Below are 55658 nucleotides of genomic sequence, written 5' to 3' on the forward strand. Positions count from 1 at the left end.
CGATGTTGAGGCCGCCAGCACCGGCAGTTTCAGTTGCCCCAGGCCCGGCGGTGAGTCAACAGCCAGTCCTGGACGAGTAGGCCGGATAAGGCGAAGCCGCCATCCGGCGCAAAGGTGTGCTAGCGTCCGCCCTGATACAGCGGCACCGCGGCGCCGCCGATATAGCGACGGCGCAGCCAGGCGGAAAGGGTGTCCATGATCATCACCACCGCCACCAGCAGCAGGGTGATAAACATCACCACATCCCAGTTCCACAGGCGCATGTTCTCGGCATAGATAAGCCCGATACCCCCGGCGCCGACGAAGCCCAGCACCGCCGCGGAGCGGGTGTTGGATTCAATCTGATACAGGCTCAGGGCGAGGAAGGTTGGGAACGACTGGGTAAAAATGCCAAAGCGATGCTTTTGCAGGCCGTTCGCGCCCACGGCGGTCAGCCCGCGCCCGGGCGAGCGGTCCACGGCTTCGTGTCCTTCCGCGTACAGCCGTCCCAGCAGACCGGTGTCCTGCATGATGATCGCCAGCACCCCGGCCAGCGGCCCGAGGCCGACCGCGCGCACGAAAATCAATCCCCAGATAGCCATGTCGATCCCGCGCAGCACATCAAACAGGCGGCGCATCAGCAGAGCGAGGGTCCCCAGCACCACGCCGCGCATGATGTTGCGGGCGGCAAAGAAGGAGAGCAGCAGCGCCAGCACCGTGGCGGTCAGCGTCCCGGCGAAGACGATAGCCAGGGTGATGCCGATTTGCGTGAAGTAATAGCCGAACGGCCAGTTCCAGAAGTCGTGCCAGACGAACATCCGCGCCAGGTAGCGGCCAATCTGCTGCAGACCGGTGGTCAGCTGCTCGCCGCTGATGCCAAACTGCAGAAAAAACCAGACGTAATAGAGCACGCAGGCCAGCGCTACCAGCCCGACGTAGCGCAGGTAGCGCCCCTGAACCTGATAGAGCTGTTTATGCTGCCGCCGGCTGGCGGCGATATCCGGTTGCATGTGCCAGACGCTCATTTCTTACCCTCCAGTACCCACAGGCGCAGACGACCGGACAGCATGTCCAGCGCCGACACCACCAGAATGATCAGCAGCAGGGTGATGCTCACCTGATCGTAGCGGTCGAGCTTGATATTGGTCATCAGCTCCTGGCCGATACCGCCCGCGCCCACCAGCCCGAGAATCGTCGACGAACGGAAGTTGATTTCAAGCCGCATAAAGCCGTAGGAGAGAAACAGCGGTTTCACTTGCGGCCACAGGGCGAAGCGGATTTTCTGCAGCGGCGACGCGCCGCAGGCCGCCAGGCCGCGTACCGGTTTGTTTTGCGCGCTCTCCACCGCCTCGTAGAACAGTTTGGTCAGGCTGCCGACGGTGTGCAGCATCAGCGCCAGAAAGCCCGGGATCGCGCCGATGCCGAACGCCATGACAAAGATCACCGCCCACGCCAGCTCGGGCATGGTGCGCAAAAACGCCACCAGTACCCGAATGGCAAAGCGTACCGGCGCTGGGGTCCAGGCGTTGTTGGCGGCGAGGAACGCGAAGATGGTGGCAATGGCGACCGCCACCAGCGTCGAGGCCAGCGCCAGCTGCAGGGTTTCCCAGATGAGCGGCAACTGGATCGGCAGGCGATAGCCCCACCAGGCCAGCGAGCCTTTGGTCTGCACATCGGCGAACAGGTTACCGGCACTCAGAGGCGGAATGGTCTCTGCCATATAGTCAAAGAAGTGGGGCAGCGAGTGCCAGATGGTCAGCAGATTAAATTCTGCGGCGCTGCCGGCGGCAAAATAGAGCGCCAGCAGGAGTAACGACCAGCAGACGGTATCGCGCTTTTGCCGCGAGCGTACCTGCTGGTAATAGCGTTCAAATTCGGTGTGGGTCGTCTTCATGCGTCGGGGATCTTCAACGTAGCGCCGCCGCTCACCCTGGGGGCAAGCAGGCGGCGTTGAGGCAGGATTAACGCGCGCTCACCAGCTCGCGTTTCATGTCGATAATCTGCTGGAAGTCAGCCACGCTGCCCGGACCGATGTGCTGGGTACCGCCCATCGCTTTGATAAAGCAGGCGTGATCCTCGGTGTCCAGTTTTTTCACCGCCGCCACGACCTTCGCCTTAAAGTCCGCCGGCAGCGCATTGCTCACCAGGATCGGGCCGTTCGGGATCAGCGGCGATTGCCAGATAATGCGGATCTGCTTCATCAGATCCGGATGATCCATGCGAATCAGACGGTTGAACGCGCCGGTGGTGTAGCCGGTGTTGTAATCGCCGACCATCGAGGTCCAGGTGACCGCGCCCGCGAACTGACCGTTCAGCACGCCGAGGATGTCCTGCTCGTGGCCGCCCGAGAAGGTGACGCTGGAGAAGGTATTGTTGTATTTGTTGTCGGCGTTTCCGCCAAATTTTTCTTTAAACGCATGGTTAGGGATCAGATACCCGGAAGTGGAATCCGGATCGGCGAAGCCGAAGGCTTTGCCTTTTAAATCGTCCAGCGTTTTGTACGGGGAGTCGGCTTTGACGATCACCACGGAGTGATAGCCGCGAGACTGATCTTTATCGTCCACGGCGATGCCGACGATATCCACGGCTTTCGGGTTATTGATATAAACCGAAGCGTAAGAGGAGGGGGACATGCTCAGCACCACGTCGACTTTACCCCCCAGCAGACCCTGGATCACCCCGGAATAGTCGGAAGAGTTACGCAGTTTGGTATCCACGTTCAGCTCTTTATCGAGGAAGGTCTTCACACACTGGTTATCACCGATTTGCTGGGTGGCGTTCTGCCCGCCGAGAATGCCCAGATTCAGCTCTTTCGGCTGCGCTGCCGCCGCCTGCCATGCCATCATCATGCCCGCGACCACTGCGGATAAACGAACTGCGCCAGTCATATATTTTTTCATTATGTTGCCCGTGTGAGTGAAATTAATGCAATTGGCTAACTTCATCGCCGTACAGCTGCTGCAGCACATCCTGCGTCAGCCGGGAGGGGTGATCGTCAAAAATAAGCTGGCCGCTGGCGACGCCGATAACCCGGGTGCAGTAGGCCTTCACCAGCTCTACCGAATGCAGGTTCACCATCACGCTGATGCCCTGCTCGCTGATCTCGCGCAGCACATCCATGATGCGCTGGGTGTTCTTCGGATCCAGCGAGGCGACAGGTTCGTCGGCCAGCAAAATGCCGGGGTTTTGCATCAGCGCCCGGCAGATTGCCACCCGCTGCATCTGTCCCCCGGAGAGATTCTCCGCCCGCTGCAGCGCGTGCGGCAGCATGTTCATCCATTCGAGCAGCGCAATGGCGCGCGCCCGGTCGGCGGCGGGGAAAATTTTAAACAGCGACTTCAGGGTTGAAGTCTGGCTGAGGCGGCCAAGCAGGACGTTGGTGAGCACGTCGAGGCGCGGTACCAGGCAGAAGTCCTGAAAGATCATCCCGCACTGACTGCGCCAGGCGTTGAGTGAGCGGCCTTTCAGCTTTGAGACATCGTGTGGCATACCGACTTCCGGATAGCTAAGAATTTCACCGCCGCTGGCGCTGTGCGTACCATTAAGGACATGCAGGAGCGTCGATTTGCCGGCGCCGGAGCGGCCAATGACCCCGACCATTTCACCGGCGTGCAGGTCAAAGCTGATGCCGTCCAGCACCTTGTGCTGAGCATGATAGGCTTTAGTCAGGTTACGCACGCTTAAGACCTTCCGCTGCAGGCCGGTATCGAGATCGGTGAACGGCTGGAAATCAGTTTCGGCCACCGCGGCAAGAGAGCTGTTCATAAGAGTGTCCAGGTTCGTCATTAACTGGGCACTATTAATAGGTCTTTATATGAAATTTCGATGACGGTATTGCGAACAAAGCGTGAACAGGCGGGAAAAGGCGGGGATGACAGGCCGACCGCGCGGCTTGCTGACCGCTGGCGAAGCCTTGAAAAGCGGCTATGCTTTCGGGGGGCGCGAAGGCAGGCGCACCCGTGACGGCAGGCACCTATCGGCAAAACTCGTTTTATCTTGCTAATGAGGTCTGTTTAATCGAATAGATAATGCTTCTACCTTTGTTTAGCATTCATCATTCCGCAGAATTAACATATGCATAACTATTTTGTGCGGCAGGTTAATCTATTCATGTGGCTTATGAATTGGTAAATCATCCTGGTTATTGCTTATATTCAGAGTTATATTCTTTATTTTGTTGTTAATTTGGTTTATTTGACAACTCCATCCTGCCCCTCATTAAGAATATTCCTAACATAATAGGGCGAAGATCCTGGGTAATATAAAGCACAAGTAAGAATTGAGGGTAATATTGCCAATAACCTCATGAAAATAAATGTCTTTTTCCACTCCTCAAAAATCCGATATTTTCAGTTTTTGTAAATATTGACCCAGGCACGAAATTGATTGCCTGTCCGCGTGTTGACACTCCATAGGAAAAAACTTAAATTCAACGCCATGCAGAAATAATTAAAATTAAACCCGGCTTATCAAATATTGATAAGTAATGCGTGTCTTATTTAATGGCGATTTATTAAAGGAAGCGAATACGCCAGTTAACTTTGTAGGCCTGGCAAACAGTGAAGTTGTAAAAATGATTACTTCAAGGACTATGAGGTTAAAAACTATATGGAATATAAATGCTGTTCCGATAAGTACATTTGGTCTGCCCATGACTCCTACTTCTATAAAGGACTATCCGAACTCATTTTGGATATCGATGAATTAATTTATCTGTCGCAGGAGAAGATTAGAAAGGATTTTGTGTTTATCAATCTCAACACGGCTTCTTTAAATGAATTTATCAGGCGCGATAGCGAATGGCTATCCGCGGTAAAGGGGAAACAGGTCGTATTGATTGCGGCCAGGAAATCAGAAGCCTTAGCAAATTACTGGTATTACAATAGCAATATTCGCGGCGTGGTATATGTTGGCCTGAGTCGCGATATTAGAAAAGAACTGGCCTACGTAATTAATGGCAGATTTCTCCGCAAAGATATTAAGAAAGATAAAATTACTGACCGGGAAATGAAAATAATCCGCATGACCGCTCAGGGCATGCAGCCGAAATCGATCGCCAGAATTGAAAATTGTAGCGTGAAGACAGTATATACCCATCGGCGCAATGCTGAGGCCAAACTGTATTCCAAAATATATAAGTTAGTTCAGTAACACCCAGGCAATATTGTTTTTTAAATGGTTCACCGGGACATCATGTCCTTAATTCAACTCAGGATGAAAAAGCGATGAAAAAAAAGGTTCTGGCAATAGCTCTGGTAACAGCGTTTACCGGTATGGGTGTGGCGCAGGCTGCTGACGTAACGGCTCAGGCTGTTGCGACCTGGTCGGCGACCGCTAAAAAAGACACCACCAGCAAGCTGGTTGTGACCCCGCTCGGCAGCCTGGCATTCCAGTACGCCGAAGGCATTAAAGGCTTTAACTCGCAGAAAGGTCTGTTTGACGTGGCGATTGAGGGTGACGCAACGGCGACCGCCTTTAAGCTGACCTCGCGCCTTATCACCAACACCTTAACCCAGCTGGACACTTCCGGCTCCACGCTGAGCGTGGGTGTGGATTATAACGGCGCCGCGGTCGAAAAAACGGCAGATACCGTGATGATCGATACCGCTAACGGCGTGCTGGGCGGCAACCTCAGCGCGCTGGCTAATGGCTACAACGCCAGCGGCCGTACCACCGCGCAGGATGGTTTCACTTTCTCCATCATCAGCGGCACCACCAACGGCACCACCGCAGTGACCGATTACAGCACCCTGCCGGAAGGGATCTGGAGCGGCGACGTCAGCGTCCAGTTCGACGCCACCTGGACCAGCTGATCCTTCTGATGCACCAGCAGGGGGGGCTCCCCCTGCTTTTTTCACGGACGGAATTGTTATGAAAAAGCACCTTCTGGCTCTCGGGCTGCTACTTGTCGGGGTGTCGCCGGCGCAGGCGCTGGATGTCGGCGATATCTCATCTTTTATGAACAGCGGCAGCAGCACGCTGAGCAAAACAATCAAGAACAGCACAGACAGCGGTCGACTGATCAATATCCATCTCGAACGGCTCTCTTCCCCGCTGGATGGTGGGCAGGTTATCCCGATGGATAAACCGGATGAGGTGCTGCTTACCCCCGCCAGCCTGCTGCTACCCGCCCAGGCCAGCGATGTCATCCGTTTCTTCTACAAAGGCCCGGCGGATGACAAAGAGCGTTACTACCGCATTGTCTGGTTCGATCAGGCACTCAGCGATGCCCAGCGCGATAACGCCAACCGCAGCGCGGTAGCGACGGCGTCCGCCCGCATCGGCACCATTCTGGTGGTGGCGCCCCGGCAAGTGAATTACCGCTTTCAGTACGCCAACGGCTCTCTGACCAACACCGGGAATGCGACGCTGCGGATCCTCGCCTACGGCCCTTGCCTGAAGGCCGCCGACGGTAAGGAGTGTAAAGAGAATTACTACCTGATGCCGGGTAAATCGCGCCGTTTTACGCAGGTGGACACGGCGAATAAAAAAGGACGGGTTGCGCTTTGGCAGGGTGAGCAGTTTGTTCCCGTGAAATAGACAGTTGTGCAGATGGATAACGACGATGCCTCTACGACGGATTTCCCCAGGACTGAAAACGCAGCTTGCCTTCGGCATGATCTTTTTGTTCGTTCAGCCCGACGCCAGCGCTGCTGCCGTACGTGCCCAGCAGATTGGCGGGGTGATTATTCCGCAGGCCTTCAGCCGGGCGCTGCAGGACGGTATGAGCGTCCCGCTCTATATTCATCTTGCCGGCAGCCAGGACACCCGTGACGATCAGCGGATCGGCAGCGCCTTTATCTGGCTGGACGACGGCCAGCTGCGTGTCCGGCAGATCCAACTGGAGGAGAGCGAGGGGAACGCCAGCGTCAGCCAACAGACCCGACAGCAGCTGATCGGCCTGGCCAACGCCCCGTTCAGCGAGGCACTCACCATTCCCCTGACCGACAGCGCGCAGCTGGATCTCAGCCTGCGCCAGCTGCTGCTGCAGCTGGTGGTCAAACGCGAGGCGCTGGGCACCGTGCTGCGCTCGCGCAGCGAAGATATCGGTCAGTCCAGCGTGAACACCCTCAGCAGCAACCTGAGCTATAACCTCGGCGTCTATAACAACCAGATGCGCAATGGCGGGAGCAACACCTCCAGCTACCTGTCGCTGAACAACGTCACCGCGCTGCGAGAGCATCACGTGGTGCTCGACGGCTCGCTGTACGGGATCGGCAGCGGTCAGCAGGACAGTGAATTATATAAGGCCATGTATGAGCGCGATTTCGCCGGCCACCGCTTTGCCGGCGGGATGCTCGACACCTGGAACCTGCAGTCCCTGGGACCGATGACCGCTATTTCGGCCGGCAAGATTTACGGCCTTTCCTGGGGGAATCAGGCCAGCTCCACCGTCTTCGACAACAGTCAGTCGGCCACGCCGGTGATTGCCTTTTTACCGGCGGCGGGCGAGGTGCATCTCACCCGTGACGGCCGGTTGCTGAGCGTCCAGAACTTCGCCATGGGCAACCATGAAGTGGATACCCGCGGCCTGCCGTACGGTATTTACGACGTGGAAGTGGAGGTGATCGTTAATGGTCGGGTGGTCAGCAAACGCACCCAGCGGGTCAATAAGCTGTTCAGCCGGGGACGCGGCATCGGCGCGCCGCTGGCGTGGCAGGTATGGGGCGGCAGTTTCCATATGGATCGCTGGTCGGAAAGCGGCAAAAAGACCCGGCCGGCAAAAGAGAGCTGGCTGGCAGGCCTCTCGACCTCCGGGTCGCTCAGCACCCTGAGCTGGGCGGCAACGGGCTATGGCTACGACAACCAGGCGGTGGGGGAAACCCGCCTGACGCTGCCGCTGGGCGATTCGATCAACGTTAACCTGCAGAATATGCTGGCCAGCGACAGTTCCTGGAGCAGCGTCGGCAGCATCAGCGCTACGCTGCCGGGAGGCTTCAGTTCAGTGTGGGTCAACCAGGAGAGAACCCGCATTGGCGATCAATTGCGGCGCAGCGATGCCGACAACCGGGCGATTGGCGGCACCCTCAACCTGAACGCGCTGTGGTCGAAGCTGGGGACGTTCAGCGTCAGCTACAACGATGACCGCCGCTACAACAGTCATTACTACACAGCGGATTACTATCAGACGGTCTACAGCGGCGCGTTTGGATCGCTCGGCCTGCGGGCGGGGATCCAGCGCTATAACAATGGCGACAGCAGCGCCAACACCGGGAAATATATCGCTCTCGATCTCTCGCTGCCGCTGGGCAACTGGTTCAGCGCCGGGATGACCCATCAGAACGGCTACACCATGGCTAACCTCTCAGCGCGCAAGCAGTTTGATGAAGGCACTATTCGCACCATCGGCGCCAATCTGTCGCGGGCCATCTCCGGCGATACCGGGGATGACAAAACCCTCAGCGGCGGAGCGTATGCCCAGTTCGACGCCCGCTACGCCAGCGGCACGCTGAACGTCAACAGTGCGGCGGACGGCTACGTCAACACTAACCTCACCGCCAGCGGCAGCGTCGGCTGGCAGGGCAAAAACATCGCCGCCAGCGGACGAACCGACGGTAACGCCGGAGTGATCTTCAACACCGGGCTGGAGGACGATGGTCAGATTAGCGCCAGGGTTAACGGGCGGATTTTCCCGCTCAGCGGCAAGCGTAACTACCTGCCGCTCTCTCCCTATGGCCGCTATGAGGTGGAGCTGCAGAACAGCAAAAACTCGCTCGATAGCTATGACATCGTCAGCGGGCGTAAGAGTCATCTGACCCTTTATCCGGGCAACGTCGCAGTGATTGAGCCAGAGGTGAAGCAGATGGTCACCGTCTCCGGTCGTATTCGTGCAGAAGACGGCACGCTGCTGGCGAATGCGCGGATTAACAACCATATCGGCCGTACCCGGACCGATGAAAACGGCGAGTTTGTCATGGACGTGGATAAGAAATACCCCACTATCGATTTCAGCTACGGCGGCAATAAAACCTGCGAAGTGGCGCTGGAGCTCAGCCAGGCACGCGGCGCCGTCTGGGTCGGGGATGTGGTCTGCAGCGGCCTCTCGTCGTGGGCGGCGGTGCAGCAGACAGGAGAAGAGAATGAAAGTTAATGCACTGATGGCGCTGGCGATCCTCGCGCTGCTTTGGCCGGCAGCCGCACTCAGGGCGGCGGTGACCAAGACCACCTGGTCGGATGCGCCGGCGCGCGAGTTTGTGTTTGTTGAAAACAACTCCGACGACAACTTTTTCGTCACCCCCGGCGGGGCGCTGGATCCGCGTATGACCGGCGCTAACCGCTGGACCGGCTTAAAATACACCGGCTCCGGCACCATTTATCAGCAGAGTCTCGGCTATATCGATAACGGCTACAACACCGGGCTCAATGCCAACTGGAAGTTTGATATGTGGCTGGAAAATTCGCCGGTTTCGCACCCCTTAACCGGCCTGCGCTGCATCAACTGGTACGCCGGGTGCGATATGGCCACCAGCCTGATCCTGCCGCAAACCACCGACGCCAGCGGGTTTTATGGCGCGACGGTGACCAGCGGCGGCGCGAAGTGGATGCACGGCATGATGTCGGACGCGTTTTATCAATATCTGCAGCAGATGCCGGTCGGCGGCAGCTTTACGATGACCATCAATGCCTGTCAGACCTCGGTGAACTACGATGCCAGCAGCGGTGCGCGCTGTAAGGATCAGGCCTCCGGTAACTGGTATGTGCGCAACGTCACCCACACCAAAGCCGCGAACCTGCGGTTGATTAATACCCACTCGCTGGCGGAGGTGTTTATCAACAGCGACGGCGTGCCGACCCTGGGAGAAGGGAACGCCGACTGCCAGACGCAGACCATCGGCAGCCGCGCAGGATTAAGCTGTAAGATGGTCAACTATACCTTGCAGACCAACGGCTTAAGCAACACCTCGATCCATATTTTCCCGGCGATCGCCAACTCGTCGCTGGCCTCGGCCGTCGGGGCGTACGATATGCAGTTCAGCCTCAACGGCAGCTCCTGGAAGCCGGTGAGCAATACCGCTTATTACTACACTTTCAACGAGATGAAGAGCTCAGACTCGATCTATGTTTTCTTCTCCAGCAACTTCTTTAAGCAGATGGTGAATCTCGGGATCAGCGATATCAACACCAAGGATCTGTTCAACTTTCGCTTTCAGAACACCACTTCGCCGGAGTCAGGCTGGTATGAGTTTTCCACCTCCAACACGCTGATTATCAAGCCCCGTGATTTCAGCATCAGCATTATCTCGGACGAATATACCTCGGCGCCGTCGCGCGAGGGATATGTCGGCAGCGGCGAACCGGCGCTCGATTTCGGCTACATCGTCACCACCAGCGGTAAAACGGCCGCCGATGAAGTGCTGATCAAGGTGACCGGACCGGCGCAGGTGATTGGCGGGCGTTCCTACTGTCTCTTCAGCTCTGATGACGGTACGGCGAAAGTGCCGTTCCCGGCGACGCTCTCTTTTATCACCCGCAGCGGCACGACGCAGACCTACGATGCCGGGTGCGATGACAGCTGGCGGGATATGACCGATGCGCTGTGGCTGACCACGCCATGGACCGATATCTCCGGCGAAGTGGGGCAGATGGATAAGACCACGGTGAAATTTTCGATTCCGATGGATAACGCCATTTCGCTGCGGACGGTAGACGATAACGGCTGGTTTGGCGAAGTCAGCGCTTCAGGAGAGATTCATGTCCAGGCGACGTGGCGCAACATTAACTAAGGCCCTGCTGACGGTGGGCTGCCTGCTGGCAGCGCCGCTGGCGCAGGCGATCTCGGTCGGCAACCTGACCTTTTCCCTGCCGGCCGAAGCGGATTTCGCCAGTAAACGGGTGGTCAACAACAATAAAAGCGCGCGGCTGTACCGCATCGCCATCAGCGCCATCGATCGTCCGGGCGGCAGCGAAGTACGCTCCCGGCCGGTGGATGGCGAACTGCTGTTTGCCCCCCGCCAGCTGGTGCTGCAGGCAGGTGAGAGCGAGTATTTTAAATTTTACTATCATGGCCCGCGGGATAACCGCGAGCGCTACTATCGGGTCTCGTTTCGCGAAATCCCCACCCGCAACCTGACGAGGCGCAGCCCGACCGGCGGCGAGGTCAGCATGGAGCCGGTGGTGGTGATGGATACCATTCTGGTGGTGCGCCCACGCGAGGTGCAGTTTAAATGGTCTTTCGATAAGGTGGCCGGGACGGTGAGCAATACCGGCAATACCTGGTTCAAGCTGCTGATTAAACCCGGATGCGATTCGACCGAAGAGGAGGGGGACGCGTGGTATCTGCGTCCTGGCGACGTGGTTCGCCAGCCGGCATTGCGCCAGCCGGGGAACCACTATCTGGTTTATAACGACAAATTTATTAAGATCAGCGATACCTGCCCGGTGAAGCCCCGTCCCGCGGAGTGAGCCTTATCCGGCGGTCGCGCGGCGGGTAAAACGCCGGCTGGCCAGCAGGCTCAGACCGCAGCACAGCAGGTAGTACACCGCGCCGGTGAAGACGAAGATCGCCAGGGGATAGATTTGCACCCGGTTGTTGACCTGACCGGCCACGGTGGTCAGCTCCGGGACGTTGACGATAAACGCCAGCGACGTGTCTTTCAGCAGGCCGATAAAGATCCCCACCAGCGAGGGCTGAACATTGCGCAGCGCCTGCGGGAGCAGCACCAGGCGCAGCGTTTGCCCGGGGGCGAACCCCTGGGTCAGCGCCGCCTCATACTGTCCTTTCGGCAGCGACTGCAGCCCGGCCAGCACCGAGTGCATCACCGATGCGGCGGTAAACCACGCCAACGCCAGGGTCACGGTCACCGCGCCGGGCAGATCGCCGCCGGTCAGCATCGGCAGCAGATACCACAGCCAGAAGATGACAAATATCAGCGGGATGCCGCGAATAATTTCCGCCCACAGAAACAGCAGACGCCGCACCAGCCCCCCGTAGCGCCAGGCCAGGCCCGCCAGCGCAATGCCTCCCGGCAGCGCCAGCAGGGTGGCGCCGATGGCCATCAGCAGGGTCAGCGCCACGCCGCCGGGCTGGCCCTCCGCCAGTCGGCCCCACAGCAGGTAATCGAGGTTATCGGCGATCACCGCCAGATTAGCGTTCATGTTGGGCGCTCCGTTGCAGTTTTCTTCCCGGGCCGAGACGCGTTAGCGCCACGCCCATCGCCACCCCCAGCGCCAGGTACAGCGCGGTACCGACGGCAAACGCCTCCAGGGCGTGCGCGTTATAGCTCTCAATCTGTCGTACCTGATAGGTCAGTTCCGCAAAGCCGATGCCGCTGGCCAGCGATGAGAGTTTCATCAGGTTAAGATACTGGCCGACAATCGGCTGCCAGGCGTTGGCCAGCCCCTGCGGCAGGAGGATAAAGCGCAGCTCCTGCCACGGGGTAAAACCCTGCGACAGCGCGGCTTCCCGCTGCCCGTGGCTGACGGCGCGCAGTCCGGAGGCGATCTCTTCCACCAGAAAGGCGGAGGTAAAGACCCCCAGCCCCCACATCGAGCAGAGGAACTCCGGCGTCAGCCACCAGACGTTACCCGGCAAAATGGACCAGGCGTGTTCGTCGTTCACCACCTCCTTCACCGCCAGTGGCAGCAGGTTCCAGGCGGCAAAGTACCAGAACAGCAGCTGGACCAGCAGCGGAGTGTTGCGAAACAACGAGACCCACGCGGCCACCAGTCCGCGCCCCGCGCGGCCGCCGCCGAGGCGCAGGGCCAGCAGCAGGACCGCCAGCAGGGTGGCGAGCAGGATCCCGGCGACGCTGACCCAGACGGTGGTGAGAAAACCAGAGATAATCCATTGCAACGGCTGCCCGCTCAGGACGCCGTGCCAGTCAAGCATCGGCGTCACTCGAGGCTCTCCTGGTGCAGCGGATCCAGCACCTTCTGCAGAAAACGCCGTGCACGGGCATGCTGCGGATGGGCGAAAAACTCAGCCGGCGGGGCGACCTCGAGAATGTCGCCGCCGTCGATAAACACCACCCGGTCGGCAATTTCGCGGGCAAACTGCATCTCATGGGTCACCACCAGCATGGTGATCCCGCTGTGGGCGAGGGTTTTCATCACCTGCAGCACTTCGCCGATCATCTCCGGGTCGAGCGCCGAGGTGGGCTCATCGAACAGGATAATCTGCGGCGAGGAGGCCAGGGCGCGGGCGATCGCCACTCGCTGCTGCTGGCCGCCGGAGAGCTGCGCCGGCATCTGCTGCGCTTTTTCTTCCAGTCCGACCTGGCGCAGCAGCGCCAGCGCCCGCTCCTGAGCCGCGCTTTTCCCCCAGCCGTGAACGCGCTCCAGCGCCAGCGTGATGTTCTCCTGCGCCGTCAGGTGGGCGTAAAGGTTGAACTGCTGGAAGACAAAGCCGACGCGGCTGCGCAGCTGGCGCAAGGCGCTGCCGCTCAGCCGGCTGGTCGGTTTATCGTCGATCAGGATCTCGCCGCCGCTTAAGGATTCGAGCTGGTTGATCAAGCGGATCAGCGTCGATTTTCCCGAACCGGAAGGGCCGAGGATCGCCACCACTTCGCCGGGCTCGACCTGCAGGTTGATGGCGTTTAGCACCTGATGATCGCCGTAGCGCTTGGCCACATCACGGAACGTAATGCTGGCGCGCTGCAGACGTGAAAAATCCGCGGCCGGGGCCGCGGAGTGGGAGAGTAAACCCGAGAACATATTATTTCGCTTCTATGGTAAAGGCGCGCGGCTGCGGCGTTTTAGTGGCAGGTCCAAACCAGACATCATAGATTTTCGCGGCTTCGCCGGTTTTCTCCAGCTTCACCAGCTCATCGTTAACGGCTTTCAACAGGGCCGGTTCGCCTTTCTTCACGCCCACGCCAATCTCTTCTTTGCTGAGCAGGTCGGGCAGAATTTTAAACTTGGCTTTATCCGGCGCTTCCGCCAGCAGACCGGCGAGGATGGTGCTGTCCTGGGTGATGGCCTGGACGTTGCCGTTGCGCAGGGCGGTCAGGGCCAGCGGAATATCGTCATAGGAGAGGACGCGAGCCTGCGGGAAACGCTGGTGCAGGGCCTGTTCGCCGGTGGTGCCTTTCACCGCGCCGATGCGCGCTTTGCTGTACTCATCAAGCTTATCCGGAGAGCCGGCAGGCACGAGGAACTGCTGGCCGGTGACGAAATACGGCGTTGAGAAATCAATAACCTGGGCCCGCTCCGGGGTGATGGTAATGTCGGCGACGATCAGGTCGGCTTTGCCGGACTGCAGCAGCGGAATACGGTTGGCCGGGTTGGTGGCCACCAGCTCGAGTTTGACGCCGAGCGCTTTCGCCAGCGCCTGGGCAAAGTCGACATCATAGCCGACGATATGGTGGGTTTTGGCATCCACGGAGCCGAACGGCGGGTTGGCGTCGAAGGTGGCGACTTTCACGACGCCGGCGGCTTTGATGTCAGCCAGCTGGTCTGCCTGTGCCTGAGACGCGAGCAGCAGCATACCCAGCGCCAGTGCAATTTTTGTGGTTTTATTGCGCATGTTTTTTCCCCTGAATCCCTGTTTTGTTTTGTGGACATCACGCTCCCACAAATTCCCCGTCGGCGGCAAAGAAGAAAAAATTCTTATCTATAACGAAAAAGAACTTAACAAACCTGTGGGTATTCTTTATGCGCCGCTGGCGTTTTACCGGCGCGGCAACGATTGCCGGGCGGTTCCCTCTCCCTCCGGAGAGAGGGGGAGGGGTAGGGGTAATTTTCCGTTCATCGTGCGCATGGGCGTTAGCCCCGCGGTGTATACCGGGGCTGTAACGATTGCCGGGTGGTTCCCTCTCCCTCAGGGAGAGGGTTAGGGTGAGGGGATAGGAGCGGGAGTAATATGCGCCAGCCAGGATTGCAAATTCGGAATTAATATTTCCCGCGCCCGGCCAACTGTGGTTGAAATAGACCCAGGCGATTCGCTTCCCGACAGAGGAGAAAATGAAAGTGGCATTGTGGCAACGATTAACGGGCTGGCTGGCTTTTTTGTCCAACGGTGAAGCCGGACAGCAGGATACCCAGCGCGTCATGGAGGCGATACTGCCGGTGGCCAGCCTCTACGGCGTGGACATTGGCAACGTGGAAACCCGGTGGTTCCGTCATGATAAGACATACTGAGCGACGCAGGACGCGAGAAGCCTACTGGAACGAGGTGTGCTTTGTGTAGCAAGAGACTGCCTGAGGTTGCGGCAACACAGGATGCGCCGCCGCAGCCCAGGCAGTTTTGACCACGCTTATCCCCCCAGATACATCCGCTTAATTTCCGGGTTAGTCAGCATCTCCCGCGCCGCGCCTGACAAGGTGATCCGGCCATTCTCCAGGACATACGCCCGATCGGCGATAGCCAGTGCGGCCGTCGCATTCTGCTCCACCAGCAGCACCGTCATATTCTCTTCGCGCAGTTGCTTAATGATGCCGAACAGCTCTCCGACAATTTTCGGCGCCAGCCCGAGGCTCGGTTCATCCAGCATCAATAACACCGGCTCGCTCATCAGCGCCCGGGCGATGGCCAGCATCTGCTGCTCGCCGCCGCTCATGGTGCCCGCCATCTGATGGCGTCGTTCCTTGAGCCGAGGAAAGAGGGCGTACATGCGATCGCGCAGGCGGGTGTAGCCGGCGAGATTATTGTAAGCGCCCATGCGCAGGTTCTCTTCGATAGTCAGGTTGGTAAAGACCCGACGTCCCTCCGGCACCAGCGCCAGCCCGCGGCGTACAATCTGGTGGGTCTGGCTGCGTGAGATATCGTCGTTGAGGAAGCTGACGCGCCCGCTGGAGCGCACCAGGTTGACGATCCCGTTGAGGGTGGAGGTTTTACCGGCGCCATTGCTGCCGATCAGGGTGACGATCTCCCGGTCATAGACGTCGATATCAACGCCTTTCAGCCCCTGGATCACGCCGTAAAAGACCTTCAGTTCCCGGGCGTTAAGCATAATTGGCTTCTCCCAGATAAGCGGAAATGACGTCAGGATGCTGGATCGCCTCGGCCATCAGGCCGCTGAACAGCGGCTTACCATACTCCAGCACCATCACCCGCTCGCACAGGCGATTGACGAAGGGCATATCGTGCTCAATCAGCAGGACGCTGAGCTGATAGTCATGTCGCATGCGGAAGATAAGCTCCGCCAGGTCCTCGGTTTCCTTCGGGTTCATCCCGGCGGCCGGCTCATCGAGCAGCAGCAGCTTCGGCGCGGTGGCCAGCGCGCGGGCGATCTCCACTTTGCGCTGGTTGCCATAGCTTAGGTTTGTGGCTTGCATATGCGCGAAGTGGGCGATACCGATGTCCTCCAGGATGGCCATGGCTTTGGCCTTCGCCGCCCGCTCGGCCGGAAAGTAGCGGCCAATATGCAGAGCTGCCTCCAGCAGCGAGTAGCGGCTGGCGCGGTCGAGTCCGACCATCACGTTCTCCAGCACCGTCATGGAGTTAAACAGACGGATATTCTGGAAGGTACGGGCGATCCCGGCGTTCACCACCTGGTTGGGCTTCAGCCCCTTCAGCGACGTACCCGCCAGGGTGACGTTGCCGCTGGTGGGTTTATAGTTGGCGGTGATGACGTTAAACAAAGTGGTTTTGCCCGCGCCGTTAGGGCCGATAAGGCCAAAGATCTCCGCTTCATCAACATGGAAGCTGACGTTGTCGATGGCCCGCAGGCCGCCAAACTGCATGGTGACGTCCTGCACCTGCAGGATAACGTTATTTTCCGCCATAGCTGCTGTTCCTTCTTCCCATCTGCCAAATCTCTTTTTTCCCCAACAGCCCTTCGCGGGCGAAGAGCATGATGATCAGCAACAGCAGGGAGAAGACCACCATTCGCAGGCCCGGATAGGCGCCAAGATCGTGGCCGAAAAACTGCAGCGGCTGGTCGAGGAAGCGCAGCCATTCGCCGCTGCCGACCACCAGTACGGTGCCGAGCAGGGCGCCGGTGGTGCTGCCGAGTCCGCCGAGGACGATAATAATCAGCAGCTGGAAGGTGAGCATAAAGTCGAACAGCCCCGGGGAAATGGTGGTCAGCAGCGAAGCCAGCAGACCACCGCCGATCCCTTCGAAGAAGGCGCTGGTGGCGAAGGCGCAGGTTTTGATGCGGAAGGTGTTGACCCCCATGGCGATCGCCGCATCTTCATCGTCGCGAATGGCTTTCATCATCCGGCCATACTTCGACCACACCAGCTGAAGGATCATGCCGGTGGCCAGCAGGGCGAACAGCCCGCACCAGAACAGGAGATGCGGCTGCTGCGGAATATCGTTCAGCCCGATGGCGCCGTTGGTGATTTGCGGATTGTTAATAGCGAGGATCTTGATGATAAACCCAAAGCCGAGGGTGACAATGGCCAGGTAGTCGCCACGCACCCGGAAGACCGGCACGGCGAGGCACACCGCCAGCGCCGCCGCGCACAGGCCGCTTATCAGCAGGGCAGGGAGGAAGCCTGCGTGCAGGCTGAGGATCCACGGGCTGGGGGCGGCCATTTCAAACATGTCTACCTTGCTGTCGCTGGAGAGGATCAGCAGGGCGGTGACGTAGGCGCCCACCGCCACGAAGCCGTTCGGCTCCAGCGACAGCTGGCCGGTCACGCCGTTGATCAGGTTGTAGCTGACCGCAAGGATCATAAAGATAAAAATGGTGCTGATGACACGAACAATGTAGTCATTGAAAACCACGTTGATTCCGGCCAGCAGCGCGATACAGATGACAATAATGGCCAGGTTGCGCAGCTGCGCCCCGGCGGTCGTCGTCGCGTTGAGCATCAGAAACGGCTCCTTTCCAGACGTTCGTCGCCCATAATGCCGACCGGGCGGAACAAGAGGACCAGAATCAAGAACAGGAAGGCGAAAGCGTCTTTATAGCCGCCCAGTTCGGGGAAGATCGCCACGGCGACCACTTCGGTAAAACCGAGGATAAAGCCGCCCAGCACCGCGCCGGTGACGCTGCCGATCCCGCCCAGCACGGCGGCGGCGAAGGCCTTCAGGCCGATAAGCACGCCCATCAGGGGATCGATAGTGGGGTAGCTGATGGAGTAGAACACGCCGCCGAGCGCCGCGAGACTACTGCCGAGGGCGAAGACCAGGGAGATGATCCGGTTGGCGTCAATGCCCATCAGGCGCACGGTGTTGACGTCAAAGGCCACCGCGCGGATCGCCATCCCATAGCGGGTGCGGTACAGCAGCCAGAGGATCGCCAGCAGCAGCAGGACGGTGATCAGCGGCACAATCCACGCCACGTTGGTAATGATGACGCTGCCGAAGGCGCGGGTCTGGTTGAAAAAGTCAGGGGCGGAGAAGAAGCGTGAGCTGCCGCCGAACAGCACGTTAAACAGGTTTTCGAGGAAGAAGCTGACGCCGATGGCGGTGATCAGCATGGAGATTTTCGAGGCCTGACGCAGCGGACGATAGGCGACCCGGTCAATCAGCATACCAAACAGGCCGCACAGCCCGAGGGTCAGGAAAACGGCTACCCCGAAGGGTAGCCCAACTGAAGAAAATAAAAACAGCGTACTAAACGCGCCGACCATCATCACGTCCGCATGGGCGAAGTTGATCAGCCGTAGCACGCCATAAACCATCGTATAACCGATGGCAATCAGGGCGTACATGCCCCCAAGACTCATTCCATTGACCACTTGCTGGAGAAAAATGGCGCCGTCCATTTTGTAGCCTCGTCACAACTTAAGGGTTAACCACGGTACGAAACGCCAGCTTGCCATCTTTCACTTCGTTGATGACCGCGCTGCGAATGGCATCGCCGTTCTGTAACGTCAGCGTGCCGGTCACGCCCTGGAAATCTTTGGTGGCGCGGATTTTTTCATTCACGCAGACCCGATCGTGGGGATCGCTGCACTGGTTCATGGCGTTGACGATGACGTTATAGGCGTCCGCCGCCATTGCGCCCCAGGTATGGGTCGGCTGCTGGTATTTGGCTTCCCAGGCTTTGATGAAGGTTTCCCCGGCCGGGGTCTGCTCTTTGGCGTTCGGCGAGTAATAATCGGTGGTCATATAGCCGTTGACCGCGTCTTTACCGACATCGAAGAAGACCTGATCCGCGGCCAGACCGTCGCCGCCCACCACCGGTTTGTTGAGCCCCAGTTGTTTAGACTGCACGGCAATCAGCGCCCCTTCGGTGTAGTAGATCGGCATGTAAATCATGTCGACATTCTTCGCCTTGACGCTCGCCAGCTGGGCTTTAAAGTCCTTGCTGCCGCCCGGGGCCTGTACCTCGATGGGAATGGTGCCGCCGTTTTTCAGGAACTGGGTGCGGAACGCTTTCGCCAGGCCGACGGAGTAGTCGTTGCTGCTGTCAAACACGATGGCGGCGGTTTTGGCTTTCAGATCGCGGGAGGCCAGATTTGCCCCGACCACCCCCTGGAAGCTGTCCGAGAAACAGACCCGGCTGACGTACGGATGGTTACGGGTGACGCGGTCGTTGGTGGCGGTGGAGGAGACCAGCGGCGTTTTGCTGTCGTCGGCGATCTTGGTCATCGCCAGGGTGTTGGAGGAGGTGACTTCCCCGATCACGGCATCCACTTTATCGCTGGAGACCAGGCGCTGCATGGCGTTGGCCGCTTCGACTTTGTCGCTTTTATCATCGATAACGATAAGCTTGATGGTATCGCCATTTTTTAACGTCGGGGTGATGGCCTGAATAATGTCCAGCCCTTTCTGCGACGGCTGGCCGTAGCCGCTGAGGGCGCCGCTCAGGGGTAATACCACCCCGATTTTAATTTCCGCTGCCTGCGCGCTGCTGGCGCCGACCAGCGCGGCAACCAGCGTGGCCATTAAAGACGCTTTCCCGGAAAACGATTTCATTGGTATTTCTCCGTCGGTCGATTATTTATCTTTAACCATCAATGACTGCATAACATTGAGGAATAATTCGCCAGCGTGTCCGACGAATTATTGGCTGTTATGTTGAATAGATAACGAGATATATACCCTAAATAATTCGAGTCGCATGAAGGCGGCAAGTGAGCGAGTCCCCAGGCGCTTACAGAAGTCAGTGACTGGGGGGAGAGAACGCAGCCAACGCACATGCAACTTGAAGTATGACGGGTATTTTTAATGCGCTGATTTACCTTACAACGTCCGTTTCGTTTTTACTCATGCAATATTCTTATTACCTGCTGGGAGGGGCATAAGGCTGATGACAACACGGTTTTTGGTACGGTGAACGCATTTTGCCGGGGGGCGACTGGCGCCTTACCCGGCCTGAAAAATCCACCATATAAACCGGTTGAACGGTTTGCGCAGGCCCGCGCAAGCGAAGCGCCGTCGGGCAATTTCAGCGCGCACCCGAATATAATATTCAGGTGCGCCCGGTAGTATTAAAATTTATTCTGCTGCTGGTGTGACTTATTCTTTTAAAGGGGGCAATGGTTTTATTTTTCCATGCAGCGCCGGATTATCACTTTCATCTTTTAACTGCACGCCGGTGACGCGGCGTAAAAAAGCCTGCTCCAGCAGCCAGGCCAGTTTAAAGGCGGCGGCGTCATGGCCTAATCCCTCCGGACGAATATTGGAGATACAGTTGCGCTCAGATTCCAGACGCTGACGATGGGGCTGCCAGGTGAGGTAGACGCCGAGGCTGTCCGGCGAGGAGAGACCCGGTCGTTCGCCAATCAGGATCGCCACCGCGCGGGCTTTCAGGGTTTCGCCAATATCATCCCCCAGCGCCACCCGCGACTGATGCGCCAGCACTACCGGCGCCAGGCCGATACCCAGCGTTTGCAGATAGGGCAGCAGGGCGCGGATCAATGGCACCGCCTGGCGCTCTACCGCCCAGGAAGAGAGGCCATCGCCGATCACCAGCAGCAGATCGGCGGGGCGGACGCCGCTGGCGGCGAGGTCGGTGCGGCTTTCGTCGGCGAGCTGCCGCCCGAGATCCGGACGCCGAAGATAGGTGTGACGGTCCGGCGCGGCGCTGTGCACCGTCAGGGCGTCGAGGCCGAGCGCCGCCAGCGGCGCCACCAGCTGCTGGCTGGCGAACGGCTGATGAATAGCATCCCGCGCTCTGGCATGGGCCAGACCAAAGTTAAGGACTTCGCGGGTCGGCAGGCTGGCGCCGCTGCGGCCCAGGGCGATCCGCGCATCGGTAAATTCACGCAGCGGGTTCCAGGCATCGGGACGGTTCATACGGAGGCTCCTTGCGGCAGGACGGACAGCAGCGGATGGCGGGCGTCGGTGAGCCGCAGCGTGCCGTGCGGATCGATAATCTGCATCTTCGCCAGCCAGTCGGCGAACTCCGGGGCATGCTTTAAGCCCAGCAGGCGACGGGCGTACAGCGCGTCATGGAACGAGGTGCTCTGGTAATTGAGCATGATATCGTCCGCTCCGGGCACGCCGATCAGGAAGGTGAGCCCGGCGGCGCACAGCAAGGTCAGCAGGGTGTCCATATCATCCTGATCCGCTTCCGCGTGGTTGGTATAGCAGACGTCGCAGCCGATCGGCAGGCCCATCAGCTTGCCGCAGAAATGATCCTCCAGCCCGGCGCGAATAATCTGCTTGCCGTCGTAGAGATACTCCGGACCGATAAAGCCGACCACGGTATTGACCAGTAGCGGTTCAAAGTGACGGGCGACGGCGTAGGCCCGCGCCTCACAGGTTTGCTGATCGACGCCGTGGTGGGCGTTGGCCGACAGGCAGCTTCCCTGGCCGGTCTCAAAATACATCACATTGTTGCCGAGGGTACCGCGCCTGAGGCTGAGGGCCGCCTCACGGGCCTCCTGCAGCATGGCAAGATTGATGCCGAAGCCGCTGTTGGCCGCTTCGGTTCCCGCCACCGACTGAAACACCAGATCCACCGGCGCGCCGCGCTCAATCAGCTGCAGCGTATTGGTGACATGGGTCAGAATGCAGGACTGGGTGGGAATGGCGAAGCGCTGAATAATATCGTCCAGCATGACGTTCAGCTGCGCCAGCACCGGTAAGCTGTCGCTGGCCGGGTTGATGCCGATCACCGCGTCCCCGGCGCCGTACAGCAGCCCGTCGAGCATACTGGCGGCGATGCCTTTCAGGTCGTCGGTAGGATGGTTGGGCTGCAGGCGTACGCTGAGGTGGCCGGGCAGGCCGATGGTGTTGCGAAAGCGCGTCACCACCTGGCATTTGCTGGCGGCAAGGATCAGATCCTGATTGCGCATCAGCTTACTGACCGCCGCCGCCATCTCCGGGGTGATGGCGCGGGCGACCCGCTGCAGCGTGGCGGTATCGGTGGCATCATCCAGCAGCCAGTCGCGAAAATCGCCGACCGTCAGATGGCGCAGGGCGGCAAAGCCCTGCGCATCATGGGTGTCGAGGATCAGGCGAGTCACTTCATCCTGCTCGTAAGGGATAAGCGGGTTGTCGAGAATGTCGGTCAGCGGCACCTCGGCGAGGGCCATTTTCGCCGCCATCCGCTCTTCGGCTGAGGTGGCGATAACCCCTGCGAGGGCGTCGCCGGAGCGGGCTGGCGACGCTTTCGCCATCAACGTTTTCAGACTATCAAAGCGCCATACCTGGCCCGATAGCGTGGTTTTATACATGCCGCCTCCTCAGGAGACCGTGCGCAGTTGAGGATCCACTGGCGCCCGTTCACGGGCCGCTGCGGTTTTGCGGAACCACAGGTAGCCGCCGAGCATCATCGCCGCGAAAATCAGCGCCAGCAGCAGGTTATACCAGACCATCGCCACCAGGCAGAGCACCGCCATGCCGAGGGCAAAGGCCGGCGCCAGCGGGTAGAGCGGGGCGCGGAATGGGCGGATCAGCTTCGGCTCGCTACGGCGCAGTTTGAACAGCGCCGCCATGGAAGTGATATACATAACAATAGCCCCAAATACCGACATAGTGACGATACAGGCGGTCAGCGGCATGCCGCTGATGGTGATCAGCGAGTCGGAGAAGATCGCGGCGATACCGACCACGCCGCCGGCGAGGATCGCCAGATGCGGGGTGCGGGTGCGGCGGTTGAGGGTCGCCAGCCCGGCGGGCAGATAGCCGGCGCGGGCGAGGGAGTAGATCTGCCGCGAATAGCCCATAATGATGCCGTGGAAGGAGGCGACGAGGCCAAACAGCCCCAGCCACACCAGCATATGCAGCCAGCCGCTGCCATTGCCCACCACCGTCTTCATCGCCTGGGGCAGCGGATCGTTAATATTGGACAGCGCGCGCCAGTCGCCGACGCCGCCGGCGAAGACCATCACGCCGATCGCCAGCACCGTCAGCGTCAGAATGCCGCCGCCCAGGGCGCGCGGAATGGTGCGCTGCGGATCTTTGGCCTCTTCGGCCGCCATGGAGGCCCCCTCAATGGCGAGGAAGAACCAGATGGCGAACGGAATGGCGGCGAACATCCCCGGCAGCGCCAGGCCGCTGAAGCTTTCCGCGCCCGCCCAGCCGTTAGTGGTGAAGTGGCTCCAGGAGAAGCCGGGCGCGACCACGCCCATGAACACCAGCAGCTCGAAGATGGCCAGCAGGGTGACGATCAGCTCGAAGGTGGCGGCAATGCCGACGCCGAGAATATTGAGCGTCATAAAGATCACGTAAGCGCCGCAGGCGACCCATTTCGGATCCAGCGCCGGAAACTGCACGTTGAGGTAGGCGCCGATGGCCATGGCGATGGCCGGCGGGGCGAAGACGAATTCAATCAGGGTGGCAAAACCGGCGATAAAACCGCCGGTGGGCCCGAAGGCGCGGTAGGCATAGGCGAAAGGGCCGCCAGCGTGCGGGATGGCGGTGGTCAGCTCGGTAAAGCTGAAAATAAAGGCGCAGTACATCGCGGCGACCGCCAGGGCGACGACCATAAACCCCATCGTGCCCGCCTGCGACCAGCCGTAGCTCCAGCCGAAGTACTCCCCGGATATCACCAGTCCGACGGCGATCCCCCATAAACGAAAACTGCCGAGCGTTCTTTTTAAGGTGGTGGTTTGCTCTGTCATACGTGTTGCCTCGCCAGATAGAAAGGTTCTGAACGACAGGCTGCAAAGAGAGTGCCAGAACGTGGTCCGTCGCGATGAGGCGTCAGCGCGTGGCGCGCCCGCTGGCGCTGCGCAAAAATGGGGCAGGCTGCACGCTGTCGGCGCGTGCCCTGGTGCAGCGGCTTTGCTTTTTCCGCGGCGGCACGGTATAACACTTCTTCTTTTGGATGTTTAGATGTCTATACGTTTATACGCATCATGACCCGGGCAAGCGGGCTGGCGTGAGAAAATAAAATGCAAAGCACAACACAACAACAAGGTGGGCAACTGAAGCGCACCATGAAAACGCGCCATCTGATCATGCTGTCGCTCGGCGGCGTGATTGGCACCGGCTTATTTTTTAATACCGGCTATATCATCTCCACCACCGGCGCGGCCGGGACGCTGCTGGCGTATCTGATTGGCGCCCTGGTGGTCTGGCTGGTGATGCAGTGCCTCGGTGAATTGTCGGTGGCGATGCCGGAGACCGGCGCCTTCCACGTTTACGCGGCGCGCTATCTTGGCCCGGCGACGGGCTATACCGTGGCGTGGCTCTACTGGCTAACGTGGACGGTGGCGCTGGGTTCGAGCTTCACCGCGGCGGGTTTCTGCATGCAGTACTGGTTCCCGCAGGTGCCGGTCTGGATCTGGTGCGTGGTGTTCTGCGCGGTGATCTTCGGCCTTAATATCATTTCGACGCGCTTCTTCGCGGAAGGCGAGTTCTGGTTCTCGCTGGTGAAAGTGATCACCATCATCGCGTTTATTATTCTCGGCGGCGCGGCCATTTTCGGCATCATTCCGATGCAGGATGGCTCGCCGGCGCCGGGCCTGCACAATATCACCGCCGAAGGCTGGTTCCCGCACGGCGGCCTGCCGATCCTGATGACCATGGTGGCGGTGAACTTCGCCTTCTCCGGGACGGAGCTTATCGGCATTGCCGCCGGAGAGACGGAAAACCCGCATAAGGTTATTCCGGTCGCCATCCGCACCACCATTGCCCGGCTGATTATTTTCTTTATCGGCACCGTGTTCGTGCTGGCGGCGCTGATCCCAATGCAGCAGGCGGGGGTGGAGAAAAGCCCCTTCGTGCTGGTGTTTGAAAAGGTGGGCATCCCTTACGCGGCGGATATTTTCAACTTTGTGATCCTGACGGCGATCCTCTCGGCGGCTAACTCCGGCCTGTACGCTTCCGGGCGGATGCTGTGGTCGCTGTCGAACGAGAAGACGCTGCCGGCCTGCTTTGCCAAAGTCAATAAACGGGGCGTGCCGGTGACCGCGCTGTCGGTGAGTATGCTGGGCGGCGTGCTGGCGCTGTTCTCCAGCGTGGTGGCGCCCGATACGGTGTTTGTGGCGCTGTCGGCGATCTCCGGTTTTGCGGTAGTGGCGGTGTGGTTGAGCATCTGCGCCTCGCACTTTATGTTCCGCCGCCGCCATCTGCAGCAGGGTAAGGCGCTGAGCGATCTGCAGTATCGCGCTCCCTGGTATCCGGTGGTGCCCGTTCTGGGGTTTGTGCTGTGCCTGGTGGCCTGCGTGGGCCTCGCCTTTGACCCGAGCCAGAGAATTGCGCTGTGGTGCGGGATCCCCTTTGTGGCCCTGTGCTATGGTGCCTGGTATCTCACTCGTTCACGGAATATGACTCAGGAGTCCCAACATGTCGCAGACTAACCCGTTCACTGCTCTGCTTGCCGCCCAGCCTTATGTCCTGCTGGACGGCGCCATGGCCACCGAGCTGGAGGCCCGCGGCTGCGATCTGGCCGACAGCCTGTGGTCGGCGAAAGTGCTGCTGGAGAACCCGCAGCTGATCCGCGATGTGCATCTCGACTACTTTCGCGCCGGGGCGCAGGTGGCGATCACCGCCAGCTATCAGGCCACCCCGGCGGGCTTTGCCGCGCGCGGGCTGGATGATGCGCAGTCCCGGGCGCTGATCGGCAAAAGCGTCGAACTGGCGCGCAAAGCGCGCGAGGCGTACCTCGCCGAGAACCCGCAGGCCGGCACGCTGCTGGTGGCCGGTTCGGTAGGGCCGTATGGCGCGTTTCTCGCCGACGGCTCGGAGTATCGCGGCGATTATCAGCGCAGCGCGGCAGAGTTCCAGGATTTCCACCGCCCGCGCGTCGAAGCCCTTCTGGATGCGGGCGCCGACCTGCTGGCCTGTGAAACCCTGCCGTCATTTGCTGAGATCCAGGCGCTGACGGCCCTGCTGCAGGACTATCCCCGCGCCCGCGCCTGGTACTCTTTCACGCTGCGCGACGCCGAACATCTCAGCGATGGGACGCCGCTACGCGAGGTGATGGCTGCCCTGGCGGATAACCCGCAGGTGGTGGTGGTGGGCATCAACTGTATCGCCCTGGAAAATACGCCCGCGGCGCTGGCGCATCTGCACAGCCTGACGGCCCTGCCGCTGGTGGTCTATCCTAACTCCGGCGAACATTATGATGCGGTGAGCAAGACCTGGCACCATCATGGCGAAGCCTGCGCCACCCTGGCGGATTATCTGCCGCAGTGGCTGGCGGCCGGGGCGAAGCTGATTGGCGGCTGCTGCCGCACCACGCCGAAGGACATCGCCGCGCTTAACGCGAAGCGCTGAGTTTTTTGCCGGGTGGCGCTGCGCTTACCCGGCCTACACTTTGCGCGATCCGTCGCCGCCACCCGGCGCCAACCATCTGCCACTCACCAACCGCTCAAAACCAACTATCCTTTCCCGCTTTTGTTCTAAAAACGATTCGCTATTAGCCAGAATTTTTAATTACTTCATCTCCCTCCTGATGCCGGAAATACTGCACCTATAACAACTCAGGGGAAGCAGACATTATGGCATTCACATCGCGAATTACTCTTCTGGCGGCGCTGGCTGTCGCCGCCTTCCAGGCGCAGGCGGTCAACGTGACCGTGGCGTATCAAACCTCCGCTGAGCCGGCGAAAGTCGCCCAGGCGGACAATACCTTCGCCAAAACCAGCGGCGCGACCGTCGACTGGCGGAAATTCGACAGCGGCGCCAGCGTGGTGCGTGCCCTGGCCTCCGGCGATGTGCAGATCGGCAATATCGGCTCCAGCCCGCTGGCGGTGGCCGCCAGTCAGCAGGTGCCGATTGAAGTGTTCCTGCTCGCTTCAAAGCTCGGCAACTCCGAAGCGCTGGTGGTGAAAAAAAGCATTACCAAACCGGAAGATCTGATCGGCAAGCGCATCGCCGTGCCGTTTATCTCCACCACCCACTACAGCCTGTTGTCGGCGCTCAAACACTGGGGCATCAAGCCGGGCCAGGTGCAGATTATTAACCTGCAGCCGCCGGCGATTATCGCCGCCTGGCAGCGCGGGGATATCGATGGCGCTTACGTCTGGGCGCCAGCGGTTAACGAACTGGAAAAAGAGGGCAAGGTGCTGACCGATTCGGCGCAGGTTGGGGAGTGGGGCGCGCCGACCCTCGATGTTTGGGTGGTCCGTAAGGACTTCGCCGAGCAGCATCCGGAGATCGTCAAAGCCTTTGCTAAAAGCGCCATCGACGCCCAGCAGCCCTACATCGCCAACCCGGAAACATGGCTGAAACAGCCGGACAACATCAGCAAGCTGGCGCGCCTGAGCGGCGTGCCGGAAGCTGATGTCCCCGGGCTGGTGAAGGGGAACACCTACCTGACCGCCGCTGAGCAGGCGCAGGCGCTGAATGGTCCGGTCAATCAGGCCATCGTCGATACCGCGCGCTTCCTGAAAGAGCAGGGCAAAGTGCCCGCGGCGGGAACCGATTATCGTCAGTACGTCACTGACCGTTTCGTGAAGTAAAGGAGGCGGCGATGCTGCAAATCTCGCATCTTTCCGCCGACTACGGCGGTAAACCGGCGCTGGCGGATATCAACCTGACGCTGGAGAGTGGGGAGCTGTTGGTGGTGCTGGGGCCTTCGGGCTGCGGTAAAACTACCCTGCTGAACCTGATTGCCGGATTCGTGCCCTATCAGCACGGCAGCATCACCCTCGAAGGTCAGCGGGTGACCGGGCCGGGCGCAGAGCGCGGCGTGGTCTTCCAGAACGAAGGCCTGCTGCCGTGGCGCAATGTGCAGGATAACGTGGCGCTGGGCCTCCAGCTGGCGGGCGTGGATAAAGCGCAGCGCCGGCAAGCGGCGGCGCAGATGCTGAAGAAGGTGGGTCTCGAAGGGGCGGAAAAACGCTTTATCTGGCAGCTGTCCGGCGGTCAACGCCAGCGGGTGGGCATCGCCCGGGCGCTGGCGGCGAATCCGCAGCTGTTGCTGCTGGATGAGCCCTTCGGCGCGCTTGACGCCTTTACCCGCGAGCAGATGCAGACATTGCTGCTGAAACTGTGGCATGAGACCGGCAAACAGGTGCTGCTGATCACTCATGACATTGAAGAGGCCATCTTTATGGCCACCGAGCTGGTGCTGCTGTCGCCGGGGCCGGGACGGGTGGTGGAGCGGCTGCGGCTTGATTTTAGCCGTCGCTTTGTCGCGGGCGAATCCTGCCGCAGCATCAAATCCGACCCGCGGTTTATTGAACAGCGGGAATACATTCTGAGCCGGGTGTTTGACCAACGGGAGGCTTTCTCATGAGCGTGGTACTGAACGACAAACCGCGTCAGACGACGCTGAAGTGGCGCTGGCCGCTCTCCCGTCAGCTCACCCTCAGCGTGGCGACTCTGGCGGTATTGCTGGCCGTCTGGTGGGCGGTCGCGGCGCTGCAGCTGATTAGCCCGCTGTTTCTGCCGCCGCCGGGTCAGGTACTGCAAAAGCTTATCACCATCGCCGGGCCGCAGGGTTTTATGGATGCGACGCTCTGGCAGCATCTGGCGGCGAGCCTGACGCGGATCGTCATCGCCTTGCTGGCGGCAGTGCTTATTGGCGTACCGGTGGGGATCGCCATGGGGCTCAACTCGACGGTGCGTGGGATCCTCGATCCGCTGATCGAACTCTATCGTCCGGTGCCGCCGCTGGCCTACCTACCGCTGATGGTGATCTGGTTTGGCATCGGTGAAACCTCGAAGATCCTGCTGATCTACCTGGCGATTTTCGCGCCGGTAGCCATGTCGGCGCTGGCAGGGGTAAAAAGCGCGCAGCAGGTGCGCATTCGCGCCGCCCGTTCGCTGGGCGCCAGCCGGGCGCAGGTGCTGTGGCTGGTGATCCTGCCCGGCGCGCTGCCGGAGATCCTCACCGGGCTGCGCATTGGTCTCGGGGTGGGCTGGTCAACGCTGGTGGCCGCTGAGCTGATCGCTGCCACCCGCGGATTAGGATTTATGGTGCAGTCTGCCGGCGAGTTTCTCGCCACCGATGTGGTGCTGGCGGGGATCGCGGTGATTGCCATTATCGCCTTTTTACTGGAACTGGGTCTGCGCGCGCTGCAGCGTCGCCTGACGCCCTGGCATGGAGAAGTACAATGAGTGAACGTCTGAGCATTACCCCGCTGGGGCCCTATATTGGCGCGCAGGTGACCGGGGCAGATTTAACCCGTCCGCTGAGCGACAACCAGTTTGAACAGCTGTATCACGCGGTGCTGCGTCATCAGGTAGTATTCCTGCGCGAGCAAAATATCACCCCGGCGCAACAGCGCGACCTGGCGCTGCGGTTTGGCGACCTGCATATCCATCCGGTCTACCCTCACGCCCCTGGCGTGGAAGAGATTATCGTCCTCGATACCCACAACGATAATCCGCCGGATAATGACAACTGGCATACCGATGTCACCTTTATCGACACGCCGCCCGCCGGCGCCATTCTGGCGGCGAAAGAGCTGCCGACGACCGGCGGGGACACCCTGTGGACCAGCGGCATTGCCGCCTGGGAAGCGCTGTCAGAACCTTTCCGGCAGCTGCTGAGCGGCCTGCATGCCGAACACGATTTCCGCAAATCGTTCCAGGAGTATAAGTACAACAAGACCGAAGCCGAGCATCGGCGCTGGCAGGAAGCGGTGGCGAAGCATCCGCCGCTGCTGCACCCGGTAGTGCGTACCCACCCGGTGACCGGCAAGCAGGCGCTGTTCGTTAATGAAGGGTTTACCACGCGAATTGTCGAGGTGAGTGAGAAAGAGAGCGCAGCGCTGCTGAACTTCCTGTTTGCTCATGTCACTAAACCGGAGTTTCAGGTGCGCTGGCGCTGGCAGCCGAACGATGTCGCTATCTGGGATAACCGGGTGACCCAGCATTACGCCAACGCCGACTATCTGCCGCAGCGGCGGATCATGCACCGGGCGACGATCCTCGGCGATAAGCCGTATTACCGGGCGGGGTAATGCTTGTAGCCGGTTAAGGCATCAGCCGCGAGCCGCGGAGAAAAGCGGATGCTGCATTGCCCGCTGCTTCCCGGAGGCGGCGCCTGACGCGCCTTTTCCGGGCGACCGATCCGTCGGAAATGGTGTACCGTAGCCCGGCTAAGGCGCAACGCGCCGCAAGCCGGGAAAAAGCGTTTATGCCGATTTTTGCGCACCCAGATGCGCGCCAATATAGCGCTGATAGCGATTGGCCTTCAGGTAGGTGAGATCCACCAGCACCAGACCATCCACGCAGTTATTGAAATCCGGATCGCTGCCGAAATCGATAAACTGCACGCCGCCCGGCTCGCACACTTCCGAGTACTGCTTATACAGCGGCGGGATCGCGCAGCCGAGATTGCCGAGCAGGGACTTCAGCCGGGCCAGGTCGTCGTTGTAATCCTCCCCGCCAAACTGCGCCAGCACGTCGGGCAGCGACGCCGGATAAGGTCGACGCGACTCCGCCAGCGGATGCGTCGCCGGGAACCACAGCCGGTAGAACGCCACCAGCAGATCGCGGGCGGCGGGCGGCAACCCGCCAGAAATCGACACCGGACCAAACAGATAGCGATAGTGCGGATAGCGCGCCAGATAAGCGCCGATGCCTGACCACAGGTAGTCCAGCCCGCGACGCCCCCAGTAGCGCGGCTGGATAAAGCTGCGCCCCAGCTCAATGCCGTGCTGCAGGACATCGTCCATCCGCCCGTCGTAATGGAACAGGCTGTAACTGTAGATCCCTTCCAGGCCGCGCTTTGCCAGCTGGATGGCCGTCGGCATAAAGCGGTAAGCGCCGACGATTTCCAGATCGTCTTCATCCCACAGGATCAGATGCAGATAGTCGTCGTCATACCCGTCGATATCCCGCCGTTTGCCGCTGCCTTCCCCGACCGCGCGGAAGGCGATTTCCCGCAGACGTCCCAGCTCGCGCAGCAGCGGCGCGTCCTCCTGGCCGTTGCGCTGCCAGAGGTAAATCACTTTGCCGTCGGTGGTGCGGCCCAGACACTCGGCCTTATGCAGTTCGCGTTTGAGCAATGCCCGGTCTTCCGGACGGGCGATGGCGCTTTCGGTTTTGAACTGCCCCGGCAGCCCTTTGCGCAGTTGTTCCAGGTGCTGATAGCAGCGGCCGGTAAGCTCGCGAGCGCTGGACTTGGCATCGAACCAGCTCGACCAGGGGATCTGCTGGCCGATGCGCACCGGCAGGCTGCTGTTGCGCCGGCGAAACATCTGCTGCATCAGCAGGAGCAGCGGCAGGTTGTCGGAGACCAGCGTGCTGGCGTAAAACAGGGCGCTGTTGTGGGCGTTAATCCACGCCGGCAGCAGCGGGGCGCGATATTTTGCCGCCAGCTTAATAAAGCCGGAGTGCCATTTTTTATCGCGGATACCGCGACGGGTGAGGCGGGAGACTTCCCCCGCCGGGAAGAAGATCAGCACCCCGCCGGCCTGCAGCTGGTGATCCATCTGCTGCAGCGCCGCTTTAGCGGTGCGGCCATGAATATTATCTACCGGGATAAACAGCGAGCTCAGGGGCTCAAGGTGGGTGAGCATGCGGTTGGTGACCACTTTGACATCGCGGCGCACGCGGGATACCGCATACAGGAGCGCCAGGCCGTCGAGGGTGCCGGTGGGGTGGTTGGCGATAATGACCAGCGGGCCATATTCGGGGATTTGTTCGAGATCGTGCGCCGGGATGGCGCAGCGGATATTGAGGTATTCCAGTACCTGTTCGACCGTATCAAGCCCCTTCAGGTGGCGATGACGATCGGCAAATTGTTGAAACTCTTCCTCATAAAACAGCTTTTTTAACAGTTTCTTTTGCCAGGGGGCGGGCCTCGCCTGAGGCCACAGGTCATCGAGTACGTTGTCGAGACTAAACATAGTGGCTCCTCCTCCGTCCTGCCCAGACAGTAGAAGGTGGAGATGTCGTTCAGATTACAGTTGGGTGAAGTTTCGGTCGCAGCAAGCGAGGTTCCCCGGATAGCGGCGTAAGCGCCTTATCCGGGCTACGGTTGGCGCCGATTTGTAGCCCCGGTAAGCGTCAGCGCCACCGGGGAGAGGCTATCGGCGTTCACCGCAGCTAAGATCAAAGCTATCGCCAGCCCAATTTGGGGGATATAGCCCGCGCTGGACATCGCGATGAAAGGTTGAAAATGGCCAATCGATCACCCGGGTGACCCAGCCATGCTTAAGTGGATTGATATGGATGTAATCAACGTGTCGGCGGTAATCATCTTCATCGCGTATGGCATGCTCCCAGAAGCGCGGTTGCCAGAGGGGTTGTCGTTTTAACGTTCTGCTAAAACAGCCTTTGATATCTCTCCAGCGTGAAGAAAAATCGTCATCATTATGAGGTAGTGTCCAGATGCAATGCAGATGTTCAGGCAACACCACCCAGGCATCAATAATAAAGGGGCGATGTTGTTTAACAACGGCGACAGAGTAGCGCAATAATTCTATGTTTTCAGTTAGGTGCATGCTTCTACGGTCTTTAAGGTTAACAGTGAAGAACCAGGTTCCCCCCTTAATGTAATAACGTCGATAAGCCACCACAGGATCTCCTGGAATTCGGTATTTATGATGTGGTTTAACACGTTAGAAGGCGAAATCCGGTACGCCAAGGAGAAGGCGCAGAAGGTGGAAAGCGGCGCGCAAAGTTTTAGCTACAGATATTGGTTAGCGCTTGTCCCCGGATAGCGGCGCAAGCGCCTTATCCGGGCTACGGTGTGGTGGTCGCGATAAATACAGCGCACCGGGGATGAGGTTTGGTAGCCCCGGTAAGCGAAGCGCCACCGGGGAGGGGCGGGTTTAACGGAGGATTTTTTTCTCGGCCAGATCGAGGGCGAAATAGCTGAAGATCAGGTCGGCGCCTGCGCGTTTGATAGCGCCGAGGCTTTCCAGAACCACTTTCTCTTCATCGATAGCGCCCGCCTGGGCAGCGAATTTGATCATCGCGTACTCCCCGCTGACCTGATAGGCGCCGAGCGGCAGATCGCTGCGTTCGCGGATATCGCGCAGAATATCCAGGTAGGCGCCAGCCGGTTTCACCATCAGGCAGTCGGCGCCCTGGGCTTCATCGAGCAGCGACTCGCGAATGGCTTCCCGGCGGTTCATCGGGCTCATCTGATAGGTTTTCCGATCGCCCTTCAGCGCGGTACCGGCCGCTTCGCGGAACGGGCCGTAGAAGGAGGAAGCGAACTTGGTGGAGTAGGACATAATCGCCGTATTAGTGAAACCGGCGGCATCCAGCGAGCGGCGAATCGCCTGTACCTGTCCGTCCATCGCGGCGGAAGGAGCGATGAAATCCGCCCCGGCGGCGGCGGCGACAACGGCCTGCTTGCCGAGGTTTTCCAGGGTCGCGTCGTTATCCACCCCGTGGTCGCACAGCACGCCACAGTGACCGTGGGAAGTGTATTCGCAGAAGCAGGTATCGGACATGACGATCATCTCCGGCACCGTGGACTTGCAGATCCGCGACATACGCGCCACCAGGCCATTTTCATTCCAGGTATCGCTGCCGGTGGCATCGGTGTGATGAGAAATGCCAAAAGTCATCACCGAGCGAATGCCGGCGTTGGCGATGCGTTCGATTTCACGTGCCAGATATTTTTCCGGAATGCGCATCACGCCGGGCATGGCCTCGATCGCTTTGTAATCATCAATTTCTTCTTCAACAAAGATCGGCAACACCAGGTCGTTCAAACTCAGTGTTGTCTCTTCAAACAGGGCGCGCAGCGCAGCGGATTGACGCAGGCGGCGGGGGCGAGTGATTAAATCTGTCATGGTTTGCCTGATTTTGTGAAATGAAAGACGTTAGTGTAACTGAAATGGCATGGGGATGTTTCGCCAAAACGATCGTTATGTCGTGTCGGCGAAACCCCCGCGAGCTTACTGGCTGGCCGTCTGCATGTTGGGCTGCGCGCCGCTCAGCTCGCTGACCAGGTCGTTGATGCCATCGCTCATATTGTTGAAGCGGGTTAACGGCGAGCGGGTTACCACCACAAAGGCGCCGACGTTAGCCTGCGGATTCATCGCCATATAGGTGATAAACCCGCCGCCACCGCCGGTTTTCTGAATAATCCCCGGATGGCCATTCTTCGGCTTCATATACACCCAGCCAAGTCCCAGCGCGTCGGCGCGGCCCGGCACGTCCATACCAATCACCCGGGTCAGTTGGTTACGCTGATAAATCAGCGTCTGCATCCGATCGGCCTGCTGGCTGCGGGTATAGAAATCGGATGACAGGAACTGCTGCATCCAGCGCATCATATCCCCCGGCGTCGAGTAGACTCCGCCGCTACCGATCGCCGCCAGGGTGTTGTTGCATGGGCTGGCGCCTTTTTCCGGGATCATCAGCCGCTGGCACTGATCCGGTGACGGGGTAAAGGTGGTGTCCTTCATCCCCAGCGGCCGGGTGATCTGTTCTTCAAACAGCTGCGGATAAGGTTTGCCGGCAGCGGTGGAGAGCGCGTCCGCCAGTAAATCAAAGGCCAGGTTGGAGTAGGCTGCCTGTGAGCCCGGCGCGGTCTTCAGGTTCGCGGTAGAGAGCCAGTTCCAGCGCTGCTGGCGGGTCGGCCAGACAAACACCGGACGATGAGCGGCGCCGCCAGGCTGCTCGCGCGGCAGGGCGCTGGTATGGGTTGCGAGGTTAACCAGGGTGATTGGTTTTCCCTGCCAGTCAGGCACCCGGGTACCCGGCGGGGCGTATTTGCTCAGCGGATCGTTGAGTTTCACCACCCCCTGGTCGAGCAGCTTCACCAGCATCTCGCTGGTCATCAGTTTGCTGAGGGAGGCGATACGGATCACCGAGTCGAGCTGCGGGTGCTGATTATTCCCCGGGCGGGTTTCGCCAAAGCTGCGAAAAACACGCTGATTGCCATCGATAACCACCAGCGCCATGCCGGTGGCGCCGCTGCCGTAGTAGATATGATTGGCGTAACGATCGACCACATCCGAGGCGAAAACCGGGTCAACGGTAGGCTGTGCGGCCTGCACCGAGGTCCACGACGCCGCGCACAGCGCAGCAAAAATGAGCAAACTACGTTTCAACGGAGATCATCCATTAAATAAATAAAAAAGAAGAGGGTATTTATACTACGAAGTGGCGCAGAACAAAGTGGGATTCACGACATTCCTGCAGGAAAAAGGTAACGGTGCGTAAAAAAGACTTTTTTACGCTTTCAGATATCGGCTTTTTCCGCTGCCGCGTATGATGACCGTTTGGCTGAAAGTTCGTGGGAGAGAACAATGACGGTTCAACGGGTAGTGATGGTCGTGGATATGCAAAACGGCGTGTTCGCCACGCCGCGTCTGGCGCGCGAGCGCTGCGTCGCGCAAATTAATCGTCTGGTGCGCGCGGCGGACAAGGTTATTTTCATTCAGCATGATGAGGCCGGCGGCCTCGAAGCCGGCAGCGAAGGCTTCGCCCTGCTTCCCGAGCTGGAACAGCCAGCTGGCGCGCTGTATGTCACCAAAACCGCCTGCGACGCCTTCTACCACACCTCGCTGGCGCAGGTGCTGGACGAACACGACATTCAGCAGTTCGTCATCTGCGGCTGCGCCACCGACTACTGCCTCGACACCACCATTAAAAACGGCGCCAGCCGCGGGTACGGTATTGTGATCGCGGAAGATGCCCATACCACCGCCGACCGCCCCGCCGCGCAGGCCGCGACGCTTATCGCCCACTACAATGAGGTGTGGCGTACGCTGACCGTTCCTGGCAATCCTTTACAGGTGAAACCCACAGAAACAATTCTGCACGCCTGGCAGCAGAACTAAGCTGTTGATATCCGGTCTTATCATTCGTCTGCCCCGCGAGAGCGCATCCACGCGGCGGCCGACGTATGCGTCGTACACAGCAATAGCAGAACGATAAGAAGTTAGCAGGAGACAATGATGTTTAAATCTTTTTTCCCCAAACCGGGGCCGTTTTTTATTTCTGCCTTTATCTGGTCGCTGCTGGCCGTGATCTTTTGGCAGGCGGGCGGCGGCGACTGGCTGCTGCGGGTCACCGGAGCATCGCAAAATGTGGCGATCAGCGCGGCGCGCTTCTGGTCGCTCAACTATCTGGTGTTCTACGCTTACTATCTGTTTTGCGTCGGCGTGTTTGCACTCTTCTGGTTTGTCTACTGCCCGCATCGCTGGCAGTACTGGTCGATTCTCGGCACGTCGCTCATCATCTTCGTCACCTGGTTTCTGGTGGAAGTCGGGGTGGCGATCAACGCCTGGTATGCGCCGTTCTACGACCTGATCCAGAGCGCGCTGGCCACCCCGCATAAGGTCAGCATCAACCAGTTTTATCATGAGATCGGCATCTTTCTCGGCATCGCGCTCATCGCGGTGATCATTGGCGTGATGAACAACTTCTTCGTCAGCCACTACGTCTTCCGCTGGCGCACGGCGATGAACGAACACTATATGGCCCACTGGCAGCATCTGCGCCATATCGAAGGCGCCGCGCAGCGTGTGCAGGAAGATACCATGCGCTTTGCCTCCACCCTGGAAGATATGGGGGTAAGCTTTATCAACGCGGTGATGACCTTGATCGCCTTCCTGCCGGTGCTGGTGACGCTCTCCGAACACGTTCCCGACCTGCCTATCGTCGGCCATTTGCCGTATGGTCTGGTGATTGCCGCTATCGTCTGGTCGCTGATGGGGACCGGCCTGCTGGCGGTGGTGGGGATTAAGCTGCCGGGCCTGGAGTTTAAAAACCAGCGCGTGGAAGCCGCCTATCGTAAAGAGCTGGTCTACGGTGAGGACGATGAAACCCGCGCCACGCCGCCGACGGTGCGCGAGCTGTTCAGCGCGGTGCGTCGCAACTATTTCCGTCTCTATTTCCACTATATGTATTTCAATATCGCCCGCATTCTCTACCTGCAGGTGGATAACGTTTTCGGCCTTTTCCTGCTGTTTCCGTCGATCGTTGCCGGTACGATTACCCTCGGGCTGATGACGCAAATTACCAACGTCTTCGGCCAGGTGCGCGGCTCGTTCCAGTACCTGATTAGCTCGTGGACGACGCTGGTGGAACTGATGTCCATCTACAAACGTCTGCGCAGTTTTGAACGCGAGCTGGACGGCAAGCCGCTGCAGGAAGCGATCCCGACATTACGTTAATTAAGACAAGGAAGCATGATGGCCGCACGTTTATCGCGCATTATTCCCGGTTCATTGACGCTGTTGGCGGCCATGGTGCTGAGCGCCTGTACCAGCCAGCAGGCCCCGACGCTGAAAAAGGGCGAGAAGCCCGTTGACGTGGCGTCGGTGGTGCGGCAGAAAATGCCGGCCAGCGTCAAGGATCGGGAGGCCTGGGCGCAAGCCATCGCCACCGCGTTTGACAGCCAGAAGCTGGCGCCGACGGAAGAGAATGTCTGCTCGGTGCTGGCGGTCGCGCAGCAGGAGTCTAACTATCAGTCCGATCCGGTGGTGCCGGGGTTGAATAAAATCGCCTGGCAGGAAATTGACCGCCGGGCGGAAAAAATGCACATTCCGCCGTTTCTGGTCCATACCGCGCTGAAGATCACCTCGCCAAACGGTAAAAGCTATAGCGACCGTCTGGACAATGTGAAGACGGAAAAGCAGCTGAGCGCCATTTTTGATGACTTTATCGGGATGGTGCCGATGGGGCAGAAGCTGTTCGGTTCACTTAACCCGGTGCACACCGGGGGGCCGATGCAGGTCAGCATTGCCTTTGCCGAGCAGCACACCTCCGGCTACCCGTGGAAAATGAACGGGACGGTGCGCCAGGAGGTCTTCAGCCTGCGCGGTGGCCTGTGGTTTGGCACCTATCATCTGTTGAACTACCCGGCCAGCTACAGCGTGCCGCTGTACCGCTTTGCCGACTTCAACGCCGGCTGGTATGCCAGCCGTAACGCCGCCTTCCAGAACGCGGTGGTGAAAGCCAGCGGGGTGAAACTGGCGCTCGACGGCGACCTTATCCGCTACGACAGCGAGGAACCGGGCAGCACCGAGCTGGCGGTGCGTCGTCTGGCGGGCCAGTTGGGAATGAGCGACAGCGAGATCCACAGCCAGTTGAAAAAGGGCGACAGCCTGGCGTTTGAGAAGACCGACCTTTATCAGCAGGTTTTCCGCCTCGCCGAGAAAAGGGCGGGCAAGACTCTGCCGCGGGAGATGTTGCCAGGGATCCAGCTTGAGAGTCCGAAAATTACCCGTAATCTGACGACGGCGTGGTTTGCAAAACGGGTTGATGAGCGGCGGGCAAATTGTATGGCGCGGCGTTAACGGCGCTGACGCCAGCGCACAATGAGCGCCAGCAGCCCGATGAACGAGCAGCCGATCAGGAAAGGGATCAGGCCAAAGAGGGTGCCAACGGCGAGACTGATGTCGACTTGCGGACGGCTGGCGTCCTGCGTTTGCATCAAGCGTTCAAATACCCCCGGAGCGTGGATCAGCATGCTGAGCATCTGCGCGCCGGCCCAGCAGCAGACCAGCACGAACAGGCCGTAGGCGACATGGCTGCCGGTCAACGCCCCTCTTTTTTTATTTCCCAAAAGCGATTTTGAAAAACTGAATTCAGCCATAGGCCCTCCCACCTCTGTACTGCTGGTTTTTTCTCCAGCTCTATGGCAGGTATTCTGGCAGTGAGGGGCCGTTGTCAGTATCAGATTGCTGGTAATTGCCGTCCAGGAATAATCCTGTTTTCGCCGGTGTGTTAACCGCGCCACAGGAATGGAAAAGGGAGAGCGGCGTCGCAATCCAGCAACATTCTCTCCCGCGCTACAGACCGCCGCGGGCGGCTATGCGAAGATGCGTTTTTTTGCTGTTGGAGGTCGCATGAAGCTCACAGATAAAATTCGCCGCGACTGGCACTACTACGCGGTGGCGCTGGGGCTAATTTTTATTCTCAATGGGGTGGTGGGGCTGCTGGGGTTTGAAACACAGGGCTGGCAATCCTACGCCGTCGGTCTGGTGACCTGGGTCATTAGCTTCTGGGCCGCGGGCCTGGTGATCCGCCGCCGCCCGGCAGAAGAGGCCTGAGACCCCTGCTGCCAGGCGCGATAAACGCGTTTTAGTTCATGGAGGTTTTCAGCGCCCGGTCCGCGGCATGGCGCTCCAGCGCCAGCTCAATCAGCCGGGTGATCAGGCTGGTGTAGTCGAGGCCGCTGGCCTGCCACAGCTTCGGATACATGCTGATGTTGGTAAAGCCCGGCAGGGTGTTGATCTCGTTGATCACCACCTCGTTGTCGGCGGTGAGGAACACGTCGACGCGGGCCATGCCGCTGCAGCCCAGGGTCTGGTAGGCCTGCACTGCAATCGCGCGGATCTTGTCGTTGATCTCAGGGGCGATGGCGGCCGGGACCACCACCTGCGCGCCCTGGTCATCGATATATTTGGTGTCGTAGGCGTAAAACTCGCTGTTGAGGACAATCTCACCGCAGGTGCTGGCCTGCGGGTGGTCGTTACCCAGCACCGCACACTCAATTTCCCGCCCTTTAATGCCTTGTTCCACCACGACTTTATGGTCAAATTCAAAGGCCAGGGCCACCGCCTGATGGTACTGCTCTTCGTTTTTAACTTTGCTGACGCCAACCGATGATCCCTGGTTGGCCGGCTTCACGAACAGCGGCAGCCCCAGCTTCGCTTCGACATCGGCAAAGCTGAACTGCGCGCGGTTGGCGCGGGTCAGGGTGATAAACGGGGCGACGGCGAGCCCGGCATCGCGCAGCAGACGTTTGGTCACGTCTTTGTCCATACAGGCCGCGGAACCCAGCACATCGGAACCAACGAAAGGCAGATTCGCCATGCGCAGCATCCCCTGCAGGGAGCCATCCTCGCCCAGCGTGCCGTGGACGATGGGGAAAATCACATCGATAGCCGCCAGCGGCTGGCCGCTGTCGGCGTTAATCAGCTGCTGTGCTTCGCGGCCCGGGATCTGCGCCAGGGTCACCGTGGAAGGACGCAGGGCAATGCGGGCAGGATCCTGAGCATTGAGCAGGTAGTTGCCGGCGTCGTTGATGTGCCATAGCCCCTGTTTATCAATACCCAACAGAACCACATCGAAGCGCGATTTATCAATCGCTTCCACGATATTCTTCGCTGACTGCAGCGACACTTCATGCTCCGCCGACTTGCCGCCAAAAACGATCCCAACCCTCATCTTTGCCATTTCAACTTCCATCCAGATAACATCAAAGGGCATAACATACCATGTGAAACCGCTGCCTGCCTGCCATAATATTTACCTGATCAATTGACGGGAGTGGGCGTGAGAGGAAAGACGCTGCTGGTGCTGGCCGGGCTGCTCGGCGCGGGCCTGTTAGGATACCGCTATCTGCCGCCGCACCTGAATCCGCTGGCGCCGCTGGCGCTTGACGATCCCCCGGGCTGGTTGACGTCATTCAAGCTGCGCAGGCTGACGGCAGACCAGTGCGCCTCCCTGCTGGCGGAAGCCAATCGCCGGCGGCTTATCGCCAGCCAGCCGGTGGCCGACAGCGAGGGAAGCTGCCCGCTGCATAACGTGGTGCGGGTAGCGAATTTTGGCAGCGTGACGCTGAGCAGCAGTTTCCTCGCCAGCTGCCCGCTGGCGCTGAGCAGTGCGCTGTATGTCGAGCAGCAGGCGAAACCGCTGACCCGTCAACTGATGGCGAGCGATCTGCGCCAGATCGATCATCTCGGCAGCTTCGCCTGCCGCAATATCTACCATCGGCAACAGGCGCGGCGCAGTGAACACGCCACGGCGGACGCGCTGGACGTCAGCGGTTTCCGCCTGGCGGACGGCCGACGCGTCAGCGTCCTGCAGGGCTGGCGGAGCGAGACCTCGCATCCCTGGCTGGCGGCGCTGTTGAACAACAGCTGCCACTACTTCGGCAACGCGCTGGGGCCAGAGTACAATGCGGCTCACGCCAATCATTTTCATCTGGGGATGCGCGGACAGGGCTTCTGCTTTTGAGCATAAAGCGCTGTGAGTAGCCTAAATGACCAGAAAATGCTTCGTCAGGTTCTCATCCACACTCATAAAACACCAAACTCACCGCCAGCGCATCTATGGTAGTACACCAGTGGAATGAAATTGCTAAGCTAGGTAATAATTGGCAAATCATTAATGAATACGCGTAGTTATGGAATCCTGGAAGGTTAATCTCATCTCCGTCTGGTTTGGTTGCTTTTTTACCGGCCTGGCGATCAGTCAAATTCTCCCTTTTTTGCCCCTCTACGTCTCCCAGCTGGGCGTTACCTCGCATGAAGCGCTGTCGATGTGGTCGGGGCTGACCTTCAGCGTGACTTTTCTTGTCTCGGCGATCGTCTCGCCGATGTGGGGGAGCCTGGCAGACCGCAAAGGCCGCAAGCTGATGCTGCTGCGTGCCTCGCTGGGGATGGCGATTGCTATTTTGCTGCAGGCCTTCGCCACTAACGTCTGGCAGCTGTTTATCCTGCGGGCGATCATGGGCTTAACCTCCGGTTATATCCCCAACGCCATGGCGCTGGTGGCCTCCCAGGTGCCACGCGAGCGCAGCGGCTGGGCGCTGAGCACGCTATCAACCGCGCAAATCAGCGGCGTGATCGGCGGCCCGCTGCTGGGCGGCTTCCTGGCGGACCACGTCGGGCTGCGGATGGTCTTTTTTATTACGGCAATCCTGCTGACCATCAGTTTTCTGGTGACCCTGTTTCTGATCAAAGAGGGAGGGCGCCCTCAGGTCAGTAAAAGCGAGCGCCTCACCGGAAAACAAGTCCTTGCCTCTTTACCCTATCCGGGGCTGGTGATCAGCCTGTTCTTCACCACCCTGGTGATCCAGTTGTGCAACGGCTCAATTGGCCCGATCCTGGCGCTGTTTATCAAGTCGATGGCGCCGGACAGCAACAATATCGCCTTTCTGGCCGGGATGATCGCCGCGGTGCCTGGCGTGTCGGCGCTGATTTCTGCGCCACGGCTGGGTAAGTTAGGCGATCGCATCGGTACCTCGCGGATCCTGCTCGCGACGCTCTGCTGCGCAGTGGTGATGTTTTTCGCCATGTCTTTTGTCACCACCCCGCTGCAATTGGGTACGCTGCGTTTCCTGCTCGGCTTTGCCGATGGCGCGATGCTCCCGGCGGTGCAGACTTTATTGCTGAAATACAGCAGCGACAGCGTCACCGGACGCATCTTTGGCTATAACCAGTCGTTTATGTATCTGGGCAACGTCGCCGGGCCGCTGATTGGCGCCTCTGTATCGGCGATGGCCGGCTTCCGCTGGGTGTTTATTGCTACCGCCATTATCGTTTTCATTAACCTCTGGCAGCTGGCATGGATGCTGCGCCGCTCCCGCCGGGCTAACGCCTGAACCTCTGCTGACGGTATTTATCGCGATACCGTCAGCGTTATTCACCGTCGGTACATTTACCATTACTTTTTGTTATCGCCATGCCGTGAGCGCTATTCCATTTTATTATTTCCTGCGCCATCTGGTTATAACCATCCCCGACCATGATTAAACAATACTATTTATAGTGGTATTTTGTTGTGGTAAAACGTTTCGCTGTATATTGGGTGTTGCGATGATTCTTATTTTAAGTAATTCTGAGGTCCGTCATCGGGTATGACATCCCAATCAAAAACAGGCCTCGCATAAGGAACTGGTGCTATGAAGAATCTCATTGCTGAGTTACTGGTTAAACTGGCGCAAAAGGAAGAAGAAGCAAAGGAACTGACGGTGCAGGTTGAAGCGCTGGAGATCGTGGTCACCGCATTATTGCGCCATATGGAGCATGATGCCCAGCAGGCATTGATTCAGGATATAGAACAGGCGATTGACCAGGTGACGCCCTGTCCGCCGGTCAACGACCAGGATGCGATGCTGCTGCAGCAATATCTAAAGAAGCTGTTGCGGCATCCTCGTAGCTAGTCTTTGTGACACGACAAGGATGCCGTCATTTTTCTGTCATCTCCCTTTTATAAAGTCTCCCTCGTTTTGTTTTTTTTAAGTATTTTTTACATGGAGATGACAAAAGTGAAATTAAGCGCCCTGTTTATTGCCCTGGTTCCTCTGCTGGGCTCGCCGGTTATTCATGCAGAAACGACTGCTGCGCCGGTTCTGGAAAATCGCGCTGCGCAGGGAGATATCACCACTCCCGGCGGCGCGCGTCGTTTAACCGGCGATCAAACCGAAGCGCTGCGCGCCTCGTTAATCAATAAGCCGGCTAAAAACGTTATTTTGCTGATTGGCGATGGCATGGGTGATTCGGAAATTACCGCTGCGCGAAATTATGCGCAAGGGGCGGGCGGTTTCTTTAAAGGGATTGACGCCTTGCCGTTAACCGGGCAGTACACGCACTATTCGCTGGATAAAAAAACCGGGAAACCGGACTACGTGACCGACTCGGCGGCGTCCGCCACTGCCTGGACCACCGGCGTCAAGACCTATAACGGCGCGCTGGGCGTCGATATTCATGAGAACGCGCATCAGACCCTCCTCGAGCTGGCGAAAGCGGCGGGGCTGGCCACCGGCAACGTTTCCACCGCCGAGCTGCAGGACGCCACCCCCGCAGCGCTGGTGGCGCATGTGACATCGCGTAAATGTTACGGCCCCACGGTCACCAGTGAAAAATGCCCCAGCAATGCGCTGGAGAAAGGGGGCAAAGGCTCCATTACCGAACAGCTGCTGAACGCCCGGCCGGATGTCACCTTAGGCGGCGGGGCGAAGACCTTTGCCGAAACGGCGACGGCGGGCGAGTGGCAGGGCAAAACCCTGCGCCAGCAGGCGGAAGCGCGCGGCTACCAGATTGTGACCGACGCGGCTTCCCTTGCCGCCGCGACTGACGCCAGTCAGGCTAAGCCGCTACTGGGTCTCTTCGCCGATGGCAATATGCCGGTTCGCTGGGAAGGGCCGAAGGCGTCTTATCACGGCAATATCGATAAGGCGCCGGTGACCTGTACGCCAAACCCGAAACGCGACGCCTCGGTGCCGACGCTGGCGCAGATGACGGAGAAAGCGATTGACCTGCTGAGCCGCAACGAGAAAGGTTTCTTCCTGCAGGTGGAAGGCGCTTCCATCGATAAACAGGATCATGCGGCGAATCCGTGTGGCCAGATCGGCGAAACCGTAGACCTCGACGAAGCGGTGCAGAAGGCGCTGGAGTTTGCGCGAAAAGACGGCAATACCCTGGTGATCGTCACCGCCGACCATGCGCACGCCAGCCAGATCATTCCGGCGGACAGCAAAGCCCCGGGACTGACCCAGGCTCTGAATACCCACGATGGCGCAGTGATGGTCATGAGCTACGGCAACTCTGAGGAAGAGTCGATGGAGCATACCGGCACCCAGCTGCGCATTGCGGCCTACGGTCCACACGCGGCTAACGTCGTCGGCCTGACCGACCAGACCGACCTGTTCTCGACCATGAAAGCCGCCCTGAGTCTGAAATAAGTCGCTGCCGGTGGCGAAATTGCGTCACCGGCTGGTTTTTTTTCTATCTGCGTCCAGACTTACAACGATCCACTCACAGAAGGATGGTGCGATGAAAATAACCTTACTAATGACTCTACTGTTTGGCTTGATCTTTATCAGCGCGGTTGGCGCGGCAGAAAAAACGCCCACTCCACAGCAGCAAAAGATGACGGACTGCAATCAGCAAGCGTCAGCCAAAGCGCTGAAAGGAGATGAGCGCAAAACGTTTATGAGCCAGTGCCTGAAAAAAGAGACCACTACGTCGCAAGGAAAAGCGCTCACCCCTCAGCAGCAGAAGATGAGCGACTGCAACAAAGCGGCCTCGGCAAAATCGTTGAAGGGTGATGAACGCAGTACCTTCATGAGTACCTGCCTGAAGAAAGCCTGAAAAAAAGGGAGCGCCTGCGCGCTCCCTTCTTCTTTGAACACTCAGGGCATTGCTGCCTACCCTCTCAGGCTCAGGAGCGGCTCAGTTTCTCTGATTTCTCCATACACTGGGTGATGGCTTCGATCACCGCGGAGCGGAACCCTTTCTCTTCCAGTACGCGGACGGCTTCGATGGTGGTCCCGCCAGGCGAGCAGACCATATCTTTCAGCGCCCCCGGATGCTCGCCGCTCTCCAGCACCATTTTGGCGGAGCCCATTACCGCCTGGGCGGCGAATTTATAGGCCTGGGCGCGCGGCATGCCGCCGAGGACGGCGGCATCGGCCATCGCTTCGATAAACATAAAAACATAGGCCGGCGCCGAACCGCTCACGCCCACCACCGGATGGATCATCGGCTCGGCAATTTGCTCCGCCTGGCCAAAGCAGCGGAAAATGGTCAGCACTTCGGCCACATCTTCGCTGCTCACCAGCGCGTTAGGCGTGACGGAGGTCATACCGGCGTTGACCAGCGACGGCGTATTGGGCATCGCGCGAATAATTTTGCGATCGTGACCGAGGGCGCGCGCCAGTTGCTCAAGCGTGACCCCGGCGGCGATGGAGACCACCAGCGACTCTTTATTCAGGCTTGAGGCGACGTCGCCCAGCACTTTGGTCATGATCCCCGGCTTAACCGCGCCGAAGACGATATCGGCAATCTGCGCCACTTCCTGAGCGCTCCCGGCGGCGTTGATGCCATACTGGTCGCGCAGAGCCGCAACCTTATCCGGCGACGGGGTGTAGACCCAGATTTGTCCCGGCTGTACCTGGCCGCTGGCGATCAGTCCACCCAGAATGGCCTTACCCATATTGCCGCAGCCGATAAAGCCAATTTTCTTATCCATCACCATTCCCCTCTGCTTTTTTCGTTACGATCTGATTAGCTTACCATCCTGCGCTTTCATGGGGGAGAAAAGCAGGTAACATTGGCGTCACTTATTGCAGGTAACAGGAGCTGGCATGGCTATTTGGGTAGATGCGGACGCGTGTCCGAACGTGATTAAAGAGATTTTGTTCCGCGCGGCAGAGCGTACCCAGACCCCGGTGACGCTGGTGGCGAATCAGCCGCTGCGCGTGCCGCCGTCGCGTTTCATCCGCACTCTGCGGGTTGAGCAAGGTTTTGACGTGGCGGATAACGAAATCGTTCGCCAGTGCGCGGCGGGAGATTTAGTCATCACCGCCGACATCCCGCTGGCGGCAGAGGTGCTGGCGAAGGGCGGGGCGGCGCTGAATCCGCGCGGGGAACGTTACAGCGAGGCGACGATCCGCGAGCGCCTGACGATGCGGGATTTTATGGAGACATTGCGGGCCAGCGGCGTTCAGACCGGCGGCCCGGATAGTTTATCGCAGCGCGACCGGCAACAGTTTGCCGCCGAGCTGGAGAAGTGGTTGCTGGCGGTTAAGCGTCAGCAGGGTTAAACCCAGCTATCGTCGTCGCTGCCAATATCATCGTCGCCAAAGCCGGCGTCGAAGTCGTCGTTCCAGGTGTTGTCGGCAAGGAACTGATCGTCTCCCTGGCGGAACGGATCGTCACCCGCGGTGGCGTCCTGCGCGGCGGCATCAGGCTGCGGCTGCTCTTCGATGATATTGACGATCTCCTGCGGGTGCGAGCCGCTGAACATGTTGGTCAGCATATTGCCCAGCACCACGCCGCCCGCTACGCCTGCGGCCGTTTGCAGCGCGCCCGCCATAAAGCCGCCACCGCGTGCGGCTGCCTGCGGGGCATAGTTCTGTTGCTGTTGCGGCGGGGCATACTGCGGCTGGGCGCTGGCCTGCGGGCGACCGTATTGCTCCGCGCCCGGGATGGGGTCAGAGCCGCGTGACGAGCCGCCACCGCCAAACAGGCCGGAGAGGAATCCGCCGCTGCTGGGCTTCGCCGCCTGCAGCTGGCTGACCTGGCTCTCCAGCGCCTGGATGCGATCGTTAAGCTGTTTAATCGCGGCTTCCTGGATAAGAATGGTTTGCGCCATATAGTAGGGGGCCGCCGGCTGCGCGCTCACATGTTGGGCAATCCGCTCCTCGGCGCTGGTATCGCGCGATGCACTGTGCGCCTCAGCCTCTTTTAGCCGGGAAAACAGTCCATCAATAAGGCGTTGTTCTTCAGATTGCATGTTACATTCCTCTGTCACACTGTCGAATAGGCATCAGGGTGCGTCTGAAACACGATGTTGTAAATATGTTGCTTCGTAAAGCTATGCATAAATGTGTTACCGTTTACGCCAGCGTTGGATAAAAAATAACGCCCAGCCGAAAGTAAAGCTGGTTAAACACTTAATGCAATGATAAGTTTACATCAAGAGCCCCTTTTGTCACTGTGGTGATGGGGTGCAAAGAAGTTGTGTAACGTTTTGTTTACGACTACGTTACGGAACAAACAGCGATAATACGTTCTTTCGTTTTCATATTTTACGACAGGCGGAACCAGGGGGTCTTCGGTCATGACACAGCCAATCTTTCTCATCGGGCCACGCGGCTGCGGTAAAACCACCGTCGGTCATGCGCTGGCGCGAGCGCGGCATTTTCAGTTCTCCGATACCGATCATCGGCTGCAGGCCCATGAGCAGCGGACGGTGGCAGAGATCGTGCAGGCAGAAGGGTGGGCGCGTTTTCGCGAACTGGAGACCCTGTCGCTGAAGGCCGTGACTCTGCCGAATACGGTGATCGCCACCGGCGGCGGTATTGTGCTGGCGGAAGGTAATCGCCAGTTTATGCGGGAAAACGGCGTGGTGATCTATCTGCAGGCCTCGGTGTCGGCGCTCATTGATCGTCTGGAGGCCTACCCAAAAGCCGAACAGCGGCCGACGCTTACCGGTAAGCCGGTACGTGAGGAAGTGGGCGAGGTGTTGGCGCAGCGCGAAGCCTTATACCGTGATGCCGCCCATCATATTGTCGATGCCACGGCCTCCCCGGATCGGGTGGTGGAGCAGATTATGACCATGCTGTGCGGCGCGACGGCAACCCCGGTAAGTTAAGAATTTACTTACATTAAGGCGGCGAGGGGCGCCTATACTTGATAGTTCTGATACCAGAAGAAGGAAGAACTATGCCAAACAGGCCCCCATATCCGAGAGAAGCGCGCGTGGTTGCGGTAGAGAAAGGCCCGCAGGGTCAGACCGTCACCTGGTATCAACTCCGCGCGGATTATCCTGAACCCAATTCGCTGATCAGCGAACATCCTACCGAGCAGGAAGCCGTGGATGCCAAGCGGCGCTATGAAGATCCTGATAAGTCGTAACCCCTGAGCCCGGATTGCCGGCCATACTGGCAATATCGGGCGTATCTCACATTTTTTATTTATCAGTCGTACTAATGAATATCTAACACACGGATTTTTCAGGCACGCCGCTGTCGCCCGGCAATCTTTACATTCAACCGCGGCGCGGAACTGCTACGCTTCTCGACGGTTGATTTTTACTCACCGGGGGGGCGGATGCCGTGTGTGGTAAGTCTGTCTTGAAGCAGTGGTAGTGAAAAGGTACATGATATGAGTAGTGCAACGATGGCAATTTTGACCATCGGCGTTGTGCCGCTGGCGGGAGTGTTGCCGCTCCTGACCGAACATATCAGGGAAGAACAGATCACCCACATTAGTTTGCTGGGCGATATGACACATGCTGAGGTAACCAAAGAGTACGCGGTGGGTGACGGCGAGCAGGGCCTGCTGACCTTGCTCAATGATAACCAGCTGGTGATGGTATCGCGGCAGAAAATTGAACGCGATATCCGCAGCGTGATCGCGATGCTGGATCGGCAGAACTATGATGTGATCCTGTTGCTTAGCTCCGAACAGTTAAGCGGTTTTACAACCCACCATGCGATCCTTCTTGAGCCGCAGCGGATCATCCCGCCGCTGGTGGCGTCGATCGTCGATGGGCATCAGGTGGGGGTGATCGTGCCGGTGGAAGAGATCATGCCTATGCAGCGGCAAAAGTGGCTCTCGCTGGAAAAGTCGCCGTACTACGCGCTGGCCAACCCTTTTACCGGCAGCGACAGTGAGTTATTAAGCGCCGGCAAAACGCTGCTGGAGCAGGGCGCCGACGTGCTGGTGCTCGACTGTCTCGGTTACTATCAGCATCACCGCGATGTGTTACAAAAAGCCCTGGACGTCCCGGTTTTGCTGTCGAATGTGCTGGTTTCCCGACTGGCGGCAGAACTATTGGTCTAATGTGTTAATTTCACGTGACAGGGGCAAGGAGCGCCCCCTATATTGAGCCTTTAACCGACGATCAGAAGGGCTTGTTTATGCTTCAAAGCAATGAATACTTTGACGGAAAAGTGAAATCCATTGGCTTCACCAGCAGCAGTACCGGTCGCGCCAGCGTTGGCGTGATGGCGGAAGGGGAATACACCTTTGGTACGGCGCAGCCGGAAGAGATGACGGTGGTCAGCGGGGCGCTGAATGTCCTGCTGCCGGGTGAGACTGAGTGGAAAGTTTACGCCGCCGGCGAAGTTTTCAATGTGCCAGGCAACAGCGAATTTCATCTGCAGGTGGCTGAGCCAACCTCTTATCTGTGCCGCTATCTGTAAGCCAGAGTGACACCCGGCGCCTGCCGCCGGGTTGTTTTTTCCTTCCTGCCTGGCAGGAAGGAAAGCGGCGCTTAGCGCTGCGCTTCGCCGCCGAGCCCTTCTACCAGGCTTTGGATCAGGGCAGCCAGCTCGCCGGTCATTAAGATAAAGTCGGCGTCAAAGCGCTGGGCGAAATCTTCCCGATCGATATCTTCGTTTTGGTCACGTAATTCATCGCAGAACTTGAGGCGCTTAATTGACGCATCGTCGCAGATCACAAACTGAATACGCTGCTGCCAGTCCAGCGCCAGCTTGGTGACGACCTTCCCGGCCTCAATGTGCACGGCGATTTCGTCGCTGACCAGATCCTGTTTCTTGGCGCGGATCACGCCGCCATCTTCCAGCATCGCTTTCAGCTCGGCTTCATCCAGCAGCTGGAAGCCCTGCGCCACGGTGCCGGAGCGGACCCATTCGGTCAGCGTCAGCTCAATCGGATTCTCCAGGGTCAGCGGCACCACCGGCAGCGAGCCGAGGGTTTTACGCAGCAGGGCCAGCGTGTCTTCCGCTTTCTTCGCGCTGGCGCAGTCGACCATGATCAGGCCGTTAACGGTATCGATCCACATCATCGTCTGGCTGAAGCGGCTGAAGGCGCGCGGCAGCAGCGAGTGCAACACTTCATCTTTCAGGGAATCTTTCTCGGTCTTCTTCAGCTTGCGGCCCTGATCGGCTTCCAGCTTCTGGATCTTCGCCTCCAGCGCCTGCTTGATCACCGGCGACGGCAGGATCTTTTCTTCTTTACGCGCGCAGATAATGATCTGGCCGTTTGCCGTATGCGTCAGCGCGTCGCTGTGCGATCCCATCGGCGACACCCAACCGGTTTTCGCCATATCCTGGCTGCCACACGGGGTAAATGTCAGCTCGGCCAGCTGTTTTTCCATCTCCTCGGCGCGCAATTCGATATCGCGGCTGAGACGGTAAACCATTAAATTTTTGAACCACAGCATGATAATTTCCACGGCTTTGTCGTTAAATCAGGCGGGCATGATAGCGAATTGTCGCTATGCTTGCATTGTTAATCGGGGTGAGGAGCTGAGCGTGCGTATTGGTATTGATTTAGGTGGAACAAAAACCGAAGTGATAGCCCTGAGCGACCAGGGAGAGCAGCTGTTTCGCCACCGGTTACCCACGCCGCGTGAGGACTACCGGCAAACCATCGAGACTATCGCCACCCTGGTAGCGATGGCCGAGCAGGCGACCGGACAGCAGGGTACCGTGGGGATGGGCATTCCTGGCGCAATTTCGCCCTATACCGGGGTGGTGAAAAACGCCAACTCGACCTGGCTCAACGGCCAGCCCTTTGATAAGGATCTCAGCCTGCGCCTTGAGCGTGAAGTCCGGCTGGCCAACGACGCCAACTGTCTGGCGGTGTCGGAGGCGGTGGACGGCGCGGCGGCGGGGGCGCAAACGGTGTTTGCGGTGATTATCGGCACTGGCTGCGGCGCCGGGGTGGCGCTCAACGGGCGGGCGCATATCGGCGGCAACGGTAACGCCGGCGAGTGGGGGCATAACCCGCTGCCGTGGATGAACGACGATGAGCTGCGCTATCGCGCCGAAGTGCCCTGCTACTGCGGTAAACAGGGATGTATCGAAACCTTTATCTCCGGCACCGGCTTTGCCACCGACTACCAGCGGCTGAGCGGCAAGGGGTTAACCGGCAGCGAGATTATGCGTCTGGTGGGCGAAGGTGACGAAAAGGCCGAACTGGCGCTGAGCCGCTATGAACAGCGGCTGGCGAAATCGCTGGCCCACGTGGTGAATATCCTCGACCCGGACGTTATCGTGCTGGGCGGCGGGATGAGCAACGTCGAGCGTCTGTATCAAACGGTACCGGACCTGGTGAAGCAGTGGGTCTTCGGCGGCGAGTGTGAAACGCCGATCCGCAAAGCGTTGCACGGTGACTCCAGCGGAGTACGCGGCGCGGCCTGGCTGTGGCCGCTCCAGGGGACCTGAACCGCTCCCCCTCACCCCGGCCCTCTCCCTGCAGGGAGAGGGAGAAAAGCGGTACGGTGCGGGTGGTAGAGGCAGTGGCCGGGAACCCCTCACCCTGCAGGGAGAGGGGAATCGCAATAGCGTGCGAAATTACAGACCGGCGCCGGACGGTTCCCTCTCCCTCCGGGAAAGGGTTAGGGTGAGGGGACATCGCCATAATTCAGACCTCACTCCACCGCAAACACTCTGTCCAGCCGACTGTAGCCCAGGCCATTTATCTTCTTCACTTTGATCTGCACCGGAATACGTTCCTTCATTGCCTCCACGTGGCTGATCACCCCGATAATTTTGCCGCTGGCGTTAAGGGCATCCAGGGCGTCCAGCGCCGTATCCAGCGTTTCGCTGTCGAGGGTGCCGAACCCTTCATCGAGAAACAGGGAGTCAATCCGTGTTTTATGGCTCACCAGGTCTGACAGCGCCAGGGCCAGCGCCAGGCTGACGAGAAAACTTTCGCCGCCGGAGAGGGTGCGGGTGTCGCGCACGGCGTCGGCCTGCCAGGTATCGACAACCTCCAGCTCCAGCGCCTCGCTGGCCTTGCGTTGCAGCAGATAGCGGCCATGCAGCCGGTTGAGCTGCTGGTTTGCCAGCCAGACCAGATTATCGAGGGTCAGCCCCTGGGCGAATTTGCGGAACCGGTCGCCGGTGCTGGAGCCGATCAGCGAATTCAGATAGCCCCAGTCGTCCGCCAGCTGCGTCGCCTCTGCAATCTGCTGTCCCAGCGCCTGCTGCTGCTGACGGCTTTCATTGTCCTGCCTGAGCTGCTGGCGGATCTCACCCTGACGGGTCGTGTTGTCCCGCAGCCGCTGGGCCAGGGCGTGCAGCTGCGTTTGCAGGGTGGGGCCGTCAGCGTCTGATCCTTGCGGCCGCAGCGCCAGATGCGCCTGTTGCTGCTGAGTCGCCTGCTCGCAGAGCACCGTCGCTTGCTGAAGCTGCTGCTCAAGCGACTGTTTTAACTGCGTCAGCCGCTGGGCGGTCTCGTCATCCAGCAGTGCGGCGAGGAACGCCTCCCGATCGTTGAAGCGGCTGGCGGCCAGGGCAGTCGTGAATTGCGTCTGTGACTGATGTACGCGCGCCGTTTCTTCGGTCTCCAGTTGCTGCTGGGCGACAAGCTGGCTGTGCAGCGACAGGCATTCCTCGTGGATTTCGCGCCAGTTGTCCGGGATCACCGGCTCAGCCTCCGCGTCATCCTCATCGCCGGGCGGCAGCGTATCGAGCAGCGGTTTCAGGGCGGCGATCTGCTCCTGGAGCGCGCCATGCCGCGTCTGTTGCGCCTGCCACCGGGCAAATTCGCTTTCGCGAGCGTGCAGCCAGGCGGCTTCTGCGCCTTCTTCCGGCAGGCTGAGCGACAGCGTCTGCAGGGCGTTCTCCAGCCCCTGGCGCGTGGTCTCCAGCTGCTGGTGAGCCTGGCGCTCCAGCGCTTGCTGGTCGTTGAGCTGGCTCTGTAACATCAGACGCTGGCTGAGCTGATAGAGCTGCTGCTCGTAGCGCTCCTGCTCCTGCATCCAGTCGTTTATCTCTTGCGCAATATCCCGCGTGACCTGCAGAGCGGCGCAGGTTTCCTGCCACGCTTTAGTGAGCGCTTGCTCTTCCTCTGTGAGCCGCCGGGCCGCTTCGGTCTCACGCTGGAGCTGCTGCGTCAGGGCGTTGACCTGCCCGAGGACCAGCAGACCTTCTTCTTTCAGCGCGGCGACCTCTTTTTCCAGCGCGTCGCGGCGGCGCTGATTATCCGTGACCGTTAGGGAGGCGTATTGCTCAATCGCCGGATGTTCACAGGATCCGCACAGCGGGCAGGGCTTCCCCGCCTCAAGCCGGGCGCGGTAACCTTCCAGATCTTTAATCGTTTCTTCCCGCTGGCAGAGCGCCTTCAGGTCGAGATAGTGCTGGTTTTTGTCTTTATATTGCTCCCGACGTTGCGTCAGGGTGGCATTGAGTTTTGCCTGCTCCGTTTGCGCCTGCTGGATGTTCTCGGCGCTCTGCCGCAGGCGTTTGTGCAACTGCTGATGCTGTTCATGCAGGGAGAGCAGCCGCTGGCGCAGCGGCCGCGATTGCGTTTGCTGCGCCATCGCCGCCGCGACTTCCTCTGCGGACAATGACAGGGAGCTGGCCGGCAGAGCGCTTAGTTTCTGGCGCAGCGCGGCCAGGCGGGTGGTCTGAGCCGTTAGCTGCTGTTTATCGCGCGTCAGTTGCGAGAATTGCGCCCGCCAGCCGGCAATCTCCTGTCCCCATAAGCGGAATCGGTCATGGGCCGCCAGCCACTGCGCCAGGTCCGTCAGTTCAGCCTGACGCTGCTGCTGAGCGTGCAGGGCGCTGCGGCGGATGCGCGCGCGCTGCGCGGTGCAGGCAAGTAAGCGAGCATTTACTTCGTTGATCCGTTGCCGGGTTTGCGCCAGACCTGCCACCTGTTCCTGCTGACGCTCCCACAGGGGGCGCAGTTGGGCGGCCGGCTGGGCCAGCTCAAGCTTCGCCAGCGCCGGGGCGGCGTCGGTCAGCGCCTGGCGGGCCTGCTGCTGCCGGCTAACCGCCTGCTGGTGCTGCTGCGCCAGCTCGTCGCAGCGCGTCAGCCACTGAAGCTGCTGTTGCTGGTTTTGCTGCTGCGTTAGCAGGGTTTTTTCTTCGTCAGTGAGTACCTGCAAACTTTCCTGCAGCGCCTGCTGCTGCGCTTCCGTCAGCAGAACGATGCCCGCCGCCTGGGCTTCGAACTTCTCCAGCGCGTGGCGAGCAGCTTTGTGCTGTTCGTAGACCATGGCCGAAATCTGGCCGTAGATTTCCGTGCCGGTCAGCTCCTCCAGCAGCTCCGCGCGATCGCTCGGCTTCGCGTTCAGGAAGGCGGCAAATTGTCCCTGGGAAAGCAGCATCGAGCGGGTGAAACGGCCATAGTCTAGCCCGGTGAGCGTCGCGGTTTGCTCCAGTTTGTCCGAGACCTTATCGGCGAGGATTTTGCCGTCGGCGCAGCGTGCCAGCTCGACGCGGGGCGCCTGCAGATTGCCATCCGGTTGGTTGCGTGCCCGGTTCTGGCTCCAGAAAGCGCGGTAGGCGGTGCCTTTGACTTCAAACTCGACTTCCGCCAGACATTCGGCGGTATCGCGGGTCATCAGGTCATTTTGCGACTGGGAAACTTTATTCAGGCGCGGCGTCTCGTGATAAAGCGCCAGGCAAATGGCATCGAGCAGGGTGGTTTTGCCGGCGCCGGTGGCGCCGGTAATGGCGAACAGGCCGTTGCTGACGAACGGCTCGGCGGTAAAGTCTATCTTCCATTCACCCTTCAGGGAGTTGAGGTTTTTCAGACGCAGACTGAGGATTTTCATGCGTTTTCGTCCTCCGCGGTGAGCGTATGCAGCGTATGGGTGAACAGCTCGTGCAGCCGGGCGCGCTTGTCATCGTCAATCTCGGTCAGCGCCAGCCGGCGCTCGAACACCTCTTCCACCTTCAGTTCGCTGAGGGTCTCCCGCTGGGCGTTGAGCAATATTTTCTCGCGCTGCTCGCGGCTGCGTCGTACCAGCAACACTTCCACCGGCAGATCCTCCGTCAGCGCCTGAATATGACGCTGAATATCGTGCAGGTAGTCCTCGGTGGTGATTTCGATATCCAGCCACACCGGCGGGTCCTGCTCGACGCCGCGCCACTGCTCCAGCTGGGCGGTGATGGCGGCCAGATCGCCTTTGATCACTGCCAGCGGCTGGGTCACGGGCACCTCCAGGGTTTCCACGGCGCTGAGGCGCCCGTCGTTAAAACTCACCAGGTGCACCGATTTGGCTTTGCCGGTTTCATCGAAGCTCAGCGGCAACGGCGAGCCGCTGTAGCGGATGTGCTCGCAGCCACCGACCACCTGCGCCCGATGAATATGGCCCAGCGCAATGTAGTCGGCAGGCGGGAAGTGTTGCGCCGGAAAGGCATCCAGCGTGCCGATGTAAATGTCGCGGACGGCATCGCTTTTGCTGGCGCCGACGGTGGTCAGGTGGCCGCTGGCAATGATGGGCAGCGGCCGATCGCCGCGCAGCGCGCAGGCTTGCTGATACTGCTCCTGATAATAGTCGCTAATAGCGTGCAGGAGCTGTTGCTGTTTTTCTCGACCGGAGTGGCCGGCCTGACTGGTAACCAGCTCGCGGGGGCGTAAAAACGGCACCGGGCAAAAGATGGCGCCAGGGGTGCCGTCGCGCAACGGCAGCTCAATGGGCGCGTAGCCGGCGTTCGCCACCACGGTGGTGTGCAAAA

General features: G+C 59.4%; 57 protein-coding genes (1 of these 57 running past the window's edge). 30 read left to right on the forward strand and 27 right to left on the reverse strand.

The window, feature by feature from the left end:
- Positions 1-119 precede the first annotated feature (119 nt).
- The 4 genes from phnE (HMPREF3142_RS04995) to phnC all read right to left on the reverse strand — a co-directional run bounded on the left by phnE (HMPREF3142_RS04995) (position 120) and on the right by phnC (position 3744).
- Entirely contained in the window at positions 120-1004 is an 885-nt protein-coding gene (gene phnE / locus HMPREF3142_RS04995) for a phosphonate ABC transporter, permease protein PhnE (protein WP_012968865.1), read from the reverse strand.
- Positions 1001-1873 carry a phosphonate ABC transporter, permease protein PhnE gene (gene phnE / locus HMPREF3142_RS05000; protein WP_012968864.1) on the reverse strand — a complete coding sequence of 291 codons (873 nt, stop codon included), beginning with the start codon at positions 1871-1873 and terminating at the stop codon, positions 1001-1003. The genes phnE (HMPREF3142_RS04995) and phnE (HMPREF3142_RS05000) overlap by 4 nt, the downstream gene beginning before the upstream one ends.
- A gap of 67 nt (positions 1874-1940) precedes the next feature.
- Entirely contained in the window at positions 1941-2879 is a 939-nt protein-coding gene (gene phnD / locus HMPREF3142_RS05005) for a phosphonate ABC transporter substrate-binding protein (protein ID WP_032691132.1), read from the reverse strand.
- 22 nt (positions 2880-2901) lie between these two features.
- Entirely contained in the window at positions 2902-3744 is an 843-nt protein-coding gene (phnC, locus tag HMPREF3142_RS05010; protein WP_016160357.1) for a phosphonate ABC transporter ATP-binding protein, read from the reverse strand.
- 843 nt (positions 3745-4587) lie between these two features.
- Here phnC and ecpR point away from each other — a divergent pair.
- From ecpR to HMPREF3142_RS05040, 6 genes are all read left to right on the forward strand, one after another.
- On the forward strand, positions 4588-5130 hold the full coding sequence (gene ecpR / locus HMPREF3142_RS05015; RefSeq protein WP_008805314.1) for an ECP biosynthesis operon DNA-binding transcriptional regulator EcpR: 543 nt from the start codon (positions 4588-4590) through the stop codon (positions 5128-5130).
- A gap of 74 nt (positions 5131-5204) precedes the next feature.
- Positions 5205-5792, forward strand: a complete 588-nt coding sequence (gene ecpA / locus HMPREF3142_RS05020) for a common pilus major fimbrillin subunit EcpA (protein WP_012542737.1) — start codon at positions 5205-5207, stop codon at positions 5790-5792.
- A gap of 58 nt (positions 5793-5850) precedes the next feature.
- Positions 5851-6519, forward strand: coding sequence for a fimbrial chaperone EcpB (locus HMPREF3142_RS05025; protein ID WP_008805316.1), 669 nt, complete (start codon positions 5851-5853; stop codon positions 6517-6519).
- Between the two features lie 25 nt (positions 6520-6544).
- A complete protein-coding gene (gene ecpC, locus HMPREF3142_RS05030; protein WP_070611718.1) occupies positions 6545-9070 on the forward strand; it encodes a fimbrial usher EcpC in 2526 nt (841 codons plus the stop codon).
- Positions 9060-10703, forward strand: coding sequence for a fimbrial adhesin EcpD (ecpD, locus tag HMPREF3142_RS05035; protein ID WP_012968862.1), 1644 nt, complete (start codon positions 9060-9062; stop codon positions 10701-10703). Before ecpC ends, ecpD begins: the two co-directional genes overlap by 11 nt.
- Complete coding sequence (locus tag HMPREF3142_RS05040; RefSeq protein ID WP_012542735.1) at positions 10672-11382, forward strand: fimbria/pilus periplasmic chaperone; 711 nt, start codon at positions 10672-10674, stop codon at positions 11380-11382. The genes ecpD and HMPREF3142_RS05040 overlap by 32 nt, the downstream gene beginning before the upstream one ends.
- A 3-nt stretch (positions 11383-11385) precedes the next feature.
- On the opposite strand, the gene HMPREF3142_RS05045 is transcribed toward HMPREF3142_RS05040, so the two are convergent.
- The 4 genes from HMPREF3142_RS05045 to HMPREF3142_RS05060 are packed head-to-tail and all read right to left on the reverse strand — an operon-like array spanning position 11386 to position 14443.
- The gene (locus HMPREF3142_RS05045) at positions 11386-12075 is read right to left on the reverse strand and encodes an amino acid ABC transporter permease (RefSeq protein ID WP_008805320.1); all 690 of its coding nucleotides are present in this window, start codon (positions 12073-12075) and stop codon (positions 11386-11388) included.
- Positions 12065-12817 (reverse strand): amino acid ABC transporter permease, encoded by a 753-nt coding sequence (locus HMPREF3142_RS05050; protein WP_012968860.1) that lies wholly within the window; start codon positions 12815-12817, stop codon positions 12065-12067. The genes HMPREF3142_RS05045 and HMPREF3142_RS05050 overlap by 11 nt, the downstream gene beginning before the upstream one ends.
- Complete coding sequence (locus HMPREF3142_RS05055) at positions 12814-13632, reverse strand: amino acid ABC transporter ATP-binding protein (protein WP_008805322.1); 819 nt, start codon at positions 13630-13632, stop codon at positions 12814-12816. The genes HMPREF3142_RS05050 and HMPREF3142_RS05055 overlap by 4 nt, the downstream gene beginning before the upstream one ends.
- A 1-nt stretch (position 13633) precedes the next feature.
- Positions 13634-14443, reverse strand: a complete 810-nt coding sequence (locus HMPREF3142_RS05060) for an ABC transporter substrate-binding protein (protein WP_002890106.1) — start codon at positions 14441-14443, stop codon at positions 13634-13636.
- A gap of 437 nt (positions 14444-14880) precedes the next feature.
- Between HMPREF3142_RS05060 and HMPREF3142_RS27420 the strand changes: the two genes are divergently transcribed.
- The gene (locus HMPREF3142_RS27420; protein WP_012542732.1) at positions 14881-15057 is read left to right on the forward strand and encodes a hypothetical protein; all 177 of its coding nucleotides are present in this window, start codon (positions 14881-14883) and stop codon (positions 15055-15057) included.
- Positions 15058-15173: 116 nt separating this feature from the next.
- On the opposite strand, the gene HMPREF3142_RS05065 is transcribed toward HMPREF3142_RS27420, so the two are convergent.
- The 5 genes from HMPREF3142_RS05065 to HMPREF3142_RS05085 are packed head-to-tail and all read right to left on the reverse strand — an operon-like array spanning position 15174 to position 19705.
- On the reverse strand, positions 15174-15869 hold the full coding sequence (locus HMPREF3142_RS05065) for an ABC transporter ATP-binding protein (RefSeq protein ID WP_004204908.1): 696 nt from the start codon (positions 15867-15869) through the stop codon (positions 15174-15176).
- On the reverse strand, positions 15862-16644 hold the full coding sequence (locus tag HMPREF3142_RS05070) for an ABC transporter ATP-binding protein (RefSeq protein WP_008805323.1): 783 nt from the start codon (positions 16642-16644) through the stop codon (positions 15862-15864). The genes HMPREF3142_RS05065 and HMPREF3142_RS05070 overlap by 8 nt, the downstream gene beginning before the upstream one ends.
- Positions 16631-17680 carry a branched-chain amino acid ABC transporter permease gene (locus HMPREF3142_RS05075; RefSeq protein WP_008805324.1) on the reverse strand — a complete coding sequence of 350 codons (1050 nt, stop codon included), beginning with the start codon at positions 17678-17680 and terminating at the stop codon, positions 16631-16633. The genes HMPREF3142_RS05070 and HMPREF3142_RS05075 overlap by 14 nt, the downstream gene beginning before the upstream one ends.
- Positions 17680-18579, reverse strand: coding sequence for a branched-chain amino acid ABC transporter permease (locus HMPREF3142_RS05080; protein ID WP_002890128.1), 900 nt, complete (start codon positions 18577-18579; stop codon positions 17680-17682). The genes HMPREF3142_RS05075 and HMPREF3142_RS05080 overlap by 1 nt, the downstream gene beginning before the upstream one ends.
- 19 nt (positions 18580-18598) lie before the next feature.
- Positions 18599-19705, reverse strand: coding sequence for an ABC transporter substrate-binding protein (locus HMPREF3142_RS05085; protein WP_004147267.1), 1107 nt, complete (start codon positions 19703-19705; stop codon positions 18599-18601).
- Between HMPREF3142_RS05085 and HMPREF3142_RS29265 the strand changes: the two genes are divergently transcribed.
- The gene (locus HMPREF3142_RS29265; RefSeq protein ID WP_046881799.1) at positions 19698-19841 is read left to right on the forward strand and encodes a hypothetical protein; all 144 of its coding nucleotides are present in this window, start codon (positions 19698-19700) and stop codon (positions 19839-19841) included. The two genes, HMPREF3142_RS05085 and HMPREF3142_RS29265, sit on opposite strands and share 8 nt — an antisense overlap.
- A gap of 437 nt (positions 19842-20278) precedes the next feature.
- Here the strand turns inward: HMPREF3142_RS29265 and eutC are convergent, their stop codons facing one another.
- Genes eutC through eat form a run of 3 tightly spaced genes read right to left on the reverse strand, consistent with a single transcriptional unit; the run spans position 20279 to position 23832 of the window.
- Positions 20279-21058 (reverse strand): ethanolamine ammonia-lyase subunit EutC, encoded by a 780-nt coding sequence (gene eutC, locus HMPREF3142_RS05090; protein WP_016160360.1) that lies wholly within the window; start codon positions 21056-21058, stop codon positions 20279-20281.
- Positions 21055-22443 carry an ethanolamine ammonia-lyase subunit EutB gene (locus tag HMPREF3142_RS05095; RefSeq protein WP_016160361.1) on the reverse strand — a complete coding sequence of 463 codons (1389 nt, stop codon included), beginning with the start codon at positions 22441-22443 and terminating at the stop codon, positions 21055-21057. Before HMPREF3142_RS05095 ends, eutC begins: the two co-directional genes overlap by 4 nt.
- A 9-nt stretch (positions 22444-22452) precedes the next feature.
- On the reverse strand, positions 22453-23832 hold the full coding sequence (gene eat / locus HMPREF3142_RS05100; protein WP_008805328.1) for an ethanolamine permease: 1380 nt from the start codon (positions 23830-23832) through the stop codon (positions 22453-22455).
- Between the two features lie 74 nt (positions 23833-23906).
- On the opposite strand from eat, the gene HMPREF3142_RS29270 reads away from it, so the two are divergent.
- The 7 genes from HMPREF3142_RS29270 to tauD all read left to right on the forward strand — a co-directional run bounded on the left by HMPREF3142_RS29270 (position 23907) and on the right by tauD (position 30072).
- Positions 23907-24023, forward strand: coding sequence for a hypothetical protein (locus HMPREF3142_RS29270; RefSeq protein WP_012542728.1), 117 nt, complete (start codon positions 23907-23909; stop codon positions 24021-24023).
- 82 nt (positions 24024-24105) lie between these two features.
- Positions 24106-25515: an S-methylmethionine permease gene (gene mmuP / locus HMPREF3142_RS05105; protein WP_008805329.1), complete on the forward strand. Its 1410-nt coding sequence runs from the start codon at positions 24106-24108 to the stop codon at positions 25513-25515.
- Positions 25502-26434, forward strand: a complete 933-nt coding sequence (mmuM, locus tag HMPREF3142_RS05110; RefSeq protein WP_070611720.1) for a homocysteine S-methyltransferase — start codon at positions 25502-25504, stop codon at positions 26432-26434. Before mmuP ends, mmuM begins: the two co-directional genes overlap by 14 nt.
- Before the next feature lie 224 nt (positions 26435-26658).
- Positions 26659-27621: a taurine ABC transporter substrate-binding protein gene (tauA, locus tag HMPREF3142_RS05115; protein ID WP_008805331.1), complete on the forward strand. Its 963-nt coding sequence runs from the start codon at positions 26659-26661 to the stop codon at positions 27619-27621.
- A gap of 11 nt (positions 27622-27632) precedes the next feature.
- The gene (gene tauB / locus HMPREF3142_RS05120) at positions 27633-28400 is read left to right on the forward strand and encodes a taurine ABC transporter ATP-binding subunit (protein WP_004893960.1); all 768 of its coding nucleotides are present in this window, start codon (positions 27633-27635) and stop codon (positions 28398-28400) included.
- Entirely contained in the window at positions 28397-29224 is an 828-nt protein-coding gene (tauC, locus tag HMPREF3142_RS05125) for a taurine ABC transporter permease TauC (protein WP_008805332.1), read from the forward strand. The genes tauB and tauC overlap by 4 nt, the downstream gene beginning before the upstream one ends.
- A complete protein-coding gene (tauD, locus tag HMPREF3142_RS05130) occupies positions 29221-30072 on the forward strand; it encodes a taurine dioxygenase (protein WP_004144604.1) in 852 nt (283 codons plus the stop codon). The genes tauC and tauD overlap by 4 nt, the downstream gene beginning before the upstream one ends.
- A gap of 174 nt (positions 30073-30246) precedes the next feature.
- Here tauD and HMPREF3142_RS05135 read toward each other — a convergent pair whose 3' ends face one another.
- The 4 genes from HMPREF3142_RS05135 to ampH all read right to left on the reverse strand — a co-directional run bounded on the left by HMPREF3142_RS05135 (position 30247) and on the right by ampH (position 35133).
- Entirely contained in the window at positions 30247-31965 is a 1719-nt protein-coding gene (locus HMPREF3142_RS05135; RefSeq protein ID WP_012542727.1) for a bifunctional ornithine lipid synthase OlsF, read from the reverse strand.
- 180 nt (positions 31966-32145) lie between these two features.
- Positions 32146-32637: an REP-associated tyrosine transposase gene (locus HMPREF3142_RS27425; protein WP_004178721.1), complete on the reverse strand. Its 492-nt coding sequence runs from the start codon at positions 32635-32637 to the stop codon at positions 32146-32148.
- Between the two features lie 255 nt (positions 32638-32892).
- A complete protein-coding gene (gene hemB, locus HMPREF3142_RS05140; protein WP_002890201.1) occupies positions 32893-33867 on the reverse strand; it encodes a porphobilinogen synthase in 975 nt (324 codons plus the stop codon).
- A gap of 105 nt (positions 33868-33972) precedes the next feature.
- Positions 33973-35133 carry a D-alanyl-D-alanine-carboxypeptidase/endopeptidase AmpH gene (gene ampH / locus HMPREF3142_RS05145; protein ID WP_064166477.1) on the reverse strand — a complete coding sequence of 387 codons (1161 nt, stop codon included), beginning with the start codon at positions 35131-35133 and terminating at the stop codon, positions 33973-33975.
- 219 nt (positions 35134-35352) lie between these two features.
- Between ampH and HMPREF3142_RS05150 the strand changes: the two genes are divergently transcribed.
- From HMPREF3142_RS05150 to HMPREF3142_RS05160, 3 genes are all read left to right on the forward strand, one after another.
- The gene (locus tag HMPREF3142_RS05150) at positions 35353-35865 is read left to right on the forward strand and encodes an isochorismatase family protein (RefSeq protein ID WP_162493340.1); all 513 of its coding nucleotides are present in this window, start codon (positions 35353-35355) and stop codon (positions 35863-35865) included.
- Between the two features lie 117 nt (positions 35866-35982).
- Positions 35983-37203 (forward strand): peptide antibiotic transporter SbmA, encoded by a 1221-nt coding sequence (gene sbmA, locus HMPREF3142_RS05155; protein ID WP_008805336.1) that lies wholly within the window; start codon positions 35983-35985, stop codon positions 37201-37203.
- A gap of 18 nt (positions 37204-37221) precedes the next feature.
- On the forward strand, positions 37222-38328 hold the full coding sequence (locus tag HMPREF3142_RS05160) for a DUF1615 domain-containing protein (RefSeq protein WP_012968854.1): 1107 nt from the start codon (positions 37222-37224) through the stop codon (positions 38326-38328).
- Here the strand turns inward: HMPREF3142_RS05160 and HMPREF3142_RS05165 are convergent.
- Positions 38325-38627, reverse strand: a complete 303-nt coding sequence (locus HMPREF3142_RS05165) for a YaiY family protein (RefSeq protein WP_012542723.1) — start codon at positions 38625-38627, stop codon at positions 38325-38327. The two genes, HMPREF3142_RS05160 and HMPREF3142_RS05165, sit on opposite strands and share 4 nt — an antisense overlap.
- Positions 38628-38880: 253 nt before the next feature.
- Between HMPREF3142_RS05165 and HMPREF3142_RS05170 the strand changes: the two genes are divergently transcribed.
- Complete coding sequence (locus HMPREF3142_RS05170) at positions 38881-39084, forward strand: DUF2754 family protein (RefSeq protein WP_012968852.1); 204 nt, start codon at positions 38881-38883, stop codon at positions 39082-39084.
- Positions 39085-39115: 31 nt separating this feature from the next.
- On the opposite strand, the gene ddlA is transcribed toward HMPREF3142_RS05170, so the two are convergent.
- Positions 39116-40213, reverse strand: a complete 1098-nt coding sequence (ddlA, locus tag HMPREF3142_RS05175; RefSeq protein WP_012542722.1) for a D-alanine--D-alanine ligase — start codon at positions 40211-40213, stop codon at positions 39116-39118.
- 99 nt (positions 40214-40312) lie between these two features.
- Here ddlA and HMPREF3142_RS05180 point away from each other — a divergent pair, with 99 nt between their 5' ends.
- From HMPREF3142_RS05180 to HMPREF3142_RS05200, 5 genes are all read left to right on the forward strand, one after another.
- Positions 40313-40996 (forward strand): extensin-like domain-containing protein, encoded by a 684-nt coding sequence (locus HMPREF3142_RS05180; RefSeq protein WP_023297115.1) that lies wholly within the window; start codon positions 40313-40315, stop codon positions 40994-40996.
- A 169-nt stretch (positions 40997-41165) separates the two neighbouring features.
- Entirely contained in the window at positions 41166-42365 is a 1200-nt protein-coding gene (locus tag HMPREF3142_RS05185; protein WP_070611721.1) for a multidrug efflux MFS transporter, read from the forward strand.
- A gap of 300 nt (positions 42366-42665) precedes the next feature.
- Positions 42666-42926 carry an anti-adapter protein IraP gene (iraP, locus tag HMPREF3142_RS05190; protein WP_008805343.1) on the forward strand — a complete coding sequence of 87 codons (261 nt, stop codon included), beginning with the start codon at positions 42666-42668 and terminating at the stop codon, positions 42924-42926.
- Between the two features lie 90 nt (positions 42927-43016).
- Positions 43017-44447, forward strand: coding sequence for an alkaline phosphatase (phoA, locus tag HMPREF3142_RS05195; protein ID WP_165454063.1), 1431 nt, complete (start codon positions 43017-43019; stop codon positions 44445-44447).
- Between the two features lie 91 nt (positions 44448-44538).
- Entirely contained in the window at positions 44539-44856 is a 318-nt protein-coding gene (locus HMPREF3142_RS05200; RefSeq protein WP_008805345.1) for a PsiF family protein, read from the forward strand.
- 70 nt (positions 44857-44926) lie between these two features.
- On the opposite strand, the gene proC is transcribed toward HMPREF3142_RS05200, so the two are convergent.
- The gene (gene proC, locus HMPREF3142_RS05205; protein WP_008805346.1) at positions 44927-45736 is read right to left on the reverse strand and encodes a pyrroline-5-carboxylate reductase; all 810 of its coding nucleotides are present in this window, start codon (positions 45734-45736) and stop codon (positions 44927-44929) included.
- A 115-nt stretch (positions 45737-45851) separates the two neighbouring features.
- Between proC and HMPREF3142_RS05210 the strand changes: the two genes are divergently transcribed.
- The gene (locus HMPREF3142_RS05210; RefSeq protein WP_008805347.1) at positions 45852-46310 is read left to right on the forward strand and encodes a YaiI/YqxD family protein; all 459 of its coding nucleotides are present in this window, start codon (positions 45852-45854) and stop codon (positions 46308-46310) included.
- On the opposite strand, the gene HMPREF3142_RS05215 is transcribed toward HMPREF3142_RS05210, so the two are convergent.
- Positions 46307-47002: a DUF2076 domain-containing protein gene (locus HMPREF3142_RS05215; RefSeq protein ID WP_070611723.1), complete on the reverse strand. Its 696-nt coding sequence runs from the start codon at positions 47000-47002 to the stop codon at positions 46307-46309. The two genes, HMPREF3142_RS05210 and HMPREF3142_RS05215, sit on opposite strands and share 4 nt — an antisense overlap.
- A gap of 327 nt (positions 47003-47329) precedes the next feature.
- Here HMPREF3142_RS05215 and aroL point away from each other — a divergent pair, with 327 nt between their 5' ends.
- From aroL to ppnP, 4 genes are all read left to right on the forward strand, one after another.
- A complete protein-coding gene (gene aroL / locus HMPREF3142_RS05220; RefSeq protein ID WP_008805349.1) occupies positions 47330-47863 on the forward strand; it encodes a shikimate kinase AroL in 534 nt (177 codons plus the stop codon).
- A gap of 71 nt (positions 47864-47934) precedes the next feature.
- Positions 47935-48126, forward strand: a complete 192-nt coding sequence (locus tag HMPREF3142_RS05225; RefSeq protein ID WP_008805350.1) for a YaiA family protein — start codon at positions 47935-47937, stop codon at positions 48124-48126.
- A 249-nt stretch (positions 48127-48375) separates the two neighbouring features.
- Positions 48376-49056, forward strand: a complete 681-nt coding sequence (locus HMPREF3142_RS05230; protein WP_008805351.1) for an AroM family protein — start codon at positions 48376-48378, stop codon at positions 49054-49056.
- Positions 49057-49133: 77 nt separating this feature from the next.
- Positions 49134-49418, forward strand: a complete 285-nt coding sequence (ppnP, locus tag HMPREF3142_RS05235; protein ID WP_002890284.1) for a pyrimidine/purine nucleoside phosphorylase — start codon at positions 49134-49136, stop codon at positions 49416-49418.
- A gap of 71 nt (positions 49419-49489) precedes the next feature.
- On the opposite strand, the gene rdgC is transcribed toward ppnP, so the two are convergent.
- Complete coding sequence (rdgC, locus tag HMPREF3142_RS05240) at positions 49490-50401, reverse strand: recombination-associated protein RdgC (protein ID WP_002890285.1); 912 nt, start codon at positions 50399-50401, stop codon at positions 49490-49492.
- 91 nt (positions 50402-50492) lie between these two features.
- Between rdgC and mak the strand changes: the two genes are divergently transcribed.
- Positions 50493-51407 (forward strand): fructokinase, encoded by a 915-nt coding sequence (gene mak / locus HMPREF3142_RS05245; protein ID WP_012542714.1) that lies wholly within the window; start codon positions 50493-50495, stop codon positions 51405-51407.
- Positions 51408-51613: 206 nt separating this feature from the next.
- Here mak and sbcC read toward each other — a convergent pair whose 3' ends face one another.
- Together sbcC and sbcD are read right to left on the reverse strand one after the other, a co-directional pair.
- Positions 51614-54751: an exonuclease subunit SbcC gene (gene sbcC / locus HMPREF3142_RS05250; RefSeq protein ID WP_070611725.1), complete on the reverse strand. Its 3138-nt coding sequence runs from the start codon at positions 54749-54751 to the stop codon at positions 51614-51616.
- Positions 54748-55658, reverse strand: the 3' portion of a protein-coding gene (gene sbcD, locus HMPREF3142_RS05255) for an exonuclease subunit SbcD (RefSeq protein ID WP_012542712.1). 295 nt of this gene lie beyond the right edge of the window; 911 of the gene's 1206 nt are visible here — the last part of the coding sequence; its start codon lies beyond the right edge, outside the window — the gene reads right to left on this strand; it ends in the stop codon at positions 54748-54750. Before sbcD ends, sbcC begins: the two co-directional genes overlap by 4 nt.

Source organism: Klebsiella sp. HMSC16C06, from assembly GCF_001808325.1.
In the GTDB taxonomy this organism is placed as follows: Bacteria; Pseudomonadota; Gammaproteobacteria; order Enterobacterales; family Enterobacteriaceae; genus Klebsiella; species Klebsiella variicola.

Coding starts and splice junctions, on each gene's coding strand:
- HMPREF3142_RS05225 (WP_008805350.1), top strand. CDS start 47,935: ATGCCAAACAGGCCCCCATATCCGAGAGAAGCGCGCGTGGTTGCGGTA.
- iraP (WP_008805343.1), top strand. CDS start 42,666: ATGAAGAATCTCATTGCTGAGTTACTGGTTAAACTGGCGCAAAAGGAA.
- phnE (WP_012968865.1), bottom strand. CDS start 1,004: ATGAGCGTCTGGCACATGCAACCGGATATCGCCGCCAGCCGGCGGCAG.
- phoA (WP_165454063.1), top strand. CDS start 43,017: ATGGAGATGACAAAAGTGAAATTAAGCGCCCTGTTTATTGCCCTGGTT.
- phnE (WP_012968864.1), bottom strand. CDS start 1,873: ATGAAGACGACCCACACCGAATTTGAACGCTATTACCAGCAGGTACGC.
- HMPREF3142_RS05170 (WP_012968852.1), top strand. CDS start 38,881: ATGAAGCTCACAGATAAAATTCGCCGCGACTGGCACTACTACGCGGTG.
- HMPREF3142_RS05070 (WP_008805323.1), bottom strand. CDS start 16,644: ATGGCGGAAAATAACGTTATCCTGCAGGTGCAGGACGTCACCATGCAG.
- tauD (WP_004144604.1), top strand. CDS start 29,221: ATGAGTGAACGTCTGAGCATTACCCCGCTGGGGCCCTATATTGGCGCG.
- HMPREF3142_RS05080 (WP_002890128.1), bottom strand. CDS start 18,579: ATGGACGGCGCCATTTTTCTCCAGCAAGTGGTCAATGGAATGAGTCTT.
- phnD (WP_032691132.1), bottom strand. CDS start 2,879: ATGAAAAAATATATGACTGGCGCAGTTCGTTTATCCGCAGTGGTCGCG.
- ppnP (WP_002890284.1), top strand. CDS start 49,134: ATGCTTCAAAGCAATGAATACTTTGACGGAAAAGTGAAATCCATTGGC.
- HMPREF3142_RS05095 (WP_016160361.1), bottom strand. CDS start 22,443: ATGTATAAAACCACGCTATCGGGCCAGGTATGGCGCTTTGATAGTCTG.
- HMPREF3142_RS27420 (WP_012542732.1), top strand. CDS start 14,881: ATGAAAGTGGCATTGTGGCAACGATTAACGGGCTGGCTGGCTTTTTTG.
- tauA (WP_008805331.1), top strand. CDS start 26,659: ATGGCATTCACATCGCGAATTACTCTTCTGGCGGCGCTGGCTGTCGCC.
- mmuP (WP_008805329.1), top strand. CDS start 24,106: ATGCAAAGCACAACACAACAACAAGGTGGGCAACTGAAGCGCACCATG.
- HMPREF3142_RS05045 (WP_008805320.1), bottom strand. CDS start 12,075: ATGAACGCTAATCTGGCGGTGATCGCCGATAACCTCGATTACCTGCTG.
- ecpD (WP_012968862.1), top strand. CDS start 9,060: ATGAAAGTTAATGCACTGATGGCGCTGGCGATCCTCGCGCTGCTTTGG.
- ecpC (WP_070611718.1), top strand. CDS start 6,545: ATGCCTCTACGACGGATTTCCCCAGGACTGAAAACGCAGCTTGCCTTC.
- eutC (WP_016160360.1), bottom strand. CDS start 21,058: ATGAACCGTCCCGATGCCTGGAACCCGCTGCGTGAATTTACCGATGCG.
- HMPREF3142_RS29270 (WP_012542728.1), top strand. CDS start 23,907: ATGAGGCGTCAGCGCGTGGCGCGCCCGCTGGCGCTGCGCAAAAATGGG.
- HMPREF3142_RS05085 (WP_004147267.1), bottom strand. CDS start 19,705: ATGGCCACGCTGGTTGCCGCGCTGGTCGGCGCCAGCAGCGCGCAGGCA.
- proC (WP_008805346.1), bottom strand. CDS start 45,736: ATGGATAAGAAAATTGGCTTTATCGGCTGCGGCAATATGGGTAAGGCC.
- phnC (WP_016160357.1), bottom strand. CDS start 3,744: ATGAACAGCTCTCTTGCCGCGGTGGCCGAAACTGATTTCCAGCCGTTC.
- HMPREF3142_RS05160 (WP_012968854.1), top strand. CDS start 37,222: ATGGCCGCACGTTTATCGCGCATTATTCCCGGTTCATTGACGCTGTTG.
- HMPREF3142_RS05055 (WP_008805322.1), bottom strand. CDS start 13,632: ATGTTCTCGGGTTTACTCTCCCACTCCGCGGCCCCGGCCGCGGATTTT.
- hemB (WP_002890201.1), bottom strand. CDS start 33,867: ATGACAGATTTAATCACTCGCCCCCGCCGCCTGCGTCAATCCGCTGCG.
- eat (WP_008805328.1), bottom strand. CDS start 23,832: ATGACAGAGCAAACCACCACCTTAAAAAGAACGCTCGGCAGTTTTCGT.
- ecpA (WP_012542737.1), top strand. CDS start 5,205: ATGAAAAAAAAGGTTCTGGCAATAGCTCTGGTAACAGCGTTTACCGGT.
- HMPREF3142_RS05075 (WP_008805324.1), bottom strand. CDS start 17,680: ATGCTCAACGCGACGACGACCGCCGGGGCGCAGCTGCGCAACCTGGCC.
- sbcC (WP_070611725.1), bottom strand. CDS start 54,751: ATGAAAATCCTCAGTCTGCGTCTGAAAAACCTCAACTCCCTGAAGGGT.
- HMPREF3142_RS05150 (WP_162493340.1), top strand. CDS start 35,353: ATGGTCGTGGATATGCAAAACGGCGTGTTCGCCACGCCGCGTCTGGCG.
- HMPREF3142_RS05215 (WP_070611723.1), bottom strand. CDS start 47,002: ATGCAATCTGAAGAACAACGCCTTATTGATGGACTGTTTTCCCGGCTA.
- mmuM (WP_070611720.1), top strand. CDS start 25,502: ATGTCGCAGACTAACCCGTTCACTGCTCTGCTTGCCGCCCAGCCTTAT.
- ecpR (WP_008805314.1), top strand. CDS start 4,588: ATGGAATATAAATGCTGTTCCGATAAGTACATTTGGTCTGCCCATGAC.
- HMPREF3142_RS05065 (WP_004204908.1), bottom strand. CDS start 15,869: ATGCTTAACGCCCGGGAACTGAAGGTCTTTTACGGCGTGATCCAGGGG.
- tauB (WP_004893960.1), top strand. CDS start 27,633: ATGCTGCAAATCTCGCATCTTTCCGCCGACTACGGCGGTAAACCGGCG.
- HMPREF3142_RS05230 (WP_008805351.1), top strand. CDS start 48,376: ATGAGTAGTGCAACGATGGCAATTTTGACCATCGGCGTTGTGCCGCTG.
- HMPREF3142_RS05165 (WP_012542723.1), bottom strand. CDS start 38,627: ATGGCTGAATTCAGTTTTTCAAAATCGCTTTTGGGAAATAAAAAAAGA.
- tauC (WP_008805332.1), top strand. CDS start 28,397: ATGAGCGTGGTACTGAACGACAAACCGCGTCAGACGACGCTGAAGTGG.
- HMPREF3142_RS05135 (WP_012542727.1), bottom strand. CDS start 31,965: ATGTTTAGTCTCGACAACGTACTCGATGACCTGTGGCCTCAGGCGAGG.
- HMPREF3142_RS05185 (WP_070611721.1), top strand. CDS start 41,166: ATGGAATCCTGGAAGGTTAATCTCATCTCCGTCTGGTTTGGTTGCTTT.
- rdgC (WP_002890285.1), bottom strand. CDS start 50,401: ATGCTGTGGTTCAAAAATTTAATGGTTTACCGTCTCAGCCGCGATATC.
- aroL (WP_008805349.1), top strand. CDS start 47,330: ATGACACAGCCAATCTTTCTCATCGGGCCACGCGGCTGCGGTAAAACC.
- HMPREF3142_RS05040 (WP_012542735.1), top strand. CDS start 10,672: ATGTCCAGGCGACGTGGCGCAACATTAACTAAGGCCCTGCTGACGGTG.
- HMPREF3142_RS05210 (WP_008805347.1), top strand. CDS start 45,852: ATGGCTATTTGGGTAGATGCGGACGCGTGTCCGAACGTGATTAAAGAG.
- HMPREF3142_RS05025 (WP_008805316.1), top strand. CDS start 5,851: ATGAAAAAGCACCTTCTGGCTCTCGGGCTGCTACTTGTCGGGGTGTCG.
- ddlA (WP_012542722.1), bottom strand. CDS start 40,213: ATGGCAAAGATGAGGGTTGGGATCGTTTTTGGCGGCAAGTCGGCGGAG.
- HMPREF3142_RS05060 (WP_002890106.1), bottom strand. CDS start 14,443: ATGCGCAATAAAACCACAAAAATTGCACTGGCGCTGGGTATGCTGCTG.
- HMPREF3142_RS05200 (WP_008805345.1), top strand. CDS start 44,539: ATGAAAATAACCTTACTAATGACTCTACTGTTTGGCTTGATCTTTATC.
- sbmA (WP_008805336.1), top strand. CDS start 35,983: ATGTTTAAATCTTTTTTCCCCAAACCGGGGCCGTTTTTTATTTCTGCC.